General features: G+C 33.1%; 52 protein-coding genes (1 of these 52 running past the window's edge). 38 read left to right on the top strand and 14 right to left on the bottom strand.

The genetic code is table 11. From position 1 onward, the window contains the following. Positions 1-2,060 (top strand): leucine--tRNA ligase (locus FI695_01345; protein MQG50610.1); only part of this gene is annotated, 2,060 nt, incomplete at its 5' end. Position 2,061: 1 nt separating this feature from the next. Here FI695_01345 and FI695_01350 read toward each other — a convergent pair. Next, complete coding sequence (locus FI695_01350) at positions 2,062-3,429, bottom strand: MmgE/PrpD family protein (protein MQG50611.1); 1,368 nt, start codon at positions 3,427-3,429, stop codon at positions 2,062-2,064. Between the two features lie 211 nt (positions 3,430-3,640). Here FI695_01350 and FI695_01355 point away from each other — a divergent pair, with 211 nt between their 5' ends. The 4 genes from FI695_01355 to FI695_01370 all read left to right on the top strand — a co-directional run bounded on the left by FI695_01355 (position 3,641) and on the right by FI695_01370 (position 8,074). Beyond that, positions 3,641-4,450, top strand: a complete 810-nt coding sequence (locus FI695_01355) for an electron transfer flavoprotein subunit beta/FixA family protein (GenBank protein ID MQG50612.1) — start codon at positions 3,641-3,643, stop codon at positions 4,448-4,450. A gap of 11 nt (positions 4,451-4,461) precedes the next feature. Beyond that, on the top strand, positions 4,462-5,445 hold the full coding sequence (locus tag FI695_01360) for an electron transfer flavoprotein subunit alpha/FixB family protein (GenBank protein ID MQG50613.1): 984 nt from the start codon (positions 4,462-4,464) through the stop codon (positions 5,443-5,445). 72 nt (positions 5,446-5,517) lie between these two features. Next, positions 5,518-6,795 carry an MFS transporter gene (locus FI695_01365; GenBank protein ID MQG50614.1) on the top strand — a complete coding sequence of 426 codons (1,278 nt, stop codon included), beginning with the start codon at positions 5,518-5,520 and terminating at the stop codon, positions 6,793-6,795. A 49-nt stretch (positions 6,796-6,844) separates the two neighbouring features. Next, entirely contained in the window at positions 6,845-8,074 is a 1,230-nt protein-coding gene (locus tag FI695_01370) for a hypothetical protein (protein ID MQG50615.1), read from the top strand. A gap of 45 nt (positions 8,075-8,119) precedes the next feature. Here FI695_01370 and FI695_01375 read toward each other — a convergent pair whose 3' ends face one another. Further along, positions 8,120-8,776: a hypothetical protein gene (locus FI695_01375; protein MQG50616.1), complete on the bottom strand. Its 657-nt coding sequence runs from the start codon at positions 8,774-8,776 to the stop codon at positions 8,120-8,122. Between the two features lie 174 nt (positions 8,777-8,950). Between FI695_01375 and FI695_01380 the strand changes: the two genes are divergently transcribed. The 9 genes from FI695_01380 to FI695_01420 all read left to right on the top strand — a co-directional run bounded on the left by FI695_01380 (position 8,951) and on the right by FI695_01420 (position 17,440). Next, positions 8,951-10,306, top strand: a complete 1,356-nt coding sequence (locus FI695_01380) for an MmgE/PrpD family protein (protein ID MQG50617.1) — start codon at positions 8,951-8,953, stop codon at positions 10,304-10,306. A gap of 60 nt (positions 10,307-10,366) precedes the next feature. Further along, entirely contained in the window at positions 10,367-11,542 is a 1,176-nt protein-coding gene (locus FI695_01385; GenBank protein MQG50618.1) for a CoA transferase, read from the top strand. A 4-nt stretch (positions 11,543-11,546) separates the two neighbouring features. Continuing rightward, a complete protein-coding gene (gene ybeY, locus FI695_01390) occupies positions 11,547-12,062 on the top strand; it encodes an rRNA maturation RNase YbeY (protein ID MQG50619.1) in 516 nt (171 codons plus the stop codon). A gap of 6 nt (positions 12,063-12,068) precedes the next feature. Continuing rightward, positions 12,069-13,706, top strand: coding sequence for a DNA polymerase III subunit gamma/tau (gene dnaX, locus FI695_01395; GenBank protein MQG50620.1), 1,638 nt, complete (start codon positions 12,069-12,071; stop codon positions 13,704-13,706). After that, the gene (locus FI695_01400) at positions 13,684-14,004 is read left to right on the top strand and encodes a YbaB/EbfC family nucleoid-associated protein (protein MQG50621.1); all 321 of its coding nucleotides are present in this window, start codon (positions 13,684-13,686) and stop codon (positions 14,002-14,004) included. The genes dnaX and FI695_01400 overlap by 23 nt, the downstream gene beginning before the upstream one ends. A 26-nt stretch (positions 14,005-14,030) precedes the next feature. Then, positions 14,031-14,645, top strand: a complete 615-nt coding sequence (gene recR, locus FI695_01405; GenBank protein MQG50622.1) for a recombination protein RecR — start codon at positions 14,031-14,033, stop codon at positions 14,643-14,645. A 39-nt stretch (positions 14,646-14,684) separates the two neighbouring features. Beyond that, the gene (recO, locus tag FI695_01410; protein ID MQG50623.1) at positions 14,685-15,428 is read left to right on the top strand and encodes a DNA repair protein RecO; all 744 of its coding nucleotides are present in this window, start codon (positions 14,685-14,687) and stop codon (positions 15,426-15,428) included. Between the two features lie 78 nt (positions 15,429-15,506). Then, positions 15,507-17,021 (top strand): acetyl-CoA carboxylase biotin carboxylase subunit, encoded by a 1,515-nt coding sequence (locus FI695_01415; protein ID MQG50624.1) that lies wholly within the window; start codon positions 15,507-15,509, stop codon positions 17,019-17,021. Beyond that, complete coding sequence (locus tag FI695_01420) at positions 17,015-17,440, top strand: hypothetical protein (GenBank protein ID MQG50625.1); 426 nt, start codon at positions 17,015-17,017, stop codon at positions 17,438-17,440. The genes FI695_01415 and FI695_01420 overlap by 7 nt, the downstream gene beginning before the upstream one ends. Before the next feature lies 1 nt (position 17,441). Here FI695_01420 and tmk read toward each other — a convergent pair whose 3' ends face one another. From tmk to pdxS, 5 genes are read right to left on the bottom strand one after another with little or no spacing between them, the layout of a single operon-like run. Continuing rightward, the gene (gene tmk, locus FI695_01425) at positions 17,442-18,146 is read right to left on the bottom strand and encodes a dTMP kinase (GenBank protein MQG50626.1); all 705 of its coding nucleotides are present in this window, start codon (positions 18,144-18,146) and stop codon (positions 17,442-17,444) included. After that, entirely contained in the window at positions 18,146-19,750 is a 1,605-nt protein-coding gene (locus FI695_01430) for an AAA family ATPase (GenBank protein MQG50627.1), read from the bottom strand. Before FI695_01430 ends, tmk begins: the two co-directional genes overlap by 1 nt. Positions 19,751-19,783: 33 nt before the next feature. Next, the gene (locus FI695_01435) at positions 19,784-20,707 is read right to left on the bottom strand and encodes a hypothetical protein (GenBank protein ID MQG50628.1); all 924 of its coding nucleotides are present in this window, start codon (positions 20,705-20,707) and stop codon (positions 19,784-19,786) included. Positions 20,708-20,714: 7 nt separating this feature from the next. Beyond that, complete coding sequence (gene pdxT / locus FI695_01440) at positions 20,715-21,290, bottom strand: pyridoxal 5'-phosphate synthase glutaminase subunit PdxT (GenBank protein ID MQG50629.1); 576 nt, start codon at positions 21,288-21,290, stop codon at positions 20,715-20,717. 3 nt (positions 21,291-21,293) lie between these two features. Further along, positions 21,294-22,178: a pyridoxal 5'-phosphate synthase lyase subunit PdxS gene (gene pdxS / locus FI695_01445; protein MQG50630.1), complete on the bottom strand. Its 885-nt coding sequence runs from the start codon at positions 22,176-22,178 to the stop codon at positions 21,294-21,296. A gap of 202 nt (positions 22,179-22,380) precedes the next feature. Here pdxS and FI695_01450 point away from each other — a divergent pair, with 202 nt between their 5' ends. The 6 genes from FI695_01450 (at position 22,381) to FI695_01475 (ending at position 29,041) form a co-directional block, all read left to right on the top strand. Then, positions 22,381-23,628 carry an MFS transporter gene (locus FI695_01450; GenBank protein ID MQG50631.1) on the top strand — a complete coding sequence of 416 codons (1,248 nt, stop codon included), beginning with the start codon at positions 22,381-22,383 and terminating at the stop codon, positions 23,626-23,628. Between the two features lie 62 nt (positions 23,629-23,690). Then, entirely contained in the window at positions 23,691-26,582 is a 2,892-nt protein-coding gene (gene uvrA, locus FI695_01455; protein ID MQG50632.1) for an excinuclease ABC subunit UvrA, read from the top strand. Between the two features lie 16 nt (positions 26,583-26,598). Then, positions 26,599-27,003, top strand: a complete 405-nt coding sequence (locus FI695_01460) for a PaaI family thioesterase (GenBank protein ID MQG50633.1) — start codon at positions 26,599-26,601, stop codon at positions 27,001-27,003. A 4-nt stretch (positions 27,004-27,007) separates the two neighbouring features. After that, positions 27,008-27,706, top strand: coding sequence for a CoA transferase subunit A (locus FI695_01465; protein MQG50634.1), 699 nt, complete (start codon positions 27,008-27,010; stop codon positions 27,704-27,706). 6 nt (positions 27,707-27,712) lie between these two features. Continuing rightward, positions 27,713-28,375, top strand: a complete 663-nt coding sequence (locus FI695_01470) for a 3-oxoacid CoA-transferase subunit B (GenBank protein ID MQG50635.1) — start codon at positions 27,713-27,715, stop codon at positions 28,373-28,375. Between the two features lie 108 nt (positions 28,376-28,483). After that, positions 28,484-29,041 (top strand): hypothetical protein, encoded by a 558-nt coding sequence (locus tag FI695_01475; GenBank protein ID MQG50636.1) that lies wholly within the window; start codon positions 28,484-28,486, stop codon positions 29,039-29,041. A 43-nt stretch (positions 29,042-29,084) separates the two neighbouring features. Here the strand turns inward: FI695_01475 and FI695_01480 are convergent, their stop codons facing one another. Continuing rightward, on the bottom strand, positions 29,085-31,553 hold the full coding sequence (locus FI695_01480; GenBank protein ID MQG50637.1) for an SMC family ATPase: 2,469 nt from the start codon (positions 31,551-31,553) through the stop codon (positions 29,085-29,087). 74 nt (positions 31,554-31,627) lie between these two features. On the opposite strand from FI695_01480, the gene FI695_01485 reads away from it, so the two are divergent. Beyond that, a complete protein-coding gene (locus FI695_01485; GenBank protein MQG50638.1) occupies positions 31,628-32,971 on the top strand; it encodes a signal recognition particle protein in 1,344 nt (447 codons plus the stop codon). Between the two features lie 16 nt (positions 32,972-32,987). Here the strand turns inward: FI695_01485 and FI695_01490 are convergent, their stop codons facing one another. Genes FI695_01490 through FI695_01500 form a run of 3 tightly spaced genes read right to left on the bottom strand, consistent with a single transcriptional unit; the run spans position 32,988 to position 36,610 of the window. Beyond that, entirely contained in the window at positions 32,988-33,194 is a 207-nt protein-coding gene (locus tag FI695_01490) for a hypothetical protein (protein ID MQG50639.1), read from the bottom strand. A 6-nt stretch (positions 33,195-33,200) separates the two neighbouring features. Continuing rightward, positions 33,201-34,751, bottom strand: coding sequence for an RNA polymerase sigma factor RpoD (gene rpoD / locus FI695_01495; protein ID MQG50640.1), 1,551 nt, complete (start codon positions 34,749-34,751; stop codon positions 33,201-33,203). A gap of 11 nt (positions 34,752-34,762) precedes the next feature. Beyond that, a complete protein-coding gene (locus FI695_01500; GenBank protein MQG50641.1) occupies positions 34,763-36,610 on the bottom strand; it encodes a DNA primase in 1,848 nt (615 codons plus the stop codon). Positions 36,611-36,786: 176 nt separating this feature from the next. Between FI695_01500 and FI695_01505 the strand changes: the two genes are divergently transcribed. The 11 genes from FI695_01505 (at position 36,787) to FI695_01555 (ending at position 48,016) form a co-directional block, all read left to right on the top strand. Further along, on the top strand, positions 36,787-39,501 hold the full coding sequence (locus tag FI695_01505; protein MQG50642.1) for a pyruvate, phosphate dikinase: 2,715 nt from the start codon (positions 36,787-36,789) through the stop codon (positions 39,499-39,501). Positions 39,502-39,515: 14 nt separating this feature from the next. Then, positions 39,516-39,866, top strand: a complete 351-nt coding sequence (locus FI695_01510; GenBank protein MQG50643.1) for a hypothetical protein — start codon at positions 39,516-39,518, stop codon at positions 39,864-39,866. A 264-nt stretch (positions 39,867-40,130) separates the two neighbouring features. Continuing rightward, positions 40,131-41,084 (top strand): ATP-binding cassette domain-containing protein, encoded by a 954-nt coding sequence (locus FI695_01515; protein ID MQG50644.1) that lies wholly within the window; start codon positions 40,131-40,133, stop codon positions 41,082-41,084. After that, positions 41,081-41,800, top strand: a complete 720-nt coding sequence (locus tag FI695_01520) for a hypothetical protein (GenBank protein MQG50645.1) — start codon at positions 41,081-41,083, stop codon at positions 41,798-41,800. Before FI695_01515 ends, FI695_01520 begins: the two co-directional genes overlap by 4 nt. A 1-nt stretch (position 41,801) precedes the next feature. Further along, positions 41,802-43,457 carry a hypothetical protein gene (locus FI695_01525; GenBank protein ID MQG50646.1) on the top strand — a complete coding sequence of 552 codons (1,656 nt, stop codon included), beginning with the start codon at positions 41,802-41,804 and terminating at the stop codon, positions 43,455-43,457. Between the two features lie 9 nt (positions 43,458-43,466). After that, a complete protein-coding gene (locus FI695_01530; protein MQG50647.1) occupies positions 43,467-44,027 on the top strand; it encodes a DUF4340 domain-containing protein in 561 nt (186 codons plus the stop codon). A 13-nt stretch (positions 44,028-44,040) separates the two neighbouring features. Beyond that, positions 44,041-44,700, top strand: a complete 660-nt coding sequence (locus FI695_01535) for a hypothetical protein (protein MQG50648.1) — start codon at positions 44,041-44,043, stop codon at positions 44,698-44,700. A gap of 14 nt (positions 44,701-44,714) precedes the next feature. Further along, positions 44,715-45,791 carry an alpha-hydroxy-acid oxidizing protein gene (locus FI695_01540; GenBank protein MQG50649.1) on the top strand — a complete coding sequence of 359 codons (1,077 nt, stop codon included), beginning with the start codon at positions 44,715-44,717 and terminating at the stop codon, positions 45,789-45,791. Further along, the gene (locus FI695_01545) at positions 45,792-46,514 is read left to right on the top strand and encodes an AzlC family ABC transporter permease (protein ID MQG50650.1); all 723 of its coding nucleotides are present in this window, start codon (positions 45,792-45,794) and stop codon (positions 46,512-46,514) included. Further along, positions 46,511-46,819: an AzlD domain-containing protein gene (locus FI695_01550; protein ID MQG50651.1), complete on the top strand. Its 309-nt coding sequence runs from the start codon at positions 46,511-46,513 to the stop codon at positions 46,817-46,819. Before FI695_01545 ends, FI695_01550 begins: the two co-directional genes overlap by 4 nt. A gap of 24 nt (positions 46,820-46,843) precedes the next feature. Further along, positions 46,844-48,016, top strand: a complete 1,173-nt coding sequence (locus tag FI695_01555; GenBank protein MQG50652.1) for a threonine synthase — start codon at positions 46,844-46,846, stop codon at positions 48,014-48,016. On the opposite strand, the gene FI695_01560 is transcribed toward FI695_01555, so the two are convergent. The 3 genes from FI695_01560 to FI695_01570 are packed head-to-tail and all read right to left on the bottom strand — an operon-like array spanning position 48,013 to position 52,176. After that, positions 48,013-49,149: a mandelate racemase/muconate lactonizing enzyme family protein gene (locus tag FI695_01560; GenBank protein ID MQG50653.1), complete on the bottom strand. Its 1,137-nt coding sequence runs from the start codon at positions 49,147-49,149 to the stop codon at positions 48,013-48,015. The genes FI695_01555 and FI695_01560 overlap by 4 nt on opposite strands. Before the next feature lie 32 nt (positions 49,150-49,181). Beyond that, on the bottom strand, positions 49,182-51,185 hold the full coding sequence (locus FI695_01565; GenBank protein MQG50654.1) for a hydantoinase/oxoprolinase family protein: 2,004 nt from the start codon (positions 51,183-51,185) through the stop codon (positions 49,182-49,184). A 19-nt stretch (positions 51,186-51,204) separates the two neighbouring features. Further along, positions 51,205-52,176, bottom strand: a complete 972-nt coding sequence (locus FI695_01570; GenBank protein ID MQG50655.1) for a D-glycerate dehydrogenase — start codon at positions 52,174-52,176, stop codon at positions 51,205-51,207. Positions 52,177-52,277: 101 nt separating this feature from the next. Here FI695_01570 and FI695_01575 point away from each other — a divergent pair, with 101 nt between their 5' ends. The 6 genes from FI695_01575 to rpsB all read left to right on the top strand — a co-directional run. Continuing rightward, on the top strand, positions 52,278-53,237 hold the full coding sequence (locus FI695_01575; protein MQG50656.1) for an ornithine cyclodeaminase family protein: 960 nt from the start codon (positions 52,278-52,280) through the stop codon (positions 53,235-53,237). Between the two features lie 5 nt (positions 53,238-53,242). Next, positions 53,243-54,598 (top strand): amidohydrolase, encoded by a 1,356-nt coding sequence (locus FI695_01580; protein ID MQG50657.1) that lies wholly within the window; start codon positions 53,243-53,245, stop codon positions 54,596-54,598. 3 nt (positions 54,599-54,601) lie between these two features. Beyond that, positions 54,602-55,702, top strand: coding sequence for a hypothetical protein (locus FI695_01585; protein MQG50658.1), 1,101 nt, complete (start codon positions 54,602-54,604; stop codon positions 55,700-55,702). 39 nt (positions 55,703-55,741) lie between these two features. Then, positions 55,742-56,941 (top strand): aminotransferase class V-fold PLP-dependent enzyme, encoded by a 1,200-nt coding sequence (locus FI695_01590; protein MQG50659.1) that lies wholly within the window; start codon positions 55,742-55,744, stop codon positions 56,939-56,941. A 14-nt stretch (positions 56,942-56,955) separates the two neighbouring features. Next, positions 56,956-57,507: a hypothetical protein gene (locus tag FI695_01595; protein MQG50660.1), complete on the top strand. Its 552-nt coding sequence runs from the start codon at positions 56,956-56,958 to the stop codon at positions 57,505-57,507. A gap of 105 nt (positions 57,508-57,612) precedes the next feature. Next, positions 57,613-57,671, top strand: partial view of a 30S ribosomal protein S2 gene (rpsB, locus tag FI695_01600; protein MQG50661.1) — the beginning only. The gene runs 871 nt beyond the window's last position; 59 of the gene's 930 nt are visible here — the first part of the coding sequence; it begins with the start codon at positions 57,613-57,615; its stop codon lies beyond the right edge, outside the window.

The following is a 57,671-nucleotide window of genomic DNA, read 5'->3' on the forward strand; positions in this document are numbered from 1 at the left end:
GCCAACCTGATTATTATAAATGGAACCAATGGTTCTTTTTAAAACTATTTGAAAACGAGTTAGCATACAGATCAAATGCACCAGTGAATTGGTGTAATCAATGCCAAACTGTTCTTGCTAACGAACAAGTAATTAATGGAAAATGTGATCGATGTGAAAGTGTTGTAATTCACAGAGATTTGGAACAATGGTTTTTCAAAATAACCAACTATGCCGAAGAACTATTAAGCTTTGATAAAGTTATAGACTGGCCAGAAAAAATCAAAACCCTTCAAGAAAACTGGATTGGTAAAAGTTTTGGAGTACAAGTAAAATTTGATTTATCTCATTTACAAATTTCCACACCACTAATCGAAACTTTTACAACAAGAATAGACACTCTTTTTGGGGTAACCTTTATTGTTTTAGCCCCAGAACACGACTTGGTATCTGAACTTACAACACCAGAAAATAAAGAAAAAGTTGAAAAATACATTAATACTACTCGAGAATATTCAGAAATAGAAAGACTTTCTACAGAAAGAGATAAAACTGGAGTTTTTACCGGTTCATATGCAATAAATACTATTAATGGCAATAAAGTTCCAATTTTCATTGCCGATTATGTCTTAATGCAATATGGAACAGGTGCAGTCATGGGTGTACCAGCTCATGACCAAAGAGATTTTGAATTTGCTAAAAAATATGACTTAGATATTGTCAGGGTTATTGCAAAGAACGTAAATGATACCGAAGCTCTTGAAGAAGCGTATACTGAATCTGGTATTTTAACCAACTCAGATGTATTTGATAATATTAACAATGAAGATGCTAAGATAAAAATAGCTGAACATCTTGAAAAAATGAACCTGGGGAAACGCACTACAACCTATAGGTTAAGAGACTGGCTTATTTCTCGACAACGATATTGGGGTACCCCCATACCAATCATTTATTGTGGAGATTGTGGCACTGTACCTGTACCTGAAAAAGATTTACCTGTAATACTACCTCCGGATGCAGAATTCAAACCTACAGGAGAGTCTCCCCTAAAATATAATCCTGAATTTATTAACTGTAAATGTCCAAATTGCGGAAAAAATGCTGAAAGAGAAACAGATACCATGGATACATTTGTCGACTCATCTTGGTATTTTCTTCGATACCCTAACCCTAAGTACGATAATGCTCCTTTTGATTTGAATAAACTAAAACTATGGAATCCTGTAGACCAATACACAGGAGGTGCTGAACACGCAGTATTACACCTAATGTATTCCAGATTTTTTGTCAAAGCTCTAAGAGACATCGGACTATTTAAATTTGATGAGCCATTTTTACGGTTATTTAACCAAGGAATGATTATCGCTAACCATCAAAAGATGAGTAAATCCAGAGGCAATGTTATAGCTCCTGACGATTACGTTCTTGAATTTGGAGCAGATGTTGTACGAATTTATTTAATGTTTCTTGGTCCTTGGGATCAGGGAGGTGATTGGATTGATAGTGGAATTAATGGAATGGCAAGATGGATAAATAGGGTATGGAATATAAGTACAATAAATTCAAATAAGTTTACTTTGTCAAAAGAAAACCAAGAATTTACCAGAACTACTCACAAACTCATAAAAAACGTAACTGAAGATATAGATAGGTTCAAATTTAATACAGCTTTAGCATTTATGATGGAATTTACAAACTATCTAAACCAAATTTCAGAAAAGAATAATGCAACACCAGAACAATGGAACTTTGCTATCAAAAGCCTATTACTCCTTCTAGCCCCAATAGCTCCTCATATAACTGAAGAATTATGGGAATTAACTGGGAATCAATATAGCATACACAATCAATCTGTTCCTTCATTTAATCCAAAGCTCATCGAAGATGAAACAACAACATTGGTTATACAAGTTAATGGTAAAGTTCGCGACACTATTGTAGTAGAAATCAATACAGAAAAAGAAAAGGCTGAAGAAATTGCTCTTTCAAGCGAAAAAATTCAGCCCTATCTAGTAAACAAAGCTATACATAGAATTATTTATGTTCCTGATAAATTAGTTAATATAGTTATAAAATAAACTAACCTATACGAACAGTCCCTAATAAATCACGTATTTTTGCACTGCCATCAGCATTCCACCAAGAATCAATTGCATTGCCAACACGTTCTTTTGGTAAGCTTAAAATTGCACAGTTATAAAATTTATCTTTAAATTCTTCTTCAGATAAAGGATCAGCTTGTGTACCATGCATTACATGTCGATTGGTATCCTCTTCTAGAGTCGTACCATCTTTCAATGTAATCTTTACAGGATTTGAAACCATCATTCCGTCTCGTCCACTACTCCATTCGGAATTTATTTTTATATCTACTTTATCTATTGCTTCTAAATATTCAGATCGATCTAAATTTTCATCATTAAAACTTGCCATATCTATTTTCTTATCTACTAAAGCCGTAGCAACATTATAATGAATACTAAATTTACCTTGAAAACCATAGGTAGGTCTAGGGTACAAAAGAACATGACTTATTGATGAGAAATTATCTATTTCCACTTCATCTATATCATTAAAGTCTAATTCATTTGAATTTAAAATACTTAATAAAGAATCTAATGAACTATGATTTGATCCACAGCAAGGATATTTTTTTATTACAATAGAAGTTGCACACAACCAAGTATTACCTAAATCTTTAACCATAGCCTCAGGATCAAAATTTCCTGCTCCTAAATAGGCTGAAGCCCAACCAACTTTACTTTCTAAAAAGTTATCTGTTGCCTTCCAACCATCTCTGGCTAAATAACCTGCCATAATACCATTACGTGATGTCATACCAGCATGAAGAGGTTTAGTGTAAGTACCAAAGTTTTGCAATATACCACTAGGCATAGAACCTGCCATTCCTAAAGCAGTTAAAGTTTGTTCTTTATCTAGGCCTAATAAACGAGCTGCAACTGCAGCTGACCCCATAGTCCCAAATATTGCTGTTGAATGGAAACCAGTGGTTCCTTGAGGGGAACTTGAACCTCTCGATAAATGAGCTGCAGCCTCAAAACCGATAACATAAGCTGTTAGTAAATCATTAACAGTTAAATCTAATTCTTCAGCAATAGCTAGCGCTGGAGGTAATAAAGCCACACTAGGATGGCCAAAACCTCCCATATCATCATAGTCCAAAGCATGCCCAAGTGTTCCATTGCCTAAGGCTGCCATATATTGAGATGTCCTCATACTAGATCCGACAATAGTACAATCACCATTTCCTCCCTGATCTGATACAAACTTTTGAATCATTTTACCAAGGGGTTGATCAGCACCAGCAAGCATAACACCGATACAATCAAATATAGCTTCTCTCGCTGCTCTATATGCATCAGCTGGTATATCTTCTGATTTAGTATTTACAATAAACTCTGCTAATTTTTCTTCTGAACGTCCCATAGTTACCTCCTATTATTTATTAAGGTTAATTACTTCAATATCGTTTTCTTTGGCAATAGTAATATCAAATCATGTGTGATTATATTTATCAGAAAATGATGCAATATTAAACCATTTTTTCTGACTTAAATTACAGAATTTAATCATTGACACTGTATATAGCCAATGATACAGTTTTAATACACATTTAATTTATATAACAGGGGTAAACATGTCTTTTAATATAGTAGTATTAGCAAAACAAGTTATTGATCCTGAAGCTCCAAGTGCAAGTTATAGAATAGACGGAAGTGCTGGAAAACTTGAAGTTGATTCTTCACAAAAAATAGCACCAGTCATTAATGGTTTTTGTGAAAATGCCATTGAAGCTGCACTTCAAATCAAAGAAGCAGTTGGAGATGCTACAGTCAGCGTAATTTCTGCAGGTTCAGATTTTGTCATGGATGTCATGAAAAAGGCCGTTTCTATGGGTTCTGATGAAATGTATCTTTTGCAAGATGAAAAATTTAGCAATCTTAATGATAGCTCAATAACTGCAAAACTTTTAGCAACAGCAATTCAAAAAATAGGCGAGTACGATTTAGTACTGGCAGGTATGCAAGCATCTGATTGGGACCAAGCACAAGTTCCTTTAGGTATTGCTGAAATCCTTGGAGTGCCTTGTGTACCAATTGCAAGAAAAATCGAAATTAAAGATGGTAGAGCTATTTGTGAACGCGCAACTGATGCAGGTTATGAAACTGTTTCAGCGCCTCTTCCTTCTGTAATTACTGTTAATAATGAATTCGGACAACCAAGATACCCCACTCTAAGAAACATAATGGCAGCTGCTCGGAAAACTCCGATAACATGGGACGCTGCAGAACTTGGTTTGTCTGATGATGATCTTTCCCCTCGAATAAAAATCGTCGACCTATTTATACCTGAAAAACAATCTCAATGCGAAATTATTGAAGGTGAAGACGAAGAAGAAATGGGAAGAAACTTAGCACTGAAAATGCGTGAAGCAAAATTAATATAGGAGTATAAACAATGTCAGAAATATTACTTGTTGGTGAAGTAAATAGTGGGAGCTTAGCAGAAGCTACTGCTGAATTAATTGCTCATGGCAAACCTTTAGCCGAATCTTTAAACTCTTCGATTTCTGTTGCTTTACTTGATCAAGACTCTTCTAGTGCTGCTCAAGAAGCAATAAGTCAAGGAGCCGATAAAGTTTACAACATCAAAGACTCTTTGCTTACCACTTATCAGACAGATGCGTATTTAGCAAGCCTGGCAAAATTAATTCAAGAAATTAATCCAATTGCCGTGTTAATTTCTAAAACTGAAATAGGTGCAGATATTGGGGCAAGATTAGCATTTAGAGTTGATACTGGTATAGTACAAGACTGTATTGAGGTATCAGTAAATTCAGATAACAAAATTCAAGCTAACCGACCTGTTTTTGGCGGTAACTGTATGGCAACCGTTGTCTGTGATTCAAGTCCTATGATGGCCTTAATTCGACCAAAAACAAAAGAGGCTTTAGAGGCAGATTCAGGCAGATCTGGTGAAATAGTTGATTTTAATGCTGATCTCGATGAATCAGTAATAAAAAATCAAGTTGTTGAAAGAGTCGAAGAAGTACAAGAAGGAATACGTTTAGAAGATGCAGCTAGAATAGTTGGAGGTGGTCGTGGTATGAACGGCCCAGAGCCTTTTGATAATGAGCTCAAAGATTTAGCTGATACCATGGGGGCAGCTATTGGCGCCAGCCGTGCAGCAGTCGATATAGGATGGGTACCATATTCATATCAAATAGGATTGACGGGGAAAAAAGTTGCCCCTGACCTTTATCTACTTGTAGGAATATCTGGTGCAAGTCAACATATGGCTGGTTGCAGTGGATCAAAAAATCTTGTTGCAATAAATAAAGATCCTGATGCAAACATATTCCGAGACGCTAGATTTGGAGTAGTTGGAGATTGGGAAAAAGTACTACCTGCCCTAACTCAGCAACTTAAAGAATTAATGTAATTCCAATATAATTAAATTCCAAAACCCCTGAAACCTCAGGGGTTTTGTCTTGTTAGGGGTGGTTGAACATACATGAGTAATATGATGAGCTCATTTCGATATTCTGCGTTCAGATATCTTTGGTTAGGACAAGTAACTCATGCCGCTGGAATGTGGATAGACATGGTAACTATTCCTTTAATAGTTTTAAGCCTATATGACAGCTTAGAACAAGCTGCAATAAATGTTGGCTTGGTTATGTTTGTTCGCACAATGCCCCATTTCACACTGGGACTTTTTGCTGGTGTATTTGCTGATAACTTCAACAGAAAAACACTGTTAGTGGTTACTAAAATAGGTGTTGTATTTATTCAAATAATATTTATGTTTGTTGTATTTATGGATCATTTATCTATGACTTGGGTGTATTTATACACTTTCTTTCGGGGTGCAACAATGGCATTCGATCAGCCCGCAAGAAGAGCAATGATAGCTAATGTTGTCCCACAAGAACTGTACACTAATGCAATGGCTCTTAGTATGGGAACAGTTCAAGCAACAAGAATAATTGCTGCAGCAGGAGCTGGTTGGATTATCGCATTAACCAGTGGAGTTGATCGAATAACAGAAGCAGACTATGGATTCCAATTTCCTGTAACTATTATTTTAATACTATATACTTTAGCTTTTATTTTTACTTATTTAATTAACTATTCACACGAAGTAATAAATAACGAAGGAGAGAACAAAAAAACTATCCAGTATGTTTTTACTGAATTAATCGAAGGATTACGATTCTCATGGTCAAGAAAAGATATACGCGCAGTAGTAATTATGGCAGCATGTTTCTTTTTATTTGGAATGGTATTTATGCAAGTTTTTGCTCCACTATTTGCTAAAATATTAGGTATAGGGGAAAAAGGTCTTGGCATTCTTTTATCAATGAGTGGAATCGGCGGGGCTAGCGGTGCTGTATTTCTTGCAGCAATTAACCCTAATAATAAACGTGGAATTTGGATATTATCGTCACAAATTGCATTAGGGTTATCTCTCATATTCTTTGCACTATCAGTAGCATTTGACAATATGATGCTTATATATTTTATGGCTATTCTAATTGGATTATCTCAAGCAATTATTTTCCCGCTTATTAATTCAGTATTAATGAAAATTACTCCCGACCATCTTAGAGGGAGAGCAATGGGTCTATTAAGTTTGGATAGAGCTTTTGTATCTTTTGGAGCCGCTATAGCTGGACCAACAGCTGCATATGTAGGAGTAGCAAACGGCCAAATACTTTTTGGCGTAGGGTGTGTAATGAGTGGTATTTTTCTTTGGATTTTTGGAACTACTCTCAGAAAATTAGATTAAATAGTATAATTACTATATAGATTCAATCTGTACATAAAAGGCAAATATTGTGAAAATAATTTCCTCTAATCAGCCCATATTTAAATTAATTCTATTTGCAATTTTATTATTTTGCAGTGGATTAATACCAAGCAATCCTTCTAAGAGTGAAACAATTAATTCGATAATATCTCATGAAAAACATAGTTTATTACTATGGGAATTACAATTTTTACCACAGAAATTCTTTTATTCAATATCTGAATTTATTTTCCCATTTGAAAATAAAAAAGTTTCTAAAAAAGATCCAATAGAAATTATACAAAATTACATTAAAATCAATGATCAAATAAGAAAACACAATAACGAATATGAGTATGCAGCTATAAAAGGTAATGATTTTAAATCAAATGCAGAAAAAGAAAAGATAATCCAACAATACATTAATGAGTTAGAACAAAACCAATTAATAACTGAAAATGCTTTAGAAGAAATAGTAAGTAATGCAATTCAGGAATTCAATATATCTATATTGCCAAACACAGTATTTCCACCTGTTTTGATTAGTATAGAACCACCACCGTCACTTTTAATATTGTCACCGAGAGATCAAATAAAATTAGAAAAAACAATATTATTAAAATCCGATAATTCAATTCCTCAAAGATATAAAATTGAAGATACTATTGAAAATCTAGAAAATAAATCAGTTCTTATATCAGATATTGGTGGATTATCTACTTTTCCTGCAACAGTAAAAGTAAGAAGTTTAGAGTCTACTCTAAGCACAACTGCACATGAATGGTTTCATAATTATATGATCTTCAAACCTCTTGGAAGAAGTTACTTCAATGATGACAAACTACGAACAATTAATGAAACTGCGGCTAATATTTTTGGGGACGAAATATCTAAATATATATTAGATATTGAAAAAAATGATGTTTTAATAAATCCTATAACTACTGAGCCTTGTAGCAAGCCTGATTTTTGCTTTGGGTTAGAAATGAATGAAACAAGATCTACTGCTGAAGAATATCTAAATCAAGGTGATATTTCTAAAGCTGAAAAATATATGGAAGATCGTCAAAAATTATTTCTAGCTGAAGGTTACATAATTCGTAAACTAAACCAAGCATATTTTGCTTTTCATGGTATATATGCTGATAGCCCGTCTTCCAAAAGTACTGTGTTTGAAGAACTCACCAATATAAGAAACCAATCCAAATCTTTAGCAGATTTCATAAAGAAAATAGAAAATATAAAAAATGAAAATGATTATCAAAAACTAATTAAATGATTCTATTTGTGCCCTTGTATTTATAACAAGGGCACAAATAATTTCTTATTTTGAAATCATTCCACGACCAAGTGTAATTGCCCAAGCTGTATAGACTATGTAACAAATACCACCAATCAGTGCCATTGTTGTTGCTTGATCTGTTGCCAATAATGAAACCTGTGCACTTATAACAACAATTACTGCAGAGAGCGCTGCTATACTTGCAAATATAGAGCTATCATCTCTCGTAGAAGCACCTAGTGCTATAAGAAAACCACCAACTCCAAATAAAAATGTACATAAGTTTGCTAAAGAAAAACCAATTGTTGCTAATTCACGATCCCCTGTTAAAGTTACTGTTCCTATTCCAGCACCTAAGCTTAACCCAGAACCAATAGCCCAACCAGCTACTGCTATAAATACCATTGGCATTCCAAGCCTAGCTAATGCGTATCCATTACCACCTTCAAGACTTTGTACAAAATACATGAGTCCGGAAAGCATAGTAATGAGAGCAACAGGTATAAGCATTGAAGTAACAATTCCATAGGTTTGTAAATCACCAGTCCACAATTTAATCACCGCTTCAGCATCTGTTGGGTCAGGTTGGCCTCCAATACCTAGTACGCCTCCTGGTTGAATAAAGTAAATCAATACAGCAACGATTGGACCTATAATTAAACAATATCCAGCCATTTTTTCTACAGAAATCGTGCCCATTTTATTCCTCCTTATTATTTAAATAAAATAACACTGTTCCTGGTATTTGATTATATCACTTTTCTAGTAATTAATTTATTGACTTGTTCAGAATATGTTAATATACTCACCTGTATTATGTAGCTCTTCTCTGAATTATGATTGATTCAGGGATATTATTATAGGAGGTTTATAATGGGCGCAACAGAGAAGTTGGCAAGATTTGTTATTGAAACACCTTCAGAAAAGATTAGTGACGAAGCAATAGAAAGAGCCACAGCAGGCTTGATGGATGCTGTTGGAACAGCACTTGTTGCTAATACTAATGAGATAGGTAGAATAATAACTGAATTTACTGAAGAGGTAGGTGGAACTCCTGTTTCTCGTGTAATTGGTACAAATATTAAAACATCATCTCCAAATGCAGCTTTAGCAAATGGTACACTTGGACATGCTGATGACTATGATGACGTTGGTGGTTTCGGTCATCCTGCAGTAATTTTAATGCCTACGGTATTAGCACTAGGAGAACAACTTGGCAAGACTGGACGTGAGATTTTAGATGCTTATGTTCTGGGATTTGATGTAGGCGCTCGCTTAGCCCAAGGTATTGGGGGAGACCATTATGAAAGAGGTTGGCATTCAACCGTAACTCTTGGTACATTAGCTTCTGCAGCTGCTGCATCCAGACTAATGGGTCTAACAGTTGACCAAACACGACATGCTTTGGGTATAGCAGCTTCACATGCTGCTGGTATGCAGGCAAATTTTGGTACTATGACAAAACCATTACATCCCGGTAATGGTGCAAGAAGCGGCATCACTGCTGCAACTTTAGCTTCTAAGGGATATACTGCAAACCAAAATATAATTGAAGCACCACTAGGATATGTGGCGGTATTTGGTGACAAACAAGCAAATATTAATGCAATGACACACCAACTTGGTGATGCTCAATGGCAAATAGTAAATCCAGGATTTAAAATCAAAGAATGGCCTTGCTGTTATGGTAACCATGGAGCAGTTCCAATGCTAATTGATTTAGTACACAAATATGAAATTCAACCTGAACAAGTAGAAAGCGTTGAATTTATAGGTGGCATGGGAGCTTCTGGGTTCTTGAACAGACCTGATACTGACACTTATTTCGGTGGGAAATTCAGTTTGCAATTTAATATTGCTGCAGCTGTTGTTGATGGCGCTATGTCTTATGACACATTCACTGATGAAAAGGTGAATAGCCCTGAAATACGAGACATGATGTCAAGAGTTATTCTAAAAGATGACATTATGACTAAAGACTTACCAGCTCGAATACATAGTCAACACAGGGACCAAACAGTCGTCATAAATATGAAAGATGGAAGAAGTGTTAGTGATAGTATAGAAACTGCTACAAACACTCTCGTTGGTCATGAGATTGACGTTAAGTTTGAAGCAAATGCTAGTAAAGTTCTTCCTTCTGAAAAAGTCGAACGTGCTCTTTCCCTTCTAAAAGATCTTAAAAATGTAAAAGATATAAGTGAAGTTTTAGACGCGGTTACCGTTTAATCATAAAGAAAGAATAAAAAAGAGGGGTTGAGTTCAACCCCTCTTTTTTATAATAGTAAGATGAATAATTTACCACTTTCAGGTATCAAAGTTATCGAAATTGCACATATAGTAGCTGGACCCACAGCTGGTCTGATTTTAGGGGATTTGGGTGCTGAAGTTATTAAAATTGAACCACCTAATGCACTTGATGCTAGTCGAATTGGATCAGGCAGAAATGGAAGCTTTTTCTTTGTGAATCGAAATAAATCCAGTATAGTTATAGATCTGAAAAGCTCAAAAGGGCTTGAGATACTTTACAAATTACTAGAAGATACTGATGTACTCATTGAAAATATGGCACCTGGAACTATGAATAGGCTTGGAATAGGTTACGAACAACTAAGTACAAAATTCCCCAGATTGATATATCTCAGCGTAAAAGGCTTTTTAAGTGGCCCTTATAGCAATCAAACATCCCTGGATGAGCTTGCGCAAATGGGATCAGGCCTTGCATATATGACAGGTAGGTCAGGAGATCCAATACGTGCAGGAGCTAGTATTATAGATATGGGCGCAGCAATGCATGGAATAATTGGAGTGCTTTCAGCTTTATATACTAGAAGTATTACACAAAAAGGACAGGAAATTACTTCAGGTTTGTTTGAAACCGCATTATTTTTTGTTGGACAACATATGGCATTTAATCAACATTCAGGAACTACCAATGTCCCATTACCTGAACGTCATCATGGATGGGGTGTATATGACAAATTCCGTTGTATTGATGGAGAATTGGTATTTATTGGTGTCACAAGTAATAATCAATGGAACACGTTCTGTAAAATCTTACAATTGGACGAATTAGCAGATAATGAAGAATTAAAAGATAATCCTGGTAGAATAGCAAATAGACCATTAATTCTTCGTACAGTTACTCCCATTATTGAAAATATGAAAAGTTCCAGAATTCTAGACATGTTAAGGGAAAATGGAATCTCAGCAACCCTTGTTCACACACCTGATACTGTAATTACCGATCCACATGTAAATTCTGGAAAAAGATTATACAATTTTACTTCTGACGGAAAAGATTTTGCCTTACCTAAATTACCTTATGAAAGTAGTAATTATGAATTTACTAAATCTTTACCTGCTCCTGACAAACCTGGATTGCAAACAAATTCAATATTAAAAAAAATGGGATACACCGATACTGAGATAAGTGAATTTTTTGACGACAATATTGTACAATAAGGTTATGGAAACCATAATCATAGATGTTAATATATTCGAAGAATTTTCTAACGATCTATCTGAAGTATGGATAGAAAAAATAGCACTGAATTCCCTGAGACTAGGTTTGCTTTCATTAAATTCTGAATTTATCCTTGAATACCATTCTCTAGGAATTACTATAGCAGACGATATAACAATTCAAGGCTTAAATAATGATTATAGAGGGTTAAATGAAATAACTGATGTTCTTGCATTCTCCGAAAATTACCCAGGAGAATATTATGGTGAAAGTGAAAAAACAATATCTACTGCAGAATCTTTCCCCAATGAGACTGGATATGCGGGTGAAATCGTTTTATCATATCCACAATGCAAACGACAAGCTGAAGAAAACAAAATTTCTATCAATAAAGAATTAGCTACATTAGTTTCTCATGGTGTTCTTCACTTAATTGGTTATGATCATACAAATGATAATGAACTAAAAATTATGGAACAAATTCAAATTGATTCAATTAAACATTTATTGGATACATAATTTACAATGAACAATTACGTTTTATATAGGAAATGGCGCCCAAAGAGTTTTTCTGAATTGGTTGGTCAAACAGCAATTAGAAAAACCCTAATGAATGCAATATCTCAAAATAGAATTGCCCATGCCTATCTTTTTAGTGGCCCTAGAGGTACCGGAAAAACAAGTACAGCAAGAATATTAGCTAAGGCAATTAATTGTAAAACTGAAAATACTGAAGAGAAGTTAATTTGTAATACTTGCGAAAATTGTATAGAAATTAATTCATCAAATTCATTAGACCTCATTGAAATTGATGCTGCTAGTAATCGTGGTATAGATGAAATAAGAAGTATAAGGGATAAAAGTAATTATTCCCCTTCCAAAAGTCTATATAAGATTTATGTGTTAGATGAAGCACATATGCTAACAAAAGATGCGTCTAACGCTTTACTTAAAACATTGGAAGAACCCCCTCCTCATGTAGTATTTATATTAGCTACTACAGAAGCAGATAAAATGGAGCCTACTATACTTTCAAGATGTCAAAGATTTGATTTTAAAAAAATTGACAATAATGATATCGTGCAAAGGCTCGAACAAATAGCGAATTATGAAAAAGTTAATATTTCTGAATCAGCAATTAAAAGAATCGCAGAAATATCAGAAGGAAGTTTAAGAGACGCTGAAAGCTTTCTCGAACAAATCATACTATCGAATGATGAAGAATATATTGATGCTAATCAAATTAACAGCATTCTTGGCATAACTGATTCAAAACAAATAGAATTATTACAAGAATCAATACTTTCAGGAAATATTACCGAAACAATACAATTGATAAATAATTGTGTTTCTAACAATACTAGTATTAAACAATTGCATAATAGTTTGATTATCACGTTAAGAGAAACATTGATTCATCAAGCAACTACTTCAAATAATACTGAACAAATATTACATATCGCGAAATGTCTTAAAATACTAGTAAATTTAGATTTTTCTAAATCATTAAATCATGCATCTAGTCTTGAAATAGCTGCTATAGAAGCTTCTATGTTAAAAGAAAATGAAAACCTTGAGTCCTTCAAGAGGATTGCAAATGAAAAAACGATCAACACTCCCAAAAATATACCTAGCGAAACTCCTACAAAGATGATCAATCAAATAGATGAAATGGTAGAACCAAATTTACAAGATCCCGAAGGAAATGATCAAAATGATCCGGGTACAGATACAAAAAATCAAAAAAGTATAGAAGCCACTTCTGAACAAAAACCCCAAATAACAAATGAAAATATAATAAAAACGGAATCATGGCAATTAATAATCGAAAAGTTTGCTAAAATTAAGGGAGAACGTTTTGCAATTGGAGCATTATTACGCGACTGTAGAGAAGCGTCAATTGATAATGATAAATTATGCTTAAGCTTTGCAAGTAATTCAAATCAAGAACGCTTTATCGGGGAATTGGATCATGGCAGAATTAAATTAGATTTAATCGAATCGATCTCTAAAACTTTTCAAATACCCTCTCTGAATGAAATTGTTTATAATGATACAGAAAAAAAGAGTAACTCTAATAATAATAGTATGAATTTATCAGTTATGAAAGCTCTCAATTGGGGCGGTCAAATTATCGAAGATGAGGTACAAAATGATGAATAAAAATATGATTAAGCAAGCACAACAACTACAACAAAAACTCATGGAAGAGCAACAAAAACTTGAATCTGAAACTGTTACAGGTTCATCGGGTGGAGGGGCTATTCAAATTACTATTAATGGGAAATATCAAGTTACTGAAATTTCAATTGATCCGGAAACAATTGATCCAGAAAATGTGGACATGTTAGAAGACTTAATCACCACAGGTTTTAATGAAGCAATTGAAAAAATACAACAATTAAGTGCTTCTAGACTTAATTCCTTAACAGGAGGATTCAAGCTTCCTGGAATTTCTTAAGAATTAAATTGTGAAAGTAAACTTATATGCAAATTCCTGAACAAAATCACTCAGTTAAAATAATTTCAAAACTTATTAATGAATTGTCTAAACTGCCAGGAATTGGACCCAAAAGTGCCCAGAGATTGGCATATCATTTTATTAAATTACCGAGTTCTGAGGTAATTGAATTATCTAGTTCTCTCATAGAACTCAAAGAAAAAATTCTATATTGTGATATATGCCAAAATTTAAGTGATCAAAACCCTTGTACAATTTGTACTAATAATCGACGTGACCAAAAAATTATATGTGTAATTGAAGAACCTTTAGACATACTTGCATTTGAAAGAACAGGATCATATAACGGTCTTTATCACGTATTGCATGGCGTTCTTTCTCCAATTAACGGGATTGGTCCAAATAACCTTAAAATAAATGAATTACTAAATCGAATAAAAGTAAATGATATAGATGAAATAATCTTAGCAACTAATCCCAGTATAGAGGGAGAAAGTACGGCTATGTACATTCAAGAAATTATAGGAAATTTGGTGCCCAAAGTTACTAGATTGGCAAGAGGCCTCCCAGTTGGTGGAGATATAGAATATGCTGACCAAATGACTATTATGAGAGCTCTACAAGGACGTCAAGAAATATAAATGTTCAAATATTTGTAATTAATACTAAAGTGAGATTTTGTGGTTAATAGAGAGCGTTCCTATAAAACTGAAGCCATTATTTTAAATTCAAAAACTTTTGGTGAATCAGGCCATATCTATATTGTCTTTACCCCAGAATTTGGAAAATTAAGTATAGGCGCAAATGGTACAAAAAAACCTAAAAGCAAACTGTCCGGTCATCTACAAATTAGCAATCGTTGTAATCTAGTAATTGCTAAAGGGAAAAGTATTGATACTATTTCTTCAGCCGAAACTACAGAACTATTTCCAAACATCAGAGAAAGTTATGACTTAATTAATAATGTTTTTTATGTCATGGAGTTATTTGATGTTTTTAATCCTATTAATGAAATTAATAAAGATGCTTACAATCTATTATTAGATTCTTTAAGATGGCTAAATATTAACCAAAATGTAAATTTACTAATTTTATATATAAGAATGAAAATTCTTATCATAAGTGGATGGGATTTAAATTTTTCAAGTTGCAATATATGTTTTGATGAAAATAAGGAAAATCTCAGTTCCATCAATTCTAACTATGGAGGTGCAATTTGTAATATGTGTAAGCCTACAATTGACAATTCTCTTTCGACTGATGCTCAATCCATTAAATTATTACATTATATTTCTTTAGCCACTAGAGAAAAATTATTATCCCTAAACCTTGAAACCCCGTTGATAAAAAAATGTTTAGCTATTACTGAATTTCTAATACATGATAATTTAGGATTTAAGTTAAAAACTAAACTATTCTTATAGAAAATCTGTAAAGTTTGTATTTAAATGCTATTTGGTAACAGAAAATCTTTTGAGTTTGTAATAGAATACTAACCGATTATGAATAATACAATAAAACCCTTTAAAAAAATACTTATAGCAAACCGTGGTGAAATTGCTTGTAGAGTCATAAAAACATGTAACAATATTGGAATTAAAACCGTTGCAATATATTCAGATGCTGATCAAGATGCTTTACATGTAAAATTTGCTGATGAATCAAAACCTTTAGGAGGATTAACTCCTACGGAAAGTTATTTGAACATAGATAAAATAATTCAAATAGCTATTGAGACTAATTCTGAAGCTATTCATCCAGGGTATGGATTTTTATCAGAAAATATTGATTTTGCAAAAGCATGTGTGGATAACAATATTGTATTTATAGGCCCATCTACTGAAGCTATACAAAAAATGGGAGACAAAGTTACAGCTATTCAAACAGCCATGAAAGCAGGAGTTCCTTGCCTACCAGGTACATATGCACCCGTTACCTATGCAAAAGCAAAAAAAGTCTGCGATGAAATCGGTTATCCAGTTATGGTAAAAGCCTCTGCTGGTGGGGGGGGTATAGGCATTAGAAAAGTTGATTCAGCAGAAGATCTTGAAGAATCATTTAAACAGGCACAATCATTGGCTGAAAGTTCTTTTGGGAATTCTAAACTATATGTTGAAAAATATATGACGAATGGATCTCATGTAGAAGTACAAGTTTTAGCAGACCTTCATGGAAATGCTATACACCTTTTTGAACGAGACTGCTCAGTTCAAAGAAGGAATCAAAAAATAATTGAAGAAACACCCTGTACCAAACTCACTGATCAAAAAAGAAAAGAACTTTGGAATTCTGCCATTGATTTAGTTAAACATATAAATTATACCAATGCAGGTACTGTAGAATTTTTGGTCGATGAGGAATCTAATTTCTATTTCCTTGAAATGAATACTAGACTTCAGGTTGAACATCCAGTTACTGAAATGACTACAAACCTAGATATTGTCGATCTACAAATTAGAATAGCTGCAGGAGAAAAATTAGGCATTGAACAGGAAGACATTAAACAAACTGGACACTCCATTGAAGCCCGTATTTATCCTGAAGATCCTAAGACATTTTTACCGACAATTGGTAAAATTTCTTCTCTTGAATTACCTGAAAAGAAAAATATACGAATTGATGCATCCATATTTGAAGGATATGAAGTATCGCCTTATTACGAACCCATGATGGGTAAATTCATCGCTTGGGGACGAAATAGAAAAGAATGTATTGTAAATTTTATTAAATATTTAAAATCTACAAAGATTGTTGGTATCACGCACAACATTCCATTAATTATAGAAATCTTGCAATCCGAAGGATTTGTAAATCATAAGTTTTCAACAAATTTTCTTACTGATGTTTTTCCATATGAAAATAATAATACTAGCGATGAAGAAATAGTTGCCGCTATAACAATTGCATTAAATGAGATTTTTGGCTCAAAATCAAATTCACCAAGTTTGAATAACTGGAAAATGCAAGGAAGAGTATCTCAGATGAATCAAGGTAGCTTTGGTGGACTACGATGGTAAAAAAACAAATTACGGTGCTAGTTAATGGGAAATCCCATATAGTAGAGATAGAAGATATTACTTCTTATCCTTTTGATATTTATGTCGATGGGAAGAAAATGAGTGTATCAGTTCAAAATTCTACTGTAAACAAAACTGCTACAACATCAAATGTACCAGATCTAAACGAAACTAATAATGGCCTAAAGGGTTTAACACAAAATGGAAACAAACTTATTAGATCTCCTATGCCAGGAAAAGTAATCTCAGTTCCAATAAAAATTTGGGACCACATTGAAGAAGGGTCAGAAATTTGTGTAATTGAATCCATGAAAATGCAACAAAGTTTATTGTCCGGAAATGCAGGTATTGTGAGAGCAGTATTTATAAACGAAGGAGACTCGGTTAATACTGGTGATGTAGTAATTCAAATACAATAGGTTATTTGATTAGCATTTGTATTTTATCCCATATTATATTATGAATTTCATCAACTGATTTAGTCGCATCTACTGTAAGCCAACTAGAATCTTTACTCATAGCAACATATCCCTGAAAAACACGTTTATGGAAATTTATTGATTCAAGTTCAAATCTTCGACTACCTTCTACGTCCATTCTTGGGTTTTCTTTTTCAATAGAATTAGACACAGTATCTAATAAAGATAATTGAGAATTAACTCTACCTAATGCTTGATCTGGGGCAACACTTAAAAAAATTGTAATATCCGGCCTAATACCATTAGTACTCACATTTATAATATTTTCTATAGTATCTAAATCAATTTTTCTACCATAGCCTTGATATGCAATAGTAGATGCGATAAACCGATCACAAATAATTATTGTATCTTTTTGCAAATTCGGCTTTATTACTTTTTCTATCAACTCACTTCTTGCAGAAGAAAAAAGGAAAAGTTCTGTTAAGGAATTCATGGTAGTATTATTTAAACGTGAAGATTTTTTCTTAATTGAACCACGTTCAGCTAATAAAATTCTTCTAACTTCTTCTCCAACAGATGTACCACCAGGTTCATGCAGCAATAAAGACGAAAACCCTTCATTAATTATTCGTTCATAAAGTAGTTTTGATTGTGTAGATTTTCCGCTACCTTCTCCACCTTCAAATGCTACAAAAACGCTCATTACCAACCTTTTTCTGTTTTCTTAAACACTCTAATATATCTTTCAGGTTCTTTCCCATAACTAATTGAAACTAAAGAATTATTATCTAAAACCTGATGCTGTAATTTACGAGTATACGCGTCCTGCGGTTCTAATTGTACACTTGAAGAACCATTTTGAATTTGTAATATAGCATTTTCGGCATCTTCCAATGCTTCTTGAATTGAAGATTTTACTTTTTTATATGAATCTAAATTTTTTATGAATTCAGAAATTTGAGATACCGTATTTTTTCTTAATATGTGTACAGGAGTCCCATCTAATTCTGCGTTAGTGATGACTTTAGGACTTCTTCTATACTGACTTTTAGTTGTAACTACAATTTGTGCATCTTTCACATTTTCTACAATTTTCATATTGGTTTTATAAAAATCTGCTAATTGACGAATAGTACTTTTACTTATACCAAATGGTAAAATTGCAGTGGAATCTATATCTCTACCATTTTCTAAATGTCCATTAGTTTTTTTAGCATATTTTTGGTAATTATTATTGCTGAACTCATTTCCCAATTCATGTATTTCAGGTAATTCGAACTGCTTTTCTAAATCTGGTAGTAAAAATTCTTTTTGCTTGAGTACTTCTCCGGAACTATCTAACCATCGGATTTCAGGATTAGGTTTAATTGATTTCAAGATATTATCTACAACATTACCAACTTCTTCATGGACAGCCATTTTTTCTCTATTTCTGATTTCCAATACTATTTCAAATGTTGGTGGTAATTTTCTTTCGGTTACCGTTTTCTGAGTACCCCTTTTTCTTGCTTCTTCATCTCCCAAAATAACTGTTTGGACACCCCCTACTAAATCAGATAAAGTAGGGTTCATTAATAAACTTTCTAAATCATTACCATGTGCTGTAGCAATTAGCTGCACGCCTCGTTCTGCAATAGTTCTCGCAGCTTTAGCTTCAAGTTCTGTACCCATTTCATCAATGATAATTACTTCAGGCATATGATTTTCTACTGCTTCAATCATTATGTCATGCTGTAATTCTGGTCGTGCTACTTGCATTCTTCTTGCTTTCCCAATACCAGGATGGGCCACAAACCCGTCACCTCCAATTTCATTAGAAGTATCGACAATTATCACTCTTTTAGCCAAATCAACAGATAGTACTCTTGCTAATTCTCTTAAAATTGTAGTCTTACCTACTCCGGGTCGACCAAGTAATAACATACTTTTATCTTCGTTAACTAAATCCGTAATGGCTTTCGTAGTTCCTTGTACTGCCCTACCAACTCTGCATGTCACTCCAATAACAGTTTTATCTCTAGCCCGTATTGCAGAAAATCTATGTAGGGTTTTTTCAACTCCAGCTCTATTATCATTACCAAAATCACCTATTTTCTTAGTCAATAAATCTAATTCTGCAAATGAAATAATGCTTAAATCCATTTCTTCATCACGATCAACAAATCTTACTTGAGGTCTGCGACCAAGATCTAAAACTACTTCAACGAGAGAATTTAGATTGTTATTTTGTAGAAGGCTCTCACGAATTTGGGATGGTAGAACATCTAAAAAACTATTTAGATCATCAATTTCCGCGTCTGGTTTCATGCATATCCCCTTTAATAAAATTAGATACTAATCTCATACTTCTATTGCCATTTCTACTTTAGAAGTCGAATTATCATATATCATAGACTGAGTCTGATAAACTAATGTGTAAAATGATACTTGATTAATTAAACCCAAACTTTGAAGACTTTCAAGTAAGGATTTCTCTTCAATTTTTACTATCCAATATACCTGTTTTCTTTTTGTGTTTTGATATGCATCAGAAATAAATTCTGGAAGTATATTTGAATACTTATGAAATATATTTAGACTAACAGCACAAATTTTATGATAATCTTTCTTTGATAAAGAACCTAGAAGGTTATCTCCATCTATATATAGCAATTCTTTAGCATCAACATCTACCATACTACATAGTTTTAATAAATCATTATCGTAATAGGTTAAATTTTTCTTAACAAAAAAATCTAATCCTTTTTCATATAGAGCTACTAAATCTGATTTATATCTATTATTACTTAATCTAGATAAATAAATAGGGTTAGATTTATATAAAGAGTATTGGCCGCCTAGTGTCAAAATTACATTCTGTGTAGCAACTTTAAATTTAGCACTAACTGCACTATCAACTAACTGCCAATTATTTGGAATTTTTAATATCATTCCATGAGATTTTCTTTTTGTAATATATGCTGTTGAAATATCAAGAATGTTTTTAAATAAATCAAAATTGACATTCTCAAGCAATAAGTGGCGAACAAACCAATAATTTTTATTTTGTACCTTTTTTATACAAATTAATCCATTTATTGAATTAGAGTTTGTTGAAATAAAAGTAATTTGATTATGATTATATCCAAATATATTTAAACATATTAATAATCGCTGCATAAACTTAAGTGGTTTGCCAATATTATCAGGTCTTTGTACAGAAAAATCTGGCATATCTGATTTTAATACGTGAAATATATCAAAAAAACCGAGTTTCTTAATCATTAATTACCTAACTATAAACTAAATCAATAAAATATTTATGAAACCTGTTATCCGTAGTTAGTTCAGGATGAAAAGATGTACCAAGTTTCTTGCCTTGTTTAACTCCTACAATTTCTCCATCATTAAGTGTACAAATTACGTCTACATTTTCATCAATGTTAAGGATTTTAGGGGCTCGGATAAATACACCTGGAAAAGGATTTTCTGTATCAAAAGAAAAATTAATTAAATCTTTAAAACTATCTATTTGTCGTCCATATGCATTGCGACTCACATTAATATTCATAAGGTTTAGCGGGTTAGGAATATCTTCTTTGAGATCATTAGCCATTAAAATTAATCCAGCACATGTGCCCCAAATTGGTAGATCGCTAGATGCAGCTTCTTTTATAGCTGGTCTGAAATTATATAAATCCATCAAGTATGAAATTGTAGTACTTTCTCCACCAGGTATTACAAGAGCATCCAAATCAGCTATTTGGCTAGCTTTCCTTATTTCTCGTACTGACACCCCCAAGCTTGAAAAAGATTTTATATGTTCTATAAAATCACCTTGAAGTGCCAAAACTCCAATTCCAGACAACTGTTACCATCCCCTTGTGGCTAATTGTTCCTCTTCTGGCATAGTTCGAACATCTAAACCCCTCATTGCATCCCCTAAACCTGAAGATACTTCTGCAATTATGTCAGGGTCATTAAAGTGAGTAGTAGCTTTGACGATAGCCTTTGCCATTGCTGAAGGATTGGATGATTTGAATATACCAGATCCAACAAAAACTCCCTCAACACCAATTTGCATCATTAGAGCTGCATCAGCTGGAGTTGCTATACCACCTGCTGCAAAATTTACCACAGGCAGCTTACCTGTTTCATGTATTTGTAAAATTAATTCATAGGGAGCTTGTAGATCTCTGGCTGTTGCCATTAATTCTGTAGGATCCAAATTTGTGATCCTTGTAATCTCACCTAAAACTGATCTTGCATGTCGTACGGCCTCAACAACGTTTCCAGTACCAGCTTCTCCCTTGGTTCTAATCATTGCTGCCCCTTCACCTATTCTACGTAAGGCTTCGCCCAAATTCCTACAGCCGCAAACGAATGGAACCTTAAAATCATGTTTATTAATATGATTGTTTTCATCAGCAGGAGTCAATACTTCTGATTCATCTATATAGTCAACACCTAGTGCTTCTAGGACTTGAGCTTCAACTAGATGACCGATTCTAGCTTTAGCCATTACAGGTATACTTACTGCTTTTATAATTCCTGTAATCATGTCAGGATCAGACATTCTTGCAACTCCTCCGGCTGCCCGAATATCAGAAGGCACTCTTTCTAAAGCCATTACTGCACACGCGCCAGCATCCTCAGCTATTTTGGCTTGTTCTGGCGTTACCACATCCATTATCACTCCGCCTTTAAGCATTTGAGCAAGGCCAGTTTTTAAATCCCACGTATTTTTCTCTACCATAAAAGATTCTCCTAACAGCTAATATTAGTTAACTGATTAACACATAAAACATAATAAAAGTATACTCCTTAAAGTATACACTATGCAATTTAAATACTTGATCTTAACTACAAGAACTATTTAAGGGGACTAAATTAATAATTCGTATTGAAGTATTAATTTAATTTAACTACAATCAGCCATGAATCAATAAAGGATTTTTATGTTCAAAAAGAAAATATATCGTGGTTGGTACATAGTTACTGCAATATTTTTTGCTAACTGGATGGGTGCGGGTATAGGAGTTCCTATTTATGGGTTATTTTATGTTCCTATACGTTCATCACTATCTCTGACAAACTTAATGCTTTCACTTCCACCTGTGATAAGAAATTTAACCACACATTTTATGGGCCCCATCGTAGGACCTTTAGTTGATAAATTTGGGCCACGTTACCTGATGACAATGGGTGCAATTATTGCAGGATTTAGTACATTTCTTATGAGTACAGCAGATAACTTTTGGGAAATTATACTTTATTTTTCTATCATTGGTGCTTCAGGCCATGCATGTCTTAGCCATATTGTTACAAATACAACTTTAGCTCGATGGTTTATAAAAAAACGTGGGAGAGCTACTGGAATTGCCACAACAGGTATTAATGTTGGTGAAGCAATTATGGCGCCTCTTATTCAATTATTAATAACCTATGTAGGATGGAGAAAAACTTGGCAATTTATGGCTTTAGTTCCCTGGTTAATTATAGCACCGACGAGTTTCTTATTTATGAGAAGATCGCCAGAAGATTTGGGATTAAAACCTGATGGGGAAAGTGATGTAATTGAAAATAAACAAAATGTATCCAATTCATATCAAGATATTGAAGAAATATGGACACCAAAAGATGCTTTTAAAACGACTTCATTATGGGCTTTGGTTTTCTCAACCAATTTAGCAGCGATTGCTGTTATAGGAGTTGTTTTGCATCAAATACCATTTATGATTGATCAAGGTTTATCACCAGGAATAGCTGCTTTGAGCCTAACTACGTATGCTATCTTTGCTATACCATCTAAATTGATTTGGGGGTTTTTAGCAGAAAAAGTCGCTATCAAATATTTAACAGCTGCCTCCTTACTTGGTTCAGCTATTGGGTTATTAATTCTAATACAGGCTAGTACAATAAAGGGTGTATTACTATTTGGTATTATTTATGGATTAACAAGGGGTGCTTGGGCAGTTGTCCAATCACTGATCTGGGCAGATTATTTTGGTCGTGCATTTCTCGGTTCAATAAGAGGGTTTGTTTCTCCAATACAAGGTTTATCGGCAATATTTGGTCCTCTTTTTGCTGGTTGGTTAAGAGATATTACAAATAGTTACCAAATTCCTTTTTATACTTTCGTTGGTTTATATATCATAAGTGCTTTTATTATTTTAATAATACCTAAACCTATTTTAAAAAAATAAATTTCTGGTAACAATTTTATTACTAATTAGTGATAAAATAATAAAAAAACCTAGGACTTATGATGGAACCACAAAAAATTATCGTTAAAGGCGCTCGCCAACATAATTTAAAAAATGTATCTGTAAATATACCAAGAAATAAATTTGTTGTAGTTACAGGAGTTTCAGGTTCAGGTAAATCTACCTTAGCTTTCGATACTATCTACGCTGAAGGTCAAAGAAGATATGTTGAATCGCTATCCTCATATGCAAGACAATTCTTAGGCAGAATGGATAAACCAGACGTAGATTATATAGAAGGGTTAAGTCCATCTATTTCAATTGATCAAAAAAATACGTCTCAAAACCCTCGTTCTACTGTTGGAACCACTACTGAAATATACGACTATTTACGTTTGTTATTTGCAAGAGTTGGCAAACCCCATTGCTACAAATGTGGAAATCGGGTAGAAAAACAAACTATCCCACAGATTGTAGATACTATACAAAATATGGATGAAAATCACAGAATCATGATTCTATCACCTAAAGTTGTCCATAAAAAAGGGGAACATAAACAGATATTCGAACAATTAAAAAAGGATGGTTTCGTACGTGTTCGTGTAGATAATGAAATTCGAGAATTAACTGAAAATATTGAATTAAACAAACAAAAATGGCACACAATTGAATTGATCGTTGATAGAATCACTTCTGGTCACTCTACTGATGAAAGTCGTATTCACAGCTCAGTAGAAACTGCCTTAAATCAAGGTGATGGTACAATAACTATACTAAATGTTGAAAATAATCAAGAAACTGCTATTTCAGAGAATTTTGCCTGTGTAAATTGTGGAATAAATTTTACTGAAATTGAGCCACGAACTTTTAGTTTTAATTCACCACATGGAGCATGCAACAGATGCTCAGGAATTGGTTATCATTTAGAAGTAGATCCAGATTTAGTCATCCCAGATTATACGTTATCAATGAGTAAAGGCGGCATTCTTCCCTGGTCCTCATCAGGTCGACTTTCTCAATGGGGCCGTAGTATTTTAGCTTCACTAGCCGATAAATATAAATTTAATATTAATGAACCTCTTATCAATCTTTCAGATGAAATGATCGACATTCTACTACATGGAGATAATGACACTATTAATATAACCCATGTAACAAAAAGAGGTATGCGCTACCAATGGAACCGGAAATTTGAGGGATTAATTCCTAATCTTGAACGGAGATACCAAAATACAGACTCAGACTACTCTAAAAAAGAAATTGAAAAATTTATGTCAAAAGTTGAATGCCCAGAATGCAATGGTAATAGACTAAAACCTACCTCATTATCAGTAAAAATCGGCACGGAAAATATAATTTCATTAACAAATATGTCCATCAAACAAACTTGGGAGTGGACAAAAATTCAACTTAATACGACTAGAAACAATTCAACAATTCTCAAAAAAGATTTTCCTATAGCAGAGCCAATTATTAAGGAAATTAAGAATAGATTAGAATTTCTAATTGATATTGGTTTAGATTATATTAGCCTTGATCGACCTACTTCAACTTTATCTGGTGGTGAATCTCAAAGAATCCGCTTAGCTACACAAATAGGGTCAGGTTTAGTTGGAGTTTTATATGTTTGCGATGAACCATCGATTGGACTGCATCCTGCTGATGGTAATATGTTAATAACTACACTAAAAAAACTTAGAGATCTAGGTAATTCATTATTGGTAGTTGAGCACGATGAAGCAGTTATGGAATCAGCTGATTATATTATAGATCTTGGCCCAGGTGCTGGAGAAAACGGCGGTTATATCATTGCGGAAGGACCACTAAAAAAAATTAAAAGTGTTACAGAATCTTTAACAGGTTCGTATTTAAGTGGTAGAAACATTATACCTACACCTTATATTAGAAGGAAACATAATGGAAATAAAATAAATATAGTAGGTGCTAGAGAAAATAATTTGAAAAATATAAGTGTTGAGATACCACTAGGTAATTTGGTTTGTATAACCGGAGTTTCAGGATCTGGAAAATCAACCTTAATTAATGAGGTTTTATACAAAAAATTAAATCAAACACTAAATAAAGCTCGAGCAAAAGCGGGAGCTTGCGACTATGTTGAAGGAATAGAAAATATAACAAAAGTAATTAACATTGATCAATCACCAATAGGTCGTACACCAAGAAGTAATCCTGCAACTTACTGTGGTGTTTTTACTCCAATAAGAGAATTATTTTCAATGCTACCTGAAGCCAAGGTACGTGGATATGCTCCTGGGAGATTCTCTTTTAATGTTAGAGGTGGACGATGTGAAGCCTGTTCCGGGGAAGGTTCTATAGAAATTGAAATGCAATTTCTTGCAAATGTAACCATACCTTGTGAAATTTGTGAAGGGGCTAGATACAATTCTGAAGCTTTAACTGTTCTTTTCAATGAACATTCTATATCTGATGTATTAAATTTAACTGTCGATCAAGCAATAGATCTATTTTCTAATATACCTAAAATTGTTAATAAATTAACAGTAATGAAAGAGGTAGGTTTAGGGTATATAAAACTTGGGCAACCAGCAACAACTTTATCAGGTGGAGAAGCTCAAAGAGTGAAACTAGCTACAGAACTTTCCAAAAGATCTTTGGGACATACTTTGTATATTTTAGATGAACCAACAACAGGATTATCCCTATATGACTGTGAATACCTACTAGAAGTTATACAAAAATTAGTAGATAAAAATAATACAGTTATATTAATAGAACATCACCTTGATTTAATTAAAAATGCTGATTGGATTATTGATCTCGGCCCTAAAGCTGGCGAAAATGGCGGGTACATTATAGCTACAGGAACTCCAGAATTTATTAGCAAGCAAGAAAAATCAATAACCGGTAAATATCTTATTCCTAAATTAGAGAAAGAAGAATATAATGTTCTTCAATCTTCTTCAATAAAATAAATACAACTATATAATTATGAAAAACAACAACGACTTACAACCACAAAACTTTTCAGACTTACTTGGTTTTGAAATTCTCCAAAAAAATCAAGAAAAATGTATCGTTAAAATGGAGATTCATCAAAGACATTTACAAGGTGCAGGGTTTGTACAAGGTGGGATAATTGCAACTATAGCTGATGCTGCTATATCTATGGCACTGGGAGTTATTAAAGCAGATGATACTACACTATTTACAGTTGAAATGAAGATAAATTATATAGCCCCAGCCTCTGTGAAATCAAAGTATTTGATTGCAGATGGCAAAATATCCCACAAAGGTAATTTACTTTCGCTAGGAGAGTGCATTGTATATGACGCAACAGACAAAAAAATTGCACAAGTATTAGGGACATGGATTACAGTCAAAAATAATAACTAAACATATGAAGCCAATAGTAACACCAGAAGAGGCAGTAAAAGAAATTAAAGATGGATCTTCTATCATGATAGGTGGATTTGGTGGCTCTGGAGATATGCCAACAAACCTTATACTTGCACTAAGTAATACTAGGGCAAAAAATTTAACAATTATTAGTAATACTGGTGGATTACCTGGATTCGGACTACTAGAAAATCAAAGAGCACCAATAAACCATGATATCTTAATTAAAAATAAACAAGTAAGTAAAATTATTTCTTCTTTTCCAGTTTCTCCATCTCCTTCAATGAAAAATGCACTTGAAGAAATATATAAAGAAGAAAATATTCTGATTGAACTGATACCTCAGGGAACTTTAGCTGAAAAAATTCGTGCTGGAGGAGCTGGTATAAGAGCATTTTACACACCAACAGGCGTTAATAGTTTTCCAAGCGAAAATAAAGAAACTCGTTTATTCAATAATAAAAAATATCTTTTGGAAGAATGGTTACAATCTGATTTCTGTTTTATAAGGGCTCACAAATCTGATACTTTAGGAAATTTGATTAATAAAGGTACTTCAAAAAACTTTAACCCAATTATGGCAACAGCAAGTAATATGACAATCGTTGAAGCAGATGAAATAGTTGCCCCCGAACAATTAATACCAGAACAAATTACAACGCCCGGAATTTTCGTGAATAAATTAGTACATAGGAATTAGATTATTATGAAAGAAAGACTGAACAGAGAAACTATTGCAATGAGAATAGCAAAAGAAATTCCTAATAATTCTTATGTTAATTTAGGAATAGGAATACCAACATTAGTTTCACAATTTACAAGTCCTGAACAAAATATTATTTTTCATAGTGAAAATGGTGTTTTAAACTACGGTTCTTTAGCTGATTCAGGTAAAGAAGATCCTGATCTAATTAATGCAGGGGGTCAATTCTTAAAACCAACAATAGGAATGTCTTTTTTTAATTCTGCTGATGCATTTGCCATGATAAGAGGAGGGCATATAGATATATCAGTTTTAGGGGCTCTTCAAATATCAGCAAAAGGAGATCTTGCCAATTGGATGATACCTGAAAGAGGAATTGGGAATATAGGTGGAGCAATGGATTTGGCTACTGGTGCTAAAAAATTAATTGTTGCTATGGAACACACTGATAGAAATAATAATCCTAAAATAGTTAGCAAATGCAGCTATCCTTTGACGGTGCCTGAATGTGTAAATTTAATAGTCACTGATTTATGTGTAATTTTAGTTGAATCGAAACAATTAACAGTCAAAGAAATTGCACCCGGGTGGAACAAAGATGAAATTCAAAATTTAACTGAAGCAAAATTACTTTTTGACAATAACATAACAGAAATAACTCTTTAAGAGACATATAAAGCTAAAATTTATTATTTTTACACTTGCTAATCATCATAAAAAGAGTAATACTTTGTAATACTTTAGAAACCGACAAAATTAATTGGGGAGGTTATATTGTCTAACGAAAATGCAGTAAAAACAGGCGAATATTTGTTATCAAGACTTACTTCTTGGTTTGGAAATAGACCTGATTATTTCAGTGCTTTTATTGATCGAAACGTAGGTGGTTACGGATGGTTACCTGCTGAAGCATATTATGCTTTATCAGGACCAGTGTCTTCTATAAGTGCAAACGTAACTGCGGTTAGAGGGAACTCACAAGGTGAGGGTGGATTTAGTCCAGATATAGAAATTGATATCGACAAAGAAGCTCATCAAGTTGCAGTTGTCCCTGCTTTAGTTACACCTGATAAAAATCTTACCACCTTAGTAGATGGTGGCCTTGGAGGAGCTCTAGAATGGGCAAGTGGTGTACTAAAAGATAGAGCAATTGTTTATCTTTTGGCATTCCCTTCAGGTATAGAAACTGAAGACTGGACTAATGCTTTAGCAAAAGCTGAAGAAAAATACCAATTAAAGGCATTGGATTCTATGCAGTTTGTTATTCCTCGCCCACCAAGAGAAATGGCAAGAGGAGCAGCTACAGTTCTAATGCATTCATCTCGAGTATAAAAATAAAGCATCACACTAACAAAGCAGCTATCCAGCTGCTTTGTTAATTTAATTCAAAAATAGATCCAGATTCTGTTTTTATAACTTCTATCCTAACTGGAAAGGCTTCTTTAATTTCCTCAATATGAGTAATCACGACAACTCTTTCAAAATCTGATGATATTTGGTTAATAACCTCAATTATTCTCTCCCTACCCACATTGTCTTGTGTCCCAAAACCTTCATCAATAAAAATAGTCGGTAATGGACAACCCGATCTCCTTGCCAACAGCTTTGATAATGCAATACGTAAAGCTAAATTAATTCTAAAAGCTTCTCCTCCACTAAAAGTTTCATAACTTCTCATCCCACGCGAATCAGAAACATTAATTTCTAACGTTTCTGCAGTGTCACCTTTTTGTGTTTGTCTTTGAGTTTCTAAATTGATAAACATTTCTCCATTTGTCATTTTTTCTAATAAATAATTAGCATCTTTTTCAATTTCAGGGATGGATGCTTCGATTAATAATGCTTGTACTCCTGTTCGTCCGAGATATGTCGAAAGTTCATCGTAACGACCATACTCACTATTAATTTCTAGCAATTGATTTTCATATTGCTTTAATTCAGTTTTTTGACTGGAATATACTTCAAACTGTCTTTCAATAGATAATTTTCGTGAATTTTTCTCTATCTTTTGATTTAACAAATTATCAAAATCATTTTGTAGTTTTTCGACTTCTGATTTGATTTCAGGGGCTGATTTTTTCTTTATGTCATAATCATTTAATTCATGGTCTATCTTTTCTATATTTGTATTTCTCGATAAAATTAATTTCTGAATATCACTAATTCTATTTTCAATTTCTGGTATTTCTTTCTCAGCTAAACTTAGTTGATTAAATAGATCTTCATATGAATGAATCTGTATTAGTTTTTCCTCAAGAATCTTATTTTCTACAGGATCAAATCCTAAATCCTCGATATTTTTGTTAATTTCGCTTAGTTGAGTTTCAGATTGATCTAATGAATTTCTCTCTTGTGTATATGCAGCAATTTGACTATTAATTCTTATAAATTCATTATTTATATTACTATCATTTTGATTAATGTAATCTAAAATTGATAGTTTTTTTGTTTCTAGCTCTGAAATTATTGTTATGTTACTCCTATACGCATCAGCTAGTGTTTTTCCGTTTTTTTCAAATTCTTCCTTTACATGTTCTCTACGATCATTTAACAATTCAGTTCCACACAAAGGACAATTTTGCTCACTATCTTCTATTAATAAGATTTTTTCTTTCAGATCGTCCATTTGGTTTTTTAGATTATCATTATGAGTATTTTTTTCTTGTATTTGTAACTGCAATAAATTTAATTGTTCTTTTTTATTTTGTAATTCATCCAATAGCTTTTGAGTTGAAAATAAATTTTGTTTTAGAGTTTCAAGTTGTTCAATAATTTCATTTAAACGTACTAATGCATTTTCTAAAGACTTTTTTCTTTCAATCAAACTGCTATAGGGACCTATAAGGTTATTATTTTGTTGTAACTTGTTCCTTAGTCGATTAATCTCTTGAAAATTTTCGTGAATTACTTCTTTTTTATCCAAAATATCCTGATATTCGGATATTTTTCTTTGTAAGGTGCTTAACTGATTATTAAATATACTTAAATCATCAACCAATGTTTTCTTATCTATCAATAGCTTGGATGTTTTTGTTTCAATTTCTTCAATAAGTAAATAATCTTGTTTACGGTTTTCTAATAATGGCTGAATTTCTAAAATGTGTTGATCTACCTGAATTAAATCAGATGATAATACCTTTAACTCCATTTCCTCTTCAGTAAAACGAGCAAGCTGATCTTGCAATGTATTAACTTGTAATTCTACTGTAGTTTTATCCGATCTTAATTCTCTAACTTTTTCTCGAGCTAATTCTTGTAATTTATCAAAATAGTCTAATTGCAATATTTCACCTAAAGTACGTTGTCTAAGTGCGGGGGTACTATTAGTAAATTCATCTGACCGGCCCTGAAGTAAAAAAGCACTATTAATAAATGTTCGGTAATCCATTCCAACTAATTTCAATATTGAAGATTGGGTATCTCTAATAGTGTTTCCTGTTAATACTTGAAAATCTAATTCAGAATCAACCTCTCCTGTTTGAGCCACATACAATTCAAGAGATGTAGCTCCAGATCTTGAACCTTTTCTTTTAGAAAATCTTCTAATAACTTTATATAAATTTCTTCCCTCTTTTTTTTGAAAATATCCATCTGAAAAAAATTCCAATTCTACTCTCATGTCATTTTCGCCATGTTTAACTAATTCATCTTGTGGTCGATGGACCTCATCACCCCATATCGACCAACAGATTGCATCAAGTAAAGAAGATTTCCCATGTCCATTTTGGCCAGAAAGACAAACTATATGAACACCATTAAGATCCAATGGATTTAAAGATGATCCATAAGATTTAAAATTTTCAATTGTCAATTTATTTGGTACCATATAATAGTATTTTAACATTTAAGGTTGTGTTGTATAGAAGTTTACACTTTAGTAAATGAAACCAAAAAAAGATTAATAGGTAGTATTAATTTATGTTTGAAAATTTAAGTGCAAAATTATCACAAATTACTCGAAAACTAATTAATCAGCGACGTCTAAACGAAAATGATATAAATGATTTTTTGCGACAAATCAGAATGGCATTATTAGAAGCAGACGTGAATTTTAAAGTTGTGAAATCTTTAATTGAATCTATTAAAAATGAAATAACAGATACTAATTTTTCAAAAAGTCTAAACCCAGGTCAAATATTAGTAGAATCCCTAAAAGAACAATTAACAATGATCCTAAAAAGTGATGATTCAGAACTTATAAAATCAAATAATAAATGCTCTAACATTTTATTAGTTGGTATACAAGGTTCAGGAAAGACTACAACTGCTGCTAAGCTGTCTTTTTATCTGAATAAATTAAACCAAAAAACCCTCTTGGTTGCTAATGATCTAGTAAGACCTGCAGCTATTGATCAACTAATAAAATTATCAAATGATAATGACCTTGATATTTACTATGACAAAAATATTAATGACGCAATTAAGATTACTGAAAATTCACTTAAGTTTTCAGGTAATAATCAATATCAATGGACAATAATAGATACTGCAGGTCGATCACAATTAGATGAAAAAATGATGCAAGAATTAATCGCGATTAAAAATAAAGTTAAACCTGAAGAATGTATACTTGTAGTTGACTCTATGATAGGGCAAACAGCTGTGGAAATTGCAAATTCATTTAATGAAACAATAGGACTAACTGGATTAATAATCACAAAACTAGATGGAGACTCCAAGGGTGGAAGCGCCATTTCGATTGTTAAAGAAACTGGTCTACCAATAAAATTTATTGGTACAGGTGAAAAAGTTAGTGAATTTGATAAATTCTACCCTGAGAGAATCACATCTAGAATACTTGGAATGGGTGATTTACAAACCCTTGCTGAAAAAGCTAATGAACAAATTGACTACGAAAAAGCAGAAAATCTAACAAAAAAAATAACCTCTGATTCTTTTGACTTTAATGATTTGTTGGATCAAATGAAATCTATACAAAATATGGGATCTCTTGAAAATATTATAAATATGATACCTGGAATTAATTTAAACCAGATGGGATCTAAACTTGCTGAAAATGAATCAAAAATGAATAAAATGAAATATATGATTGACTCAATGACTCCAATAGAAAGAAGAAATCCCAATATTTTAAATGCAAGTCGTAGAAAAAGAATAGCTACAGGTGCTGGATTAGCGCCTGTAGAAGTAAATCAATTAATTAATCAATTCAATCAAACAAAAAAAATGATGAAATCTTTATACGGTAAAAACGGTCGTAATTTGAATAAATTAATGAAGTCAGGAAATTTTCTGAAATAAAACCTTTTTAATTGTATTATTTATCGTTGTCTTCATGAAATAACTTATGGATATAGGGATGTTTTGCAACAATCGCAACAACGAATGAAAAGATGATCGTGCCTCCAAAAAGAACAAAAATATTTACGTCTGTCATTCTTCCAAGCAATATCAAAGCAGCATCTTCAAAAAAATGCAGAACTGACACAATTGCGGTAAAAGGAATTACCCCACGTAGATTCATTTTCATCTATTCTAGGTAATCTCTGAGAGGTTTTGATCTAGCTGGATGACGAAGTTTTCTTAATGCTTTAGCTTCAATTTGTCGTATTCTTTCTCTGGTTACACCAAATTCTTTTCCAACTTCTTCTAAAGTTCTTCCTCGTCCATCTCCTAAACCAAATCTAAGTTCAAGTACACGTTTTTCCCTGTCAGTTAAACTATCTAATATCTGTATTATTTGTTCTTGTAATAAAGTCTCTGTGGCAGCATCTGCAGGAGCTTTTGCAGACCTATCTTCAATAAAATCTCCAAGATGAGAATCCTCTTCTTCACCAATAGGTGTTTCAAGTGAAACGGGTTCTTGAGATATTTTCATAATCTCTCTGACCTTATCAGCACTAACATCCATATCCCATGCTATTTCTTCTGTTGAAGGTTCTCGACCATATTCTTGAACTAATTTTCTACTCGTTCGAAGTAACTTATTAATGGTTTCAACCATATGAACTGGAATTCGAATAGTTCTTGCTTGGTCTGCTATCGCTCTAGTTATAGCTTGTCTAATCCACCAAGTTGCATAGGTGGAAAATTTATATCCCTTCCTATAGTCGAATTTTTCAACTGCACGAATTAGACCAATGTTACCTTCTTGTATTAAATCAAGTAGTGACATTCCCCTACCAATATATTTTTTTGCCACTGAGACAACTAATCTGAGGTTAGCTTCAGCTAAATGTTGCTGTGCTGCTTCTGACCCAGCAGTCATCTCATCTAGATATTGTTGAAGTATCATTTCATAAGGATATAGATTATCAACTAAAGGGCCTTCTTCAACTATAGCAGCTAATTGTTCTAGTGTTGAATTCATATCTAAAACATATTCAATTTGTTTTGGTAGCAATCGAGTATTTATAGAAAGTGAAATAATATTTCTTTTCAAGTCCTCTGTATCAATTTTGTATTTTTTACTCCAAACCAACAATTGTTCTTCATCAAAACTATTTTGTAAAAAGAATTGTAATTTTTCATCATACACAAGCTCCTGAAGTGTATAGTGGCCTTCTTTTTCCATAATCTTTTCAACAATATTAGTAATATTTGTTAATTGACTTAATGTCTTTAACATTTCAACAAAAGTATCTGGTGCAGGCATATCTCTACCGTACATAGATTGATATGACTTATGTATCTCCTCTATATATTTGCCATTTTCCATGATTTGAGCTAAGCCACGCTCATCCTTAGCTTTTAATAATGCTACACGCCCAATCTCTCTTAAATACATCCTAACAGGATCATCAATCATATCATTTGGCTCAGCCGATCTTTCTGTATCCTGCTCAGAATCATTTTCAGACTCAGTTATTTTTTCAGGAACAACATCAGATAAATCTATTTTTTCCAAATCAATATTTTCTGGAGATTCTTCTAATGCTACTAATTGAGCATCATCAGGTGCATCAATACTGTTAATATCTGGCTCAACTTCAGATTCATCAAATTCATCAGGTGCATCTTCTAAGGCTAAAGATGATTTGTCTTTTTCATCATTTGTATCTATTTTTTTCTTTCTAGGCATATTAAGGTCCTTTAATTATCACTATTTTTTTTAGTAGATTTATTAAATACATCCGAAAGCATATCATTAACAATAATAGCTTTTTCTTTCAAATGACTCAAATCTTGAGAGGGAACATCATTTAACTCTGACTTATTCAACCATACATTAGCTTCTTCTTTTTTTATTCCCCTTAAGTATCGCTCTTGTAATTTAAGTACACACTGTTTAACTGCTTTTTCCTTGTTACTTTTTGTCATACTTGGAAGATCGATCTTCCTTAAGTCCTCCATACGGGACAGAACATCTTGAGATATATTAACTTCATCTTCAATTATGCTTTCTTGAGAACCGTTATATTTTAATAATATATCGAAAACTTGCCTATTTTCCCAAATACTAAACCATGATATATCTGCATTTTCGGCTAAAGAGAAAAGATGGGGCCATTTGACTATCATTGACAACATATGTTCTTCAAGTAAATATGAGTTATCTTTACTTTCTATTGTACCATAGTTTACCTTTTGATTAAAATTTTTCACATCATTTGAATTATTTTTTCTATTTGCTGAAATAACAGCGCTTTTTACAACATTAATGTCTACATTCAATGTATTAGCAAAAAGATTGTAATAATATTCTCTATCGTAGTCATTATCCAAACTTAATATCAAAGGAGCTATGTTTTCAGTTGCTAACTGTTTACCTTGATTAGATATAATGTTCCATCTAAGTGGTGCATTTTCAATAAGATATGCTAAAAGTGGCTTGGAATTATCAATATTATTTTCCCACAAATCTTTATCCGTACGAATAATTTCATCTGGATCTTTACCAGAATTAAATTGAGCAATTCTTAAATCAATTTTATTTGATGTTTTATATAGTGAAATATTATTTTTCTTTCCTACTAAAACTCGTTCAAAAGCTTTCCAACTATTTTCAATACTCCTAAATGTAGCTTCATTACCTGCGGTATCTGAATCTAATGCTAAAACACATTGTTTACTTAGCACTGAAATATAACGGACCTGTGATTCTGTAAGCGCTGTTCCCATGCATGCTACTACATTATCGTAACCAAATTGATGAGCAGTTAAAACATCCATATAACCCTCTACTAAAACAACTTTTCCTGAATTTGTTATACCTTCTTTTGCTAGGTTGATTCCATACAGAGAACTTGATTTATCAAAAATTTTTGTCTTAGAGGAATTTATATACTTAGGGCCATTATCATTTAAAGATCGGCCACCAAAACCCAAAACTTTTTTTCTTGAATCGATAATTGGAAATACCAATCGACCTGCAAAAATATCTTTAGGAATGCCATCTTCACGAATAAATACAAGTCCAGATTCTGAAATTTGCTTGTTACTAAATCCTAAATTTTCTAAATGTCTGGGTAGTTGTCGATTATCATTAGGGCTTAGGCCCAAACCAAATTTTGTAATTGTATCTTTATCTACACCCCGATTATTAATCATATAGTTTCGAGCTGCTAAACCATTCTCAGACAACAAATAGTTATGGAAAAAATTATATGCACTTTCATTTATGTTGTATAACTCAACATTTTCCTCAACATTATTGTATCGAGGAACCTCAATACCAGCGGAGTCTGCCAATAATTTAATAGCTTGTTGAAAATCAATTTTTTCAATTTTCATCACAAAACTGATGACATCGCCACCTTCCACACATGCCCCAAAACATCTCCAAGTTTGGGTGTCAGGAAATATTACAAATGAAGGAGTTCTTTCTTCATGAAATGGGCAATTAGATTTATATGTTCGGCCAGCAGATTTTAAATCAGGTAAATATCTCGAAGCTACCTCGACAATATCTAATGAATCTTTTAATGTTTTCGAAAACATTCTCTTATTTTAACGAATTATTCTTACAAATCTAATAGATATTTAAAGACAAAAAACCCATTTTCAATTGTTTATTAAATACTAGGAAAAAATTACTAATTATATCAAGCTAATAGTAGAATAAAGATAACTGAAAATGATATAATGTTTCGCAGTTCACTAATGAAGGGTAGATTATGTCGCAAAAAACCGATCGCGTAACAAAATGGGTATATGCTTTTGACGAAAAAACTGAGAATATGAACTCACTGCTTGGAGGAAAGGGTGCGGGGCTAGCAGAAATGACGCACATTGGTTTACCGGTACCTCCAGGATTTACAGTAATCACAAAAGCTTGTAAAGAATTTATTAATAATAATCACGTTGTTCCTGATTATATTTGGCAAGATATACTTGTAAACATAAAGAAACTTGAATCACTTACCAATAAAACTTATGGAGATATTGATAACCCCCTTCTGGTTTCCGTACGATCAGGCTCAGCAGTTTCAATGCCAGGAATGATGGATACAGTACTAAATCTTGGTTTAAATGACGACACTGTATTAGGCCTGTCGAAATCTTCAGGAGGAGAAAAATTTGCATTCGATTCGTACCGAAGATTTATACAAATGTACAGTAAGGTTGTACTGGAAATTTCTTCAGACAAATTTGAATCTATATTAGATAAAATCAAATTAAAAAATAACTACCAAAGTGACAGCCAACTAAATATTGATGATATCAAAAACATCGTAAAACAATTTAAAGAAATAGTATTAATAGAATCTGGCTCAGATTTTCCTCAAGACCCATACACACAATTAAAATTAGCTGTTGAGGCTGTTTTCTTAAGTTGGTTTAGTGACCGAGCTGATGAATATAGAAAAATCAATGAAATAAGTGACCATCTAGGTACTGCTGTAAATATAGTTGCAATGGTATTTGGAAATAAAGATCAAAATAGTGGTACTGGAGTTGCATTTACAAGAAACCCCTCTACTGGAGCCAAAGAGTTATTTGGAGAATATTTAGATATAGCTCAAGGCGAAGATGTGGTTGCAGGAATTAGAACTCCAAAATCTATCAATAGCCTAGAAGAAAGTAATAAAGAACTCTACAGTGAACTAGTGAAAATTAGTGAAATGTTAGAAGGTCATTATAAAGATGCGCAAGATATGGAATTCACGGTTGAAAGCAATAAATTATATATGCTACAAACCAGATCTGCAAAAAGATCAGCTTTAGCCTCAGTTAAAATATCTGTAGATATGGTTTCTGAAGGACTCATTTCCAAGGAGGAGTCATTAAATCTTATAGACCCTACAAGAATCAATGAACTTATGCTCCCAAAATTCTCTGATTCCGAAGAAGATTTATCTCTAAAAAGTAAATCATATATTGACACTGGGCTAAATGCTTCTCCCGGAGCTGCTGTAGGAAAAATTGTTTTTGATCCTTCTGAAGCAGTAGAATTAAAAAACCTTGGAGAAAAAGTAATATTAGTAAGAGACGAAACAAGCCCAGATGATATACATGGAATGCATGCATCTACTGGAGTGTTAACTGCAAAAGGAGGCGCTACAAGTCATGCAGCTGTAGTTGCAAGGGGTATGGGGAAACCTTGTATAACTGGCTGTGATAGCCTTCACATAGATCAACAAAACAAAATATGTTCTATTGGTAATAAAACCTTCCGAATTTATGACATTATCAGTATCGATGGTTCATCTGGAGAAATTTTTTCAGGCGCTATGAAAACTATAACACCATCACCTAATGATACCAAAGAATTATCTACCATTTTAGAATGGGCAGACGCTACGAGAAAATTAGGAATATGGGCAAATGCAGATACTCCTCAAGATGCAAGTAAAGCAATAGAATTAGGTGCAGAAGGAATAGGTCTTTGCAGAACCGAACATATGTTTTTTGGCGAGGAAAGGTTACCTTGGGTCCAGCAACTAATTATGTCAACATCATCAATTCATTCCAATGGAAATAATAAACAGAACAAATATGAAGAATCAATTTTAAAAATGCTTGAATTCCAAATTCAAGATTTCTACGAAATATTAAAAGTAATGGATAATAAACCTGTCGTGATTAGATTGATAGATCCTCCATTACACGAATTTTTACCTTCATATGAAAAATTAATAGATCAGATATATGAAGAAAAAATAAATAATAACCAAGGTGAGTTATTAGATCAATTAGAGGATATACTTGCAATTGTGAAGGATATTAAAGAATCTAATCCTATGCTAGGTTTAAGAGGTTGTCGTTTAGGAATACTTTATCCAGATATAGTTGCGATGCAGACAAAAGCAATACTCACTGCAGCTTGTCAATTACTTAAAGAGGGTAATAATCCAATCCCTGAAATTATGATACCTCTAGTTGGTGATTATAGAGAGTTAATAATACTTAAAGAATTGTTAATTAAAGAGGCTTCTAAAGTTGAAGATGAATATAAACTAAATCCTTCCTACAAAATTGGTACAATGATCGAGCTTCCACGCGCAGCAATTACAGCTGACGATATTGCAAAACATGCTCAATTTTTTAGTTTTGGAACAAATGATCTAACTCAAACAACTTATGGATTTAGTCGAGATGATGCAGAATCAAAATTTTTAAATGAATACCAAGAAAAGGGAATCCTTTCTACTAATCCTTTCAAAACCCTCGATGAAAAAGGTGTAGGGCAATTAATGAAAATTGCAATTGAAAAAGGTAGGCTTTCAAATTCTGATCTGGAACTCGGTATTTGTGGTGAACATGGAGGGGACCCAAAAAGTATCTTTATTTGCCATAATTTGGGTCTTAATTATGTCAGTGCTTCACCCTACAGAGTTCCCGTTGCAAGACTTGCTGCTGCACAAGCTACAATTAATTCTAAAAGCTAATAAAGGGTTATGACATGGACAAAAAACATGTCCTATATTTTTCTATAATCGGTATACCTATTGGTCTTCTCGAGATATGGGGGATCCATTTTATTGTAGTAAATATTCTCTGGATTATATTTACTCTTGCCACTGCTTTCTATCTGATAACACGTCTGAGAATAAGTATATTTACAGAAGGTTTTGTTATAGGTTTTTTCTCTCGGGCAATTGCTACGATGACAGCACCGACATACGCATATTTATTTAACTCTTCTAATATTTTTGATCAATATACGAGTATTGTTCTAATTCAAAGTACTATTGCAGGTTTCTTAGTAGGATTAATATCTTTTGCTCTATATAGAATGAATTATTTCCAATAATTCGCACCAGATATTACTTTCTAAATTAACTGCTAAGTCTATATAATAAAAAAAATTTAATTATACCCTATAACAATTAAATGCAATTATTTTTCACCTGTTATATAATCACCGTCGTGGTAAATTTTTAAATTATTAAATCTAAACACTTGACAGTTATATACCATTCAGATATAGGATATCATTTGTGTTTAATAATATAATAATTCAAATATGCAAGGTATTTAATTTAAATGGAGCGAATCTTTTATGAGTTCTGAAATTATGGTTCAGGCAAATAATATAACAAAATTCTATGGTGAATATCCTGCGATTAGTGATGTCTCATTCACTGCCAATAAAGGAGAAATTATTGGGTTTTTAGGCCCTAATGGTTCCGGTAAAACCACAACTATGCGAATATTAACCGGATATATGCCAGCATCATCTGGAGATGCTACTATCGCTGGATACGATGTCGCAAATCAATCTCTTGAAGCAAAACAACATGTTGGATACTTGCCTGAAAATGCCCCGTTGTATACCGATATGAAAGTTAATGAATATCTGACATTTACTGGAAAAATTCGAGGTATGACAAAAACAGCCATCAAATCAAGACTTGATGAAGTCATTGAAATCTGTCGCTTGCAAGAATATAAAAACACAATTATAGGTAAACTATCGAAAGGATTTAGACAAAGAGTAGGAATAGCTCAAGCAATAATCCATCAACCTGATGTTTTAATTTTAGATGAACCGACTATTGGAATTGACCCAATTCAGGTTGTTGAGACACGTAGTTTAATTAAAGAAATCGGCGGTGACTCAACAATTATTTTATCATCTCACATTCTTCCTGAAGTCAGTGCGATATGCGAAAGAGTAATAATAATTAACGATGGTGAAATAGTTGCAGTTGACTCACCAGATAACTTATCCAATCGATTAGAAGCTACAGAAAGAATTCGTATTGAGGCGTTAGGTAAAACCAGCGATATGGTTTCTGTATTCCGAAATAACCCATCTGTTCAAGACGTAAATTTTCAAACTCTAGACGATGGTAAAATAATATTCGATATCATTAGTAAAGGGGGATTAGAAATAAGATCAGAATTAGCTAAATCAGTTATAGATAATGGATGGTCTTTATATAATCTACAAGCTGTAAGTCTGAGCTTGGAAGATATCTTCCTAAGGCTTACTACAAATGAAGAAAACCCTGAGGAAAATAAATGAAAAATATATCTGCAATAACTTATAAAGAACTTTTAATTTATTTTTCATCACCAATGGCATATATTATTGCAGGTGTTTTTTTTACTTTAACTGGAGTATTTTTTGTTACCAGTATCGAAGGCGCATTTGCTGAAGCATCTGCACGAGCATTATTTTCAAATGCAACATACTTTTTAATGCCCCTTATACCCCCCTTATTAACCATGCGATTGTTAGCTGAAGAACAAAAACTTGGTACCTTAGAACTTTTACTAACTTCTCCAATAAGAGACTATGAAATTGTAGTCGCAAAATTTCTTGCAAGCTTTATTATTCTACTTGCAATGACTTTGTTTACCCTATTCTATATGTTACTTCTTTTTGTATATCAGGCTAATCCTGATATAGGTCCAATGATAAGTACATATATAGGATTCATACTTTATGCAATGGTAGCTTTATCAATAGGACTTCTAGCATCTTCTTTGACCACCAACCAAATTGTTGCAGCATCCGTGGGTTTTGGAATAATATTTTTGTTCACAATACTCCAACGTATCAATGAAGTCATTGACGGACCTATTGCTACATTAATTGAACATCTATCACTCCTATCACATTTTGAATCCTTTTCAAGAGGAGTTGTGGATACTAAAGATATAGCTTATTTTATAGTAATGACTGCAGCGTTTCTGTTTTTAACAATCAGATCTCTAGAATCTAGAAGGTGGCGATAATATGGTTCGCGATCAGTCAAACACAGGCACAAAACGTTTATCTAGATTACTTCCTTCTAACAGAAAAGGTGTAATAAGCCTCCTTATTTCTTTAACAGGATTATTGGCGCTATTTATTGGTTTAATTTTTTATGGTTTTTTACCTGAATCCCGCAATACTGCTATTACAACAATAGTACTGGGTATACTACTCATATTAGTCGGTATGTTTATTTCTTATAGAGATATCTTAGGTTTCATAATTCAGAAAAAAGGACGCTACAGTATAAACAGCAGTATTATGGTCTTTGCGTTTATATTAATCGGCGTTTTAATTTATGTATTAGCTGCAAGAAACTCAATAAGAATAGATACTACTGCAACTCGTCAATATTCTTTAGCGAGTCAAACAACTGAAATTTTGCAAAATTTACAACACCCAATCACGGCAACAGCGTTTTTTGTACCTAATGACACAACTAGCGCAAGTTACAGAATATCTACAGAAAATCTACTAAATGAATTCAAGCATCGTTCTTCAGAAAACGCTAAATTTACTTATAAATATATTGATCCAGATTTAGAACCTACACTTGCTAAAAATCTTCGTGTAACCGAGTATCCTTCAATTGTTTTTCAGGGTCAAAATTCCGATGGAGTCGATTTATCCTATACCCTTACTGCACCATTATTTGAAGAGAGAGATATCTCAACTGCAATAATGATTGCATCAGGTATCCAACAAAAAAAAATCTACATCGTTACAGGCCATGGTGAAAGAGATTCATCAATAATGGACATAGAAGATAGATTAGGATTTGGTCTAGCCCGTGACGGTATGAGAAATGATAATTATGCTGTACAAACTCTCTCTATTGCACAATACGAAATTATACCTGATGACGCTGCAGCACTAGTGATACCTGGACCAACTATTGATTTATCAGACATAGAAGCAAACTTAATACACCAATACCTCAAGGGCGGTGGAAGATTATTATTAAGTGTAGATCCTGGAACTCCAAATAGTTACAATAATTTAATTAATAAATGGGGAATTACAATGATTGATGGTACAATCATTGATCTTGGCAGCTCTCTTGCCAATCAACCTAAAACTCCTTTGATCCAGCAAGAACAATTTGTAACCGTAGATCCAATTAATGTTATAACTGACCCTTTATCCCAAGTATATTTCCCAGGGACTATAGCTTTTGATCAAGTACTTCCAGCTGATGAAATGCCAGATTATATAAGAGCAAAACCTATAGTAGGTACAACAATGTTAAGTTGTTTACAATTTAATGAAGAGATAAACACCTGTAATCAAGATCAATTTACAATCTTAGCTCCTTCAATGGCTGTTGAGGCACTGAAACCAATAAATGAAGATCCAGATGCCAATGCGACGCGTCAAGCCAAAATTGTTCTTTTTGGTGATACTGATTTTATAAGTAATTATCATTTTTATAACTTTAACAATAGTGATTTATATTTAAATTCATTAAATTGGTTAACAGAAGATGTATCACTCGCATCCGTTAGAGCCAAGGCTCTAACTTACAGAAGACTTGTGGTTACAGATAGAGAAATCCAGCTTATACGAGGGTTAAGTTGGTTTGCTTTACCCGCTCTTATGACTATTCTAGCGTTTATGACATGGTGGCGAAGGAGATAGTTTCTTCTAATGAACTATAGAATATCATTTATACTAATTGTCATTGCATTAATAATAAGTATTTATGTTGGTTTTTTTGAATTACGAAAACCACCTAAAACTGATGAGGGAACCCTAGAAGCGCCTTGGTTTTATGATATTGGATATGATGAATTGTCGGTATTAGATATAAAGTATCAAGATCATAATGAGTCCTTCACAAAGATAAATGGACAGTGGACCTTCACAGAAAGTGGGGATCAAGTTGATTTAAATCGATGGAGTGGTATTCCGTTATTATTCACTGGACCAAGAAGTTCCAGATTAATCACAAATAACTTAACAAATCCTGAAGAATATGGAATTGATACCCCTACTGCTGAATATACTATTACTTTATCAACAGGAAATGAATTAACAATTCTTGTTGGAACAGAAACCCCTGACCTGTCTTCTAGTTATGTAAATTTAAAAGGAAAGGGTTCATTATTCCTTGTACCAGCTAGCTGGACTGTAGCTATAAACGATATGGCTTTAAACCCCCCTTATTATGATCCAAATACTGCAGACGAACCAATAATTGGCCCATAAATTTGGTGAATAGATGATATTTGAAGAAACTAAATTCGATATAAAATCTAACAAAGCTGATTTATTTTTAGATTTTATAAAAAAAGACTACGTTCCAAATATTTTAAAAAATAATATAAAACCTATTTGTTTATTACGAGGTATGATCGGCAAGCCAGCAAGCGAATTTATACTCATCTCAGCATATCATGATATAAATGCATGGGAGAAATATACACACTTACCCAGCTTAATGAATGAAAAAATAGTATACAAAGAAAATAATTTATTAAAACCAATTTCTAATAATAAATTGATGTCCTATGAGAACAATACATTAAAAAATATATATGGATATAGAGAATTTATAATTGAAACCAAAAATGTAAATACATTTGTAGAAAGCTCAGAAAAAGGTATTTGGCCAAGAGTACAATCTCAAGGAGGAAGAGTATTAGGACTATGGTCAAATATTACCAATTCATCACAAACAAGAATTTTATTACTGACTGGATACGATAGTGTTAGTCATTGGGAAGGAACTAGAAGTGCTAATCAATACGGATTATCATTTGCAAATGCACCAGAAGCTTCAAAAGAATTAACAGAAACCGAAAAATTATTGAGAAAAAATCGAGAAGATATTACGATAAGCACCACTGTAAATTTAATGCAAAATATAAACTTAATTTAATAAAGGCCATACTAATGACTATGAAATATGTAAGTAATGAAGAGATTATACGAGCTGCTAGAAAAAATCTTTCTCAAGGTGCCTGGGACTATTTAATGGGAGGATCAGAATCAGAAACAACTATGAGAAGGAATAGATTAGCTTTTGATAGACTAGCTTTTCGACCTCGAGTATTAGTGGATGTATCGAAAATCGACACTTCAAACACTCTACTTGGACACAATTCAAAAATGCCAGTTATATTAGCACCAATAGGGTCTCAAGAAACATTTACTGAGATGGGAGCAGCTGCAGCAACATTAGCAGCAAATGAATTTGGAATAATTGACGTAATAAGCTCAGTAAGCTCTCCGAGTTTAGAAGAAATATCCACAACAGCTAATAACCCAAAGGTATTTCAATTATATATCCATGGAGATTGGAATTGGATTACTTCTATGATTAATAGAGTAAAAGAAGCCGATTATAAAGCCCTCTGTATAACTGTAGATACTGCTCATTATAGTAGAAGAGAGAGACCTATGATGACTAGATTTTTCCCACACTCTAGAAGAACTCCACCTGATCCTAAATTTGCAGCATCTGTAACATGGGAAACTATTGATAAAATTACAGAATATGCTGATATGCCATTACTATTAAAAGGTATTGCAACTGGAGAAGATGCAAAACTCGCAGTAGAGCATGGAGCAAAGGTTGTTTGGGTATCAAATCATGGAGGACGTCAATTAGATTATGGTCAAGGAAGTATGGAAATGCTACCTGAAATTGTAGATGCAATAGAAGGCAAAGCAGAAATAGTTCTTGATGGCGGAATCCAGCGTGGGAGTGACATTGCAAAAGCAGTATCGTTAGGTGCAAATTCGGTTGCTATTGGTAAAATGCAATGTTTAGGATTAGCAGCTGATGGAAAAGATGGATTAATAAGAGTTCTGGAAATATTAGAAGAAGAATTAACTATTGCTATGGCTCTTTTAGGAGTAACCAATATAGATCAATTATCACCTAATTATATTTGTAGATCAGAAGCAACAACTGAATCACATGAAATGAGTTCTTGGGTCAATATTCCAGAAAATCGTATAAAATAGATGCCAACAATTATAATTAAATCACCAAAAAATAAAGAATTTTTTTCTGGGGTTTCTGCAGTATTGCCAATTTTAATCGGAGTTATACCCTTTGGCCTAATATTCGGTATCCTGGGATTAGAAGCAGGATTTTCTCCTAATCAAACATTTTTCATGTCATCAATTATTTTTGCAGGAGCAAGCCAAGTTGCATTCGTTAAACTGGTATCTAGTGGAACAGTACCATTCATAACAGTAATTTCTGTTGGTATCATTAATCTTCGTCACTTTTTATATAGTGCATCAATAGCTAAATACTTAGCTCACCTCTCTACACCTTGGAAAATCATACTTGCATACTTATTAACCGATGAAGCATATGCTGTGTCTATCAAAAGAATGCAAGAAAAAAAAGAAAATACAGTATTCCACCATTATCATCTATTTGGAAGTGGAATAACTCTTTGGTTAACATGGCAAACATCAACATTTTTAGGCATTGTATTAGGTCAAATCATCCCAGAAGAATTAAACCTTGGTTTTGCTATACCTCTTGTTTTTCTTTCGATCATTGCACCAGAAATAATAAAATATAAAAGTCATGCTATATGTGCATTAAGTGCAGGTATATTAGCCATTTTGTTAAACAATTTACCATTAAATTTATGGATAATATTTTCATCAATATTTGGTTTAATTATCGGTGTATTATTTGATAAAACTCCTAGGAAGAGTCAACAATGATGTGGGCTATAATTGTAATTTCAGGAATCATAACATTTAGTATACGATTTAGTGCAATATATAAAATTACCAATTCTAGAACACCCGAATGGTTAGAAAATATATTAAAATACGTACCAACTTCGGTGTTAGCTGTCTTAATATTTCCAGAAATATTGTTAAATGAATCAAATAGCTTAGAAATATTCAATAATCCAAAAATTCTAGCAGCCTCTGCAGCATTATTAGTAACAATATTAACAAAAAGTATTATCATTACTATAATTACAGGGATGTCAGTCCTTTGGGCTTTAACACTAAATTAAATGTATACTTGTTGGAGAGATTTTATGATCAGTTATGCTGAATACCTAGAATGTACAAATTGCCAAAAAACTTATGACTATATAACACCATATAGAACATGCAATGATTGTGGAAAAGTTTTATACGTAAGATATGATATTGATAAAGCAAAGGCAAATTTCGATAGAAATATATTACCTAAAAGGGTTAATTCTATGTGGCGTTATTTTGAAATGATGCCAATTAAAAATGAATCAAATATCGTTTCTCTTGGTGAAGGAATGACTCCACTTTTGCATGCTCCTAATTTAGGGAAATCTTTAAATTGCTCTCAAATATATATAAAAGATGAAGGTTGCAATCCGACTGGATCCTTTAAAGCCAGAGGCTTATCTGCAGCAGTATCCCGAGCCAAAGAACTTGGCCTCTCTAAATTAACCATGCCTTCTGCTGGTAATGCAGGCGGGGCCCTTTCATCATATTGTGCTAGAGGTAATATGGAAGCAAATGTATTTATGCCTAAAGATGCACCTGAAGCAAACCAAAGAGAAAGCAAAGATGCTGGGGCAAACCTTACATTAATTGATGGCTTAATTTCGGACGCAGGTAAAATATCAAGGGAAAAAGCACAGGAAAATGACTTATTTGATGTCTCTACTCTACAAGAACCGTACAGAGCAGAAGGTAAAAAAACTATGGGTTACGAGATTGCTGAACAATTAAACTGGGAAACTCCAGATGTAATCATATATCCAACCGGTGGTGGGACTGGTCTTATAGGTATATGGAAAGCATTTAAAGAAATGTATGAATTAGGATGGATTGATAAACCTAAAACTAAAATGATCTGTGTGCAATCTTCTGGATGTGCTCCTATGGTAAGAGCCTATGAATCTGGAAGTAACAATGCTGAAATGTGGGAAAACGCCCAAACATTTGCTTCAGGTATAAGAGTACCTGCAGCAATAGGAGATTACTTGATACTAGAAGCTATTCGAGAAAGCAATGGAACTGCTTTAACGGTCACTGATGAAGAAATGATTGATTGTATTAAAATGATTGCTTCTCATGAAGGGATATATCCTGCACCAGAAGGAGCAGCTACTTTAGCAGCACTAAAACATCTTCTTAATTCAAAAATTATTAATCCAGATGAAAAAATCATTCTTATGAACACTGGTAATGCTTATAAATATTTAGATATGTGGATAGCTTAATTTGTAAAATTATATGTATATTCTTCAATAACACCATCTTTAGGATTAAACCCAAGACCTGGACTTTCAGGTAAGACAACTTGGCCATTATCTGGCAATGGTGCTCCATCGTAATATTGTTCAATAATTTTCCAACCTTGCCAATGAAATTCTATACGGCCACCGTTAGGTACCCCTGCATGTAAATGCATATTGATATGAGGCCAATTTCCTCCCATATTTAGTGGGATATTAAATGCTTGAGCAATACCAGCAGCTTTAATCCCTCCAGTATAACCCCCAATATCTCTTACATTTGGTTGTAAAATATCTACTGAACCATTCATGATAAATTCTCTATAGTGAATCAAATCGTTGGTTCCTGTACTACCGGCAGCTATAGGGATATTACAATCTTTTCTTAACTGTGCCATCAATCTAGAGTCAGATTGTACAACGGGATCTTCAAACCAAGTTAAATCAAATTGTTCAAGTGCTTTTGCTAGCTTTAAAGCTTGAGGTAATGTTGCACACTTATTTGCATCTATCATAAGCTCTACTTTGCTACCGATTGCATCCCTAACCGCTCCCACTCTTTCGATATCAATATTAATATCGTCCTCTGTAGGTCTCCCCATAACTTCATTCATTGTAGGTTGCGAAGATGCAGCAACTACCATTTTAAGTCTTGTTTGTCCCATATCCAATAATTGTTTAGCAACAGTTACCAATTCTTCAATACTGTATGAACCTAACCCAAATGTGATATAAACAGGTAAAACTTCGTTACAACCACCTAACATTTTCCAAATTGGTTGATTACTAAACTTGCCTTTTATATCCCACAATGCAATATCTAATAAACTAGAAGCATTGCTAAATACACCAGTAAAGGCTTTTGTGGATAGATTCCAAAGCACTTCAGATCTTATTTGCTCTATTCTCATAGGATCCATTCCTTCAATTAGAGGTTTTACTTCAAAATTAATAAAATCTCTTATTGCGTAAGGCATGGCATATACAGACATTGCATGTCCTAAAATACCACCATCGGTTTCAATAGTAACTATAGTTGCAAAGGCTTGGCTTTCAGGTTTTAATGGATAAGTGAAAGGAAGGCGCAACACTCTAGAGTCTACTTTGGTAATTTTCATTAATCATTTACTCCTATCATTAATTTAATTCATCAATTTTGCTCAATAATAAGGTTATGCCAACCATCTACTTTTGCTTTCCAATCAGGAGGAACTAGTACAGTACAATCCATTTGCACAACTAAGCCAGGTCCTTGGAAATAATTTCCTGATACTAATTTGCTTCGTTCATAAACTTTTGAATCTAATAAACCAGCATTAACAAATCCAATGTTAGCATTTCCAGAATCTTGTGCCATACGATGTACAGGTTCTGCAGATTTCATTTCAACTTCTTTAGTTATCCCCACTACCCTTAGTCGTAAATTAACTACTTCCAAAGATTGTGTTTCATCATTGTACCCAAATCTTTCAAAATGATATCTATTAAAAGTATTTTTTATATCTTCTTTAAAATTTTTCTCACTAACTGGACATTCAATGGTAAGCTCAAAAGATTGACCATGATATCTAACATCAAGCAATTTCTGGATATTTATGTCGCTTTGCTGAAAACCTTCTTGTTCCAAGTCATATATGCCATTTTCTTTCATAGGCTCAAATAATTTCTGAATTGAATCAAAATCAACTTTTTCATCACCAAGCATTATGGTTTGCACATAATCTTTTTCAACATCTGCAATTGCAACACCTAATGCAGATAAAACTCCCGGATATTGTGGAATTAGAACTCGAGGAATGCTTAATTCACTTGCTAATTCACAAGAATGTATCGGCCCAGACCCCCCAAAAGCTACAAGAGTAAAATCTCTTGGATCATATCCCCTCTCTAAAGAAACTTTTCTAACTGCTCTCTCCATATTAGAATTTACTACCTTTAGCACTCCTAATGATATTTCGGTCAAATTTAAATCTAATTGATCACCTAGAACCCCAAGAGCGGCCGCACTTCTGGATTTATTTAAAGGCATTCTACCGCCCAAGAAATAATCTGAAGATACTCTTTCTAAGACAAAGTTAGCATCAGTAACAGTTGGTTTAGTTCCAACACCATAACAAGCAGGACCAGGATTAGAAGATGCTGATTCAGGTCCGACACTTAATGAATTTCCAGAATCAATGTGTGCAATCGAACCACCGCCTGCACCTACAGTTACTATATCTATCATCGGTACGCTAATAGGTAACCCATCTATTTTGGTTTGAGTTGATTTTTGTATTTCTCCAGGACATAACGAAACATCTGTAGATGTGCCCCCCATATCTAAAGTAATTATATGATCAAATCCCGCTAATTGAGATATCCAAAAGGAACCAACAACCCCACCAGCAGGGCCGCTTAACATAGTCCGAACCGGTTGATTCCGTGCTTGTTTAGAAGAGATAGCCCCCCCTGAAGATTGCATTATTCTTAAATTAGAATTCTCAATCTTACCTTCTAAATTACCTAGATATTTATCAATTATTGGTCCAACATATGAATTAACTACAACTGTACTTGTTCTCTCATACTCCCTAAATTCTGGTAAAACTTGACTTGAAATGGATTTATATAAATTTAAATCAATTTCAGATATTTTTTGGTTAATAAAATCTTCATGTAAAGAATTTTGAAAAGAAAATAATAAACTTACAGCTATTGAATTAATACCACTACTTTTTATAGATTCAATTATTTCATTTAAATTTTCACCATCAAGCTCATAAATAATATTGCCATTTTTATCCATACGCTCTGCGATACCCCAAATATTATTGTCTGATATCAAAGGTTTTGGTTTATCCTGATTTAAATCATACAAAGAAGAACGATTTTGCCTACCTATTTTGAGCACATCTTCAAATCCTTTAGTAGTTATTAAACCAGTTTTTGCACCCTTTCGTTCTAAAAGTGTATTTGTTGCCACTGTTGTTCCATGAGCTATAGTTTCTACATCTAATTTGTTCAAATCATTTAAACCATTAACAATAGCAATAGAAGGATCTTCAGCATTTGAAAGTATTTTATGGACTGTAAAAGTATCATCTGAAATTAATATAAAATCAGTAAAGGTTCCACCGCAATCTATCCCGATTCTTTCTGATTTCATATTCATACCTCTGATTAAATTTATATTATCCGTTTATACTACTTGGAATAGCTTTATTCAATAAATATGCTTCAATATTTTTAGCAGCTGCTACTGCCATTTTTTTTCTTGTCTCTATACTGGCACTGCCAATATGTGGAGTTACAACAAAATTCTCAAGAGACAATATTGGATGACTGGTTGGTATAGGTTCTGGGTCGGTAACATCTAGAGCAGCTCCAGCTATTTGATTATTTTTTAAAGCTTTGTAAAGAGATTCCATATCGATTATTGGACCACGGGCTGTGTTAACAATAATAGCGCTATTTTTCATTGTATTAAATTCTTCTTTTCCAAACAAATGATATGTTTGATCATTCAAAATAGTATTAATACTAATAAAATCAGATTTAGCTATACCATCTTTAAGTTCGGGAACAAATTTTAAACCTAATTCTTTTTCTAAATTCAATTTTCTCGTACGAGTATAATAAAAGATTTCCATACCAAATCCAATAGCTCTACGGCAAACTTCCATACCTATTCTTCCTAAACCTACCACTAATAAATTAGCACCATAAATATCTCTTCCAAGAAGAGTGGAAGGATGCCAATGAGTCCACTTACCTGATCGAACAAAATTGTCTCCTCTAACAATATTTCGTGCGATCGAAAGCATAAGGCCAAAGGCTAAATCAGCGGTAGTTTGACTCAATACATCAGGTGTATTGCACATTATAATGCCATTTTTTGTAGCTGTATCAATATCAAAATTATCATAACCAACAGCATAATTTGAAACAATTTTTAAAGAATCTTTACCAGACTTTAAAACCTCACCATTAATTTGATCTTCAATAGTAGTAAATAGTCCTATACATTCCGATGCTTTTTGGATAAGTACTTCCTGTGGCGGTTTGGTTTCTTGAGGCCATATTTCTATTTTAGCAACTTTATTTAGTATTTCTTGGGCTTCGGGGGGAATAATACGAGTAACAAAAACTTTGGGTAAACTCATATATCCTCCTTTATTTTAATTTCATATGATTATTTTTATAATATTACAAATATTTCTTATGATATACTAGGCTCCATCAAATAAATTAGTGGAGGATATTTATGGCGCTTTTGCTTGGAGATGCTGAAATCAACAATCTACTTACTATGGAAGATGTAGTAAATACTATGGAAAATGCATTCAAAGAAGTTGGGAAAGGAGTTACTTGGAATCGACCAAGATCAAGAATTAGACTCCCACGAGGATTTCATCATCTTATGGCAGCATCTCTTGCCGAACCAAATGTGTTTGGATTAAAAACGTATACAAGTTTTAGAAAAGGTATACGATTTATGACCTTAGTTTATGATGGAGAGCAGGGTGATTTATTATGTATTGTGCAAGGCGGAAGATGTTCACAGATGAGAACTGGTGCAGTAAGCGCTGTGGGAACAAAATATATGGCTAACGAAAATAGTAAAACCGTTGGTATCATTGGTACAGGTTTTCAAGGAAGAGCTCAACTTGAAGGTGTATGTACTGTAAGAAATATTAGTTCAATTAAAGCTTATGACAGAGATAAAGAAGCTTGCATAAACTTCAGCAAAGAAATGACAGAAACCTTAGGTATAGAAATTACTCCAGTTGATGAACCTGAAAAGTGTGTTTCAAACTCAGATATTATTATAACAATGACAACCGCAAGAGAACCAATACTATTTGGGTCATGGTTAGAAGAAGGTATGCACATAAATGCTGCGGGTAGTAATCACTGGATACGACGAGAAGTAGATGATGATGTGATTAAACGAGCAGATTCTATAGTTGTTGACAGTAAAGATGACGCATATATTGAAGCTGGAGATTTATTATACCCAATAGAACGAGGTATTATACGTTGGGATCAAATCCATGAATTATCTGATCTAGTTTCTGGAAAAATTATTAGTAGAAAATCTGATAAAGACATAACTTTATTAGAATCTCAGGGTATAGCTATAAGTGATATAGCAACTGCCGCTCTTGCTTATGAAAGAGCAAAATCTGAAGGTGTTGGACAAGAAATACCTTTAGACTTATAAACATTATGGAGGATAAAATCATGCCAACTGTTGAAGAATTAAAAGCACTAGCGATTGAAGAAATAGATAAAAGAAAAGAAGAAATTATAGGACACGCAAAACATATATTAAATAATCCAGAAGTTGGATTTACTGAATTTAAAACATCTAAATATGTAAGTGAAATTTTCTCTAAACTAGGTATCGAACACGATGCTAATTTGGCATTAACTGGATTAAAAGGCAATATCGACTGTGGAGGAGGCGAAGGACCAAATGTTTCAGTTATTGGTGAGCTTGATTCATTAAGAATTTTCGAACACCCAATACATGATTTAACCACAGGTGCTGCTCATGCGTGTGGGCATCATTGTCAAATTGGCAGTATGATAGGTTCAATTATTGGGCTTATTGTACCTGAAGTAAAAAACAACTTAAGTGGATCAATAATACCTATAGCCGTTCCTGCTGAAGAATTTATAGATGTAGAACAACGAATGTTATTAAGAGAAGAAGGTAAAATAGAATTTATGGGCGGAAAACAAGAATTCATAAAACTTGGAGTCTTTGATGATGTAGATATGGCAATGATGTGTCATACCTCTGCAACAAACACTACTTTTGGTGTTGGAGGAACAAGTAATGCCCATATAGTAAAATATGTTGAATTCACAGGGCAAGCCGCTCATGCTGGAGGATCTCCTCATATGGGAATTAATGCACTGAATGCTGCCATGATTGCACTTACCGGAATCAATGCAAATAGAGAAACATTTCTAGACACAGATACTGTTCGTGTTCATGGAATTCTTACACGCGGTGGTCAAGCAGTTAGTTCAATACCTTCACAAGTTACATTAGAATGGCGTGTTCGTTCAGGATCTAATGAAGCTGTTGTAGCAAATAGTAAAAAGGTAGATAGATGTTTCCAAGCAGGAGCTATGGCAGTAGGAGCGAAAGTATCTGTTACTAATATCCCTGGTTATATGCCTAGACTTGATAACCCACAATTACAAGAATTATTTCTGCAAAATGCTGGTCATCTCACGACTAAAGACGACATTGATATTATAGATAATTCACATAATGGTGGTGGGTCTACAGATATGGGAGATTTATCTCAAATAATGCCTACATTACACCCTTATGTTGGTGGTGGAGATGGTGTAGGGCATAGTGAAACCTACCTCATCCATGATTATGAGAAGGCAGTTATACAACCTGCAAAAGCAATGGCATGTGTAGTGATTGATCTATTATCAAATAATGCAGCAAAAGCCAAAGAAATAAAAGAAAAACACAATTACAACATGACAGCTAGTCAATACTTAAATTTTCAAAGATCGGTAGCTGAAGTTATAGAATACGCACCTGAAGGATAATAAATGCAAATATTATCTTTATGGATACAACTTGGTATTACTACTGCCATAATCCTATATGCATCAAACTTTCTAGCAAGGTCAGCAGATAATATTGCTGATAAAACGGGCCTTGGCAGATCAATAATTGGCGTTGTATTACTTGCAACAGCTACATCACTTCCAGAGTTAGGCACAGGTGCAAGCAGTATTGTTTTGTTCAACGAAATTGACTTAGCTGCTGGAGATGTTTATGGAAGTTGTGTGTTCAATTTATTAATTATAGCAATACTTGATCTAATCTATAGAAACAAACCTATATTATCAAGTGTAGGTAACACACCAATAATTGTAGCAGGATTGTCTATGATACTAATTTCCATATCGGTATTTGGAATACTTTACATGGAATATTTTGATGAAATTAGTTTTCTTATATTTAATAGATTAGATCCAATAAGTATTGTCCTGCTACTACTTTTTATTACCTCAATGTTTATTATTTATAAGATAGAAAAAAATAATGATGGATCGGAAGATGCAATCAATACATCTGATACATTAAAAAAGTCAGGTTTTATTTTTTTGCTATCAGCAATCATAATCATAATCTGTGCTGTATGGCTCGCCAATGTAGGTAAAAATATAGCAATATACATGGAATGGGAAACAAGTTTCGTAGGTACACAATTCTTAGCATTTAGTACATCTTTACCCGAATTAGCTGCATCCATTGCAGCACTTAGAATAAATGCTCCTGAATTAGCAATCACTAATGTTTTAGGAAGTAACCTTTTTAATATAGGTGTAGTCCTTTTTGCTGATGACCTCGTCGCTACTAATGTTCATTTACTAAATGTTGTATCAAATGTTCATCTCATTTCTGCCACTGCAAGTATTATTATGACAATTATTGTTCTTTTTGCATGTAAGAAACAATTTAGTCAGAAAATATATGGTGACATCACTGCGATAATGATAATCGCCATTTACATAACAAGTAGTATTTCAATATTCCAAGAAACATTTCAATTATTATACTTAGTATTAGGATTAGTCATCGCAACCATAATCGCATTAGTTGTCAGGTTTTACTTCAACTTTACAAATTCACAGCTAAATTAGATACTATAGGCTCAATATAGCATATAAAATTTATGTATTATGGTAAAAGAGAGTCAAAATTTAATTTATCTTGATCACGCTTCAACTACATATATACGAGATGAAGTATATGAAGTTATGAAACCGTATTTAACAAATAATTTTGGCAATCCATCAAGTATTTATACAATTGCGCAACAGAGCAGGGTCGCAATTGATCAATCCAGAGAAAAAGTTGCAAAAATCCTCAATTGTAGACCTAGTGAAATAATATTCACAAGCGGAGGAACTGAATCAGACAATTCTTCAATCTATAGTACTGCCATTGCTCAAATGAATATTGGAAAACATATTATCACAAGCTCAATAGAACATCATGCTGTACTCAATGCCTGTGAATTTCTAGAAGAAAATCTTAATTTTAAAATTACCTACTTACCAGTAAATAATCAAGGTATTGTTAATATAGAATCACTTAAATCGCAATTGACCTCAAAAACTACTTTAGTTAGCATAATGTTAGCAAACAATGAAATTGGAACAATCCAACCAATAAATGAAATTTCCAAAATAATTAAAGACTACGCTAAAAGAAATAATACGAAAATACTAATTCATACAGATGCGGTACAAGCACCTGGATATATAAACTTAGATGTTAAAAATCTTGATGTTGATCTGTTGAGTCTCTCATCGCATAAATTTTATGGTCCTAAAGGTTGTGGAATATTGTATGTTAAAAGAGGAACTCCATTTACACCTATTACTGTTGGAGGAAACCAAGAAAGGCAAAGAAGAGCAGGAACAGAAAACGTATCAGGCATTGTTGGCACAGCAAAAGCTTTAGAACTTGCAGAATTAGAAAGAATTGAAATTACAAATAAAACAACACTTCTCCGTGATAAATTAATATCCGGTGTATTAAAAAATATTGAAAAAGTAACATTAAATGGAGACCCTATAAATCGTATAGCTAATAATGCACACTTTTCTTTTCAAGATGTTGAAGGAGAATCAATATTATTAAGCCTAGACTTAGAAGGTATTGCTGCTTCTAGCGGCAGTGCTTGTACATCTGCTTCATTAGAACCGTCTCATGTTCTAAAGTCTTTAGGTTTAACAGATGAAACAGCACAATCTTCTGTTAGAATGACTTTAGGTAGAAATACTACTGAGGAAGAAATAAATTCGGTACTTGATACTCTTCCCAAAATAGTTACAAGATTAAGGTCAATGCCTACACTTTCTAATGTATTATAAATTAGGATAAAAAAATGAAACATTACACAATATATATTATGATTTTATTATTACTTGTAGTTGTTGGATGCGATTCTACTGCAAAAGCTACCGACTGGCATTTTGGGGACGCTTTAGCAGCTAGAGTCAAACAAATTAAAACTACCGACAAGATAATCTATATGTCTTCGGGAGATCAATATATTATTGAACCAAGCCAATCAGACAGGCAGTTAACTGTTGCGCAATTGCAATTTATGAACAGGGAAGCAAGTACCCTATATATGACTGTCAATAGAGATACTATAACGCTTCGAGACAATGACTATGTAGACTATCTTCCATTAAATCCTTTTGAAGACAGGAAAAAACTTTCTGAAAAAAGCTCTGTTAGTGAATTTTCACCATTTTTGTGGGCAGATGGTTCAGCTAAAACTCCTACTATAGAATTACCGACAAAGTGTGGTAATGCTGAAAACTGTGAAATTGTAGGATGGGTTGTATTTGAAACACCTAAAGCGATAACATATAACGAACTAATCTTTGATAGCGCAGATATCATCCACATGCGCTTCCCTGTAGATTAATTACATCGCATTTTTTAATATAGATTGCTCATATTATATGCCTATGATATAATTGGGCTTCTTTGTCAAAAGAATCCTAAAAAAATACGGAAATAATATAAATATATGCAAGAAAATAAAACAGTTGGATTACAATCCTTATTAGAATCTGGAGTACATTTTGG

It is taken from the genome of SAR202 cluster bacterium, from assembly GCA_009392515.1.
Classification (GTDB): Bacteria; Chloroflexota; Dehalococcoidia; order Lucifugimonadales; family UBA6952; genus UBA6952.

Bases quoted from the DNA above. Each gene is read 5' to 3' on its own strand.
- FI695_01460 (MQG50633.1), top strand. From the start codon at position 26,599: ATGAAAAACAACAACGACTTACAACCACAAAACTTTTCAGACTTACTT.
- FI695_01535 (MQG50648.1), top strand. From the start codon at position 44,041: ATGATATTTGAAGAAACTAAATTCGATATAAAATCTAACAAAGCTGAT.
- uvrA (MQG50632.1), top strand. From the start codon at position 23,691: ATGGAACCACAAAAAATTATCGTTAAAGGCGCTCGCCAACATAATTTA.
- FI695_01500 (MQG50641.1), bottom strand. From the start codon at position 36,610: ATGTTTTCGAAAACATTAAAAGATTCATTAGATATTGTCGAGGTAGCT.
- FI695_01510 (MQG50643.1), top strand. From the start codon at position 39,516: ATGGACAAAAAACATGTCCTATATTTTTCTATAATCGGTATACCTATT.
- FI695_01420 (MQG50625.1), top strand. From the start codon at position 17,015: ATGGTAAAAAAACAAATTACGGTGCTAGTTAATGGGAAATCCCATATA.
- FI695_01385 (MQG50618.1), top strand. From the start codon at position 10,367: ATGAATAATTTACCACTTTCAGGTATCAAAGTTATCGAAATTGCACAT.
- FI695_01530 (MQG50647.1), top strand. From the start codon at position 43,467: ATGAACTATAGAATATCATTTATACTAATTGTCATTGCATTAATAATA.
- FI695_01595 (MQG50660.1), top strand. From the start codon at position 56,956: ATGAAACATTACACAATATATATTATGATTTTATTATTACTTGTAGTT.
- pdxS (MQG50630.1), bottom strand. From the start codon at position 22,178: ATGGTAGAGAAAAATACGTGGGATTTAAAAACTGGCCTTGCTCAAATG.
- FI695_01355 (MQG50612.1), top strand. From the start codon at position 3,641: ATGTCTTTTAATATAGTAGTATTAGCAAAACAAGTTATTGATCCTGAA.
- FI695_01380 (MQG50617.1), top strand. From the start codon at position 8,951: ATGGGCGCAACAGAGAAGTTGGCAAGATTTGTTATTGAAACACCTTCA.
- FI695_01550 (MQG50651.1), top strand. From the start codon at position 46,511: ATGATGTGGGCTATAATTGTAATTTCAGGAATCATAACATTTAGTATA.
- FI695_01435 (MQG50628.1), bottom strand. From the start codon at position 20,707: ATGATTAAGAAACTCGGTTTTTTTGATATATTTCACGTATTAAAATCA.
- FI695_01540 (MQG50649.1), top strand. From the start codon at position 44,715: ATGACTATGAAATATGTAAGTAATGAAGAGATTATACGAGCTGCTAGA.
- FI695_01575 (MQG50656.1), top strand. From the start codon at position 52,278: ATGGCGCTTTTGCTTGGAGATGCTGAAATCAACAATCTACTTACTATG.
- tmk (MQG50626.1), bottom strand. From the start codon at position 18,146: ATGAGCGTTTTTGTAGCATTTGAAGGTGGAGAAGGTAGCGGAAAATCT.
- FI695_01400 (MQG50621.1), top strand. From the start codon at position 13,684: ATGAGGTACAAAATGATGAATAAAAATATGATTAAGCAAGCACAACAA.
- FI695_01480 (MQG50637.1), bottom strand. From the start codon at position 31,553: ATGTTAAAATACTATTATATGGTACCAAATAAATTGACAATTGAAAAT.
- FI695_01350 (MQG50611.1), bottom strand. From the start codon at position 3,429: ATGGGACGTTCAGAAGAAAAATTAGCAGAGTTTATTGTAAATACTAAA.
- rpoD (MQG50640.1), bottom strand. From the start codon at position 34,751: ATGCCTAGAAAGAAAAAAATAGATACAAATGATGAAAAAGACAAATCA.
- FI695_01430 (MQG50627.1), bottom strand. From the start codon at position 19,750: ATGAAACCAGACGCGGAAATTGATGATCTAAATAGTTTTTTAGATGTT.
- FI695_01360 (MQG50613.1), top strand. From the start codon at position 4,462: ATGTCAGAAATATTACTTGTTGGTGAAGTAAATAGTGGGAGCTTAGCA.
- dnaX (MQG50620.1), top strand. From the start codon at position 12,069: ATGAACAATTACGTTTTATATAGGAAATGGCGCCCAAAGAGTTTTTCT.
- FI695_01525 (MQG50646.1), top strand. From the start codon at position 41,802: ATGGTTCGCGATCAGTCAAACACAGGCACAAAACGTTTATCTAGATTA.
- ybeY (MQG50619.1), top strand. From the start codon at position 11,547: ATGGAAACCATAATCATAGATGTTAATATATTCGAAGAATTTTCTAAC.
- FI695_01570 (MQG50655.1), bottom strand. From the start codon at position 52,176: ATGAGTTTACCCAAAGTTTTTGTTACTCGTATTATTCCCCCCGAAGCC.
- FI695_01515 (MQG50644.1), top strand. From the start codon at position 40,131: ATGGTTCAGGCAAATAATATAACAAAATTCTATGGTGAATATCCTGCG.
- FI695_01505 (MQG50642.1), top strand. From the start codon at position 36,787: ATGTCGCAAAAAACCGATCGCGTAACAAAATGGGTATATGCTTTTGAC.
- FI695_01560 (MQG50653.1), bottom strand. From the start codon at position 49,149: ATGAAAATTACCAAAGTAGACTCTAGAGTGTTGCGCCTTCCTTTCACT.
- FI695_01585 (MQG50658.1), top strand. From the start codon at position 54,602: ATGCAAATATTATCTTTATGGATACAACTTGGTATTACTACTGCCATA.
- recR (MQG50622.1), top strand. From the start codon at position 14,031: ATGCAAATTCCTGAACAAAATCACTCAGTTAAAATAATTTCAAAACTT.
- FI695_01580 (MQG50657.1), top strand. From the start codon at position 53,243: ATGGAGGATAAAATCATGCCAACTGTTGAAGAATTAAAAGCACTAGCG.
- FI695_01490 (MQG50639.1), bottom strand. From the start codon at position 33,194: ATGAATCTACGTGGGGTAATTCCTTTTACCGCAATTGTGTCAGTTCTG.
- FI695_01485 (MQG50638.1), top strand. From the start codon at position 31,628: ATGTTTGAAAATTTAAGTGCAAAATTATCACAAATTACTCGAAAACTA.
- FI695_01375 (MQG50616.1), bottom strand. From the start codon at position 8,776: ATGGGCACGATTTCTGTAGAAAAAATGGCTGGATATTGTTTAATTATA.
- FI695_01545 (MQG50650.1), top strand. From the start codon at position 45,792: ATGCCAACAATTATAATTAAATCACCAAAAAATAAAGAATTTTTTTCT.
- FI695_01520 (MQG50645.1), top strand. From the start codon at position 41,081: ATGAAAAATATATCTGCAATAACTTATAAAGAACTTTTAATTTATTTT.
- FI695_01465 (MQG50634.1), top strand. From the start codon at position 27,008: ATGAAGCCAATAGTAACACCAGAAGAGGCAGTAAAAGAAATTAAAGAT.
- FI695_01415 (MQG50624.1), top strand. From the start codon at position 15,507: ATGAATAATACAATAAAACCCTTTAAAAAAATACTTATAGCAAACCGT.
- FI695_01590 (MQG50659.1), top strand. From the start codon at position 55,742: ATGGTAAAAGAGAGTCAAAATTTAATTTATCTTGATCACGCTTCAACT.
- FI695_01470 (MQG50635.1), top strand. From the start codon at position 27,713: ATGAAAGAAAGACTGAACAGAGAAACTATTGCAATGAGAATAGCAAAA.
- FI695_01365 (MQG50614.1), top strand. From the start codon at position 5,518: ATGAGTAATATGATGAGCTCATTTCGATATTCTGCGTTCAGATATCTT.
- FI695_01565 (MQG50654.1), bottom strand. From the start codon at position 51,185: ATGAATATGAAATCAGAAAGAATCGGGATAGATTGCGGTGGAACCTTT.
- FI695_01450 (MQG50631.1), top strand. From the start codon at position 22,381: ATGTTCAAAAAGAAAATATATCGTGGTTGGTACATAGTTACTGCAATA.
- FI695_01555 (MQG50652.1), top strand. From the start codon at position 46,844: ATGATCAGTTATGCTGAATACCTAGAATGTACAAATTGCCAAAAAACT.